We start from the raw sequence: 56,874 nt of genomic DNA on the forward strand, positions 1-56,874 counted from the left end.
TCTGCCTTTTCGGTCAAGTAAAGATTGCCGAAGACTTCCTCGCGGACTTTGACCGGGACACCGAGGAAGGTGTGCATGGGCGGGTGGTGAGTGGGAAAACCCACCGAGGCGGGGTGGTCGGCGATTCTGGTCAGTCGTAGCGGCTTGGGTTCTTCGATGAGCAATCCGAGTACGCCGTGCCCACGGGGGAGGTCGCCGATCATGACGCGGGTGCGGTCATCGATCCCTTCGTAGACGAACTCGGCCAGCTGATTGCTGGCTTCATCGGTTTCGCGGACACCGAGGGCGCCGTACCCGGCGTCGACGAGTTCGATGGCGGTGTGCACGATGGTCCGCAAGGTGTTGTCGAGGTCGAGCCCGGCGGTCACCACCAGCATGGCTTCGATGAGCCGGTCCATGCGGTCGCGGACATCGACGATCTGCGCGATCCGGTCCTGCACCTCGATCAGCAGTTCACGAAGCCGCAACTGCGACAAAGTCTCCGTCACCGAAGCCCGGCCGTTCGATCTGGGCGTATACCGCTGGCCCTCCATGGACCGCATTCTCCCACGATCGAGACATCCGTTCCCGCTGCGGCAATCATCGAACCCGGCCGTCCCAGCAGGGCGCTGACGGGACCTCCGACACCCGAGTTCGACCGCCATCCGCGAACTGTGCGGTCCGGCACCGTGATCGAGGCCCGGTCATCTGCCCTGCGACCGCGATCGAGGTCGACGGAAAACGTTCCTGTCGAGATGCCTAGCGGGCCTGCAGTTTCGCGATGCGGGCGCCGACGATGAGCGCGGTCACGGCTACCACCCCCACCACCGTGATCAGCCGGTTGATGTCGATGGCCGTCAGCCAACGCACTTGGCCATCCTTCACGACAAGGGCCCCGACCGGTTTGGCGCCTACACCGAAACCGCCACCGGAACCCTCCTGTCCCGATTTGTCGGTACCTTCTCCCGAGCCACCGCCACCCGAGATCGCGGCGGCAGCGATCACCGTGAGCCCATCGCGTTCCACCGGCTCCGCATACACGCGCGTGACCGTCATGGAGTCCTTCGCCGTGGCGAGAACATCTGCGAGCTTCATGTATTGGCCTCCGTACTTCTGATCCGAAACAGCCGCTGCTCCGGCTTCTCATGAGTATCGATCGCAATTCGACGAGAGTTGAGGGCCATTGGGCCCCTATGAGGAGGCGGAATGACAGCAGCCCGGCGGCGTTTTGCGTCGCGGCGACCTTCCGTCCGGCGTCCGATGATGGTGAGGTATCCGTCGTTGTCGAGGGTGCGGAAATCGCGCGTGGCGGGGTTGTTCCAGTATCCGGTGAACACGTTCGGTCCGCGATGTCCGGTGTGCGGTTCAGCGCAGAGGCACCGTCCAGCACAATCGGGCGCCTGGTTTTGTTTCGGGGCCCGTACCGGCTCCGACGGTGAAAGATCCGGCCGCCTGTTCGGCACGCTCGGCCAGATTCCGTAAACCGCTCGTCATAACGTTTTCCGGGATCCCGCGTCCGTCGTCCTCGATGACGACGGTCAGGTCGTCGGCCACGGTGATCTCGATGGCGACCGAGTCGGCGCCGGAGTGCCGCATGGCGTTGCTGACCCCTTCGCGGACGACGGCTTCGGCGTGATCGGCCAGCTCCGGGTCGATTACCGAGAGGGGGCCGGTGATGCGCACGGTGGTTCGGATGTCGCTGGGAGCGGTTTGCTGCCGGATCGCTTCCTCGATGCGCTGGCGCACCCGCGCGCTGTGGCCGTCGCCGCCGTGCAGGTCGAAGATCGAGGTCCGGATCTCTTGCACCACGTCTTGCAGGTCGTTTATCGCGTCGGTGACGCGTTCGCGCACTTCGGGGACGCGGGTGCGGGGCACGGTTCCCTGCAGGCTCAGTCCGACGGCGAACAGTCGCTGGATGACGTGGTCGTGCAGATCGCGGGCGATGCGGTCGCGGTCGGAGAGGATGTCCAGCTCCCGCACGCGCCGCTGGGCGTCGGCCAACCGCATCGCTAACGCGGCTTGGCTGGTGAATGCGGCGGTCAATGCGAGAATCTCGTCGCCATAGGGCGCCGAATCCGCCGCGCGCAACGCTACCAGCACCCCGACGGTCGAGTCGGAAGTTTGCATGGGCAACACCAGGGTGGGTCCGGCATCGGGGAAGATTTTGCCGAGATCGGCGCGGCGCGCGTCGGCGAGTCGTTGGGGCGCGTGTGCCTGGAGGGCGGTGGTGATGGTGGTGTCGCCGGAGGGCAACGTGGCAGGCGGTCGACTGTCGTGGATGCCCGCGGCGTGGGTGATCGGCAGTTCGGTGATCTCCTCGGGTGCGGTGTCGGGGTCCGGCACGACCGCGAGGAAGGCGCGCTCGGAGCCGGTGAGCCGGCAGGTGTGATCCACCAGGTGCGCCAGGATCTGATCGGAGTCGGTTCCGGCGAGGAATTCGGTGGTGATGTCGCGGGTGGCTTCGATCCAGGCCTGCCGGGTGCGGGCGGATTCGTAGAGGTGGGCGTTGTCGATGGCGATACCGGCCGCGGCGGCGAGGGCCCGCACGATGACCTCGTCGTCTTCGGTGAACGGCTGACCGCCCGCTTTCTCGGTGAGGTAGAGGTTGCCGAAGACTTCGTCGCGGATGCGGACGGGCACGCCGAGGAAGGTGCGCATCGGCGGGTGGTGGGCGGGGAATCCGACCGAGGAGGGATGCTCGGCGAGGTTGTCCAGCCGGATCGGTGTGGGTTGGCCGAACAGCAGGCCGAGCACCCCGTGGCCCTGGGGGAGATCTCCGATCAGTTCGCGGGTCGGTTCATCGATGCCCTCGTAGATGAACTGGGTCAGTTGCTGCTCGTGGCCACGGACCCCGAGCGCGCCATAGCGGGCGTCGACCAGGGAGATCGTGGTGTGCACGATCGTGCGCAGAGTGCGATCCAGGTCCAGGCCGGAGGTGACGGTCAGCATGGCCTCGATCAGGCCGTCCATCCGGTCGCGGGCGTCGATGATCTGCTCGATGCGATCCTTGACCTCGCCCAGCAACTCACGCAGCCGCAATTGGGACAACGTGTCCCGCACCGCATAGGCGCCGGATGGCGTGTCATCCGTGTCATCGGTCATCGCGGCTGCTCCAGCTACCGATCTGTCCAGGGCAGACGGCCATACCGCAACAGTAGCTCACCTGTCTGCGCGGGGTGAACGTCTAGCGCTTCGGAGGGAGAGTCGCGGCTGCGGCGCGGTGATCTGCGCAGCGAATCTCGGATTTCCGCAGGATGTTTCAGTGGACGAGGCTCAGTAGCCTGCGTCAGGCCCGGACCGCTGTGATCGGAGCTTCGACACGTAGACGGCCGCCTGGGTACGCCGTTCGAGACCGAGTTTGGCCAGCAATCGGGAGACATAGTTCTTGACCGTCTTCTCGGCCAGGAACATGCGTTCGGCGATCTGCCGGTTGGTCAGTCCTTCACCGAGAAGATCGAGGAGCTTGCGCTCCTGGTCTGTGAGCCCGGCCAGAGGCCCATCCTGCTGGGTATTCATCCGCAGCCGTTGCATCAGAGCCGCGGCGGCGCGGTTGTCCAGCAGGGAGCGACCCGCGCCGACTTCTTTGATGGCCTTGGCCAGCTCCATGCCCTTGATGTCCTTGACCACATAACCGCTGGCCCCCGCCAGTATGGCGTCGAGCATGGCTTGTTCGTCGGTGAACGAGGTGAGGATCAAGCAGCGCAGGCCATCGAGCTTCGAAAGCAGGTCGCGGCACAGTTCGATGCCGTTGCCGTCGGGCAGGCGCACGTCGAGCACGGCGACGTCCGGTCGGAGTGCTGGGATGCGAGCGAGGGCTTGGGCGACGTCGCCCGCCTCGCCGATGACCGACAACTCCGGATCCGCGGAGAGTAGATCAGCCAAGCCGCGGCGGACGATCTCGTGATCGTCGACCAGGAACACCGTGATCATCGCTTGTCCAATCCGGTAAAAGGGTTTTGCGTCGAGGTTACGCAGCAAGAGCGTTTCCGTGCGGACCAGTCTCCCTTCCCGGCGACGCTTCCGGGGCCGGTGTGGCCGGAATACCCGCTGTTCGGTGACCTTCGGCCGTCACGCGTGCCGCTGGTTCGCGCAATGCTGATGACAAAGGGAGCGGGCACGCCAGCTGAAAGGGTGATTGATTGTCATGGCCGAACTCGAAGGGAGAAGCGCGGTGGTCACCGGCGGTGCGCGTGGTATCGGCGCTGCCGTCGTGGCAGCTCTCGCGAAGGAGAACATCTCCGTCGTTGTCGGCGATCTGCTCGAAGACGAGGGTGCCACGTTGGCCGAGTCGCTCGGATCGGGCGCGGTGTTCCGCCGACTGGATGTGACCGACGAGACTCGATGGCACTCGGTGCTCGATGACGCCGAGGCGGAGTTCGGTCCGCTGGCGGTGTTGGTCAACAATGCCGGCATCGTCGACTTCGGGGACATCGAGTCGGAATCTCCGGCGATGTTCCGGCATGTCATCGATGTCAACCTCTATGGCGCCTGGCTGGGCATGCATCTGGCGGCGCCGCGGCTGCGGGCCGCGGGCGGCGGGGTGATCATCAACATCTCCTCCACCGCCGGCCTCATCGGGTACGCGGGTATCGGTGCCTATGTGGCGAGCAAATGGGGGTTGCGAGGCCTGACGAAGGCGGCCGCCCTCGAGCTGGGGCCCGCGAACGTGCGGGTGTGTTCGATACATCCGGGTCCTATTCACACGCCGATGACCGCGGCCATGGACGAATCCGTCGCCGCGAGTCAGCCGCTGGCCCGTTTCGGTGAGCCGGAGGAGGTCGCGGCGATGGTGCGTTTCCTGGTCACCGAGGCCACCTACTCGACCGGCTCGGAGTTCGTGCTCGATGGTGGCGCCACCGCCGGTCAGGTCCTGGGCCTGCCGGACTGATCCCGCTGAGAGGCGCATCATGCCGAAGACACATCCCGACACCGAGACCCTTCGAGCCGTGCTGGCGCTGGCGGTGCGAGCGCCGTCGGTGCACAACAGCCAGCCGTGGCTGTGGCGGATCGGGCGCGAGACCGTGCATCTGTATGCCGACGAGAGCCGAAGGCTTCCGCACACCGACCCGGATGGTCGCGACTTGCTGCTGAGTTGTGGTGCGGTGCTGCATCATCTGCGGGTCGCGGCCCGTGCGGAGGGATGGGAGACGACGATCCACCGACTGCCGGACCCGGCCGCACCCGAGCATCTCGCGTCCGTCGAGTTCCATTCCACCGCATTCACAGCCGAGGATGTCGAGTTGGCACGCGCGATCGGCAGGCGCGGCACCGACCGTCGCCGGTTCAGTTCCTGGGAGGTGCCGGCCGCTCACATCGAGGCCATCGTGGCGGCCGGAGAGGCGACAGGAGTGCTCGTGCGTGATGTCGACGCCGAACCGGCGCGGACCCGTTTGCTGCGAGCGTTCGAGCAGGCGGCGTGGGAGCATGCCCGTGACCTCGCCTACGGCGCCGAACTCGCGCAGTGGAGCGGCAGGCACGCGGCATCGCAGGGGGTCCCGGCGCGTAACGCGGTGTTGACCGATACCGATCCGACGGTGCGTCCGTTCTCGAATCCGGGATTGCCGGAAGCGGTGGTGCGTGATGTCGACGCCGCGGACCGAATGATGCTGTTGAGCACCAGCAGTGACGACCGACTGTCCCGGCTGCGGGCCGGTGAGGCCGCGAGCGCCGTGCTGTTGACCGCCACGACCCTCGGTTTGGCCACGTGTCCGCTGACCGAGCCGATGGAATTGACCGACACCAGGAAACGCATCCGCTCCAACGTCTTGGACGATACCGGCTATCCGCAGATCGTCATCCGTATCGGATACGCGATCCCGAGTGCCGATCCGGTCCCGGCCACTCCGCGCCGCCCACTCGACGAAGTGGTTCAGCCCCTGGATCCCTCGGCTTCGTGATGGTGTTAGGCCCGCCTCGCTCGGCGCGCATTGCCTGCCGGGACCGGACCGCACGCCTGGCGCCGGCGACACGGTCCGGCTGGTGAACTCGATTCCAAACGGCCCCGAAATGACCCGGTCCGCGTGGATCGCTGCGGTCAGCTCTGCGACCTGGCGATGATGACGGGCACCGTGGCCCCGTGCAGCACCGCCTGACTTACCGAACCGAGGGTCATTCCGGCGAAGCCGCCGCGGCCGTGACTGCCCACGACGATCAGCCGCGCGTTCGCGCCCACCTCGAGCAGCCGTCTGGCGGGACGGTCTTCGATCACCACTCGCCGCACCGGCACCTCCGGATAGCTCTCGCCGTACCCGGCCAGACTCTCGGCGAGCAACGCCTCCGCTTCCCGTTGCATCTCCGCACGCGAGTCGTAGCGGAAGAACTCCGACCAGGTGTGCACCGCGACCAGTTCGACGCCGCGATGGGCGGCCTCGTCGAAGGCGATCTCGACGGCACGGGCACTGCACGACGAGCCGTCGACGCCCACCACCACCGGCCCGTCCGCATGCTCGCAGTCGGCGGGAACCACGGCGACCGGGCATGCGGCGTGCCGGGCCAGTGCCGTGCTCACCGAACCCAGGATGCTGCGGCTGAAGGCGCCCAGGCCATGGGCGCCGACCACGAGCAACCGCGCGGACTTCGATCGGTCCCGCAAGACCGGGATCGGAGGCGCTTCGGCCAGCTCGGTGCTGATCTCGATTCCGCCGATCGGAGCGGCCGCTGTCGTGGCGGCTTCCCGCGCGGCCTCCAGCGCCGCGGTTGCCCGCGCGCGGTAACTGTCGTAGTCGATTTGCTCCAGTGCGACGCCCGGTCCGAAATCGGCAGGCACGGGAATCGAGTCGATGATGTGCAGTGGTGCGTGGCGGTGGGCCGCGGCGGCTGCGGCGAAGCGCACAGCGGCGAGCGCGGAGTCCGACCCGTCGACGCCGACGAGGACGGGGGGATTGATCTGGGCAGACATGTTTTTCGCTTTCTCTAGCCCTGGTGGGCGACCATGACCGGGCAGTGGGCATGTTGGACGAGGAAATTGCTGACCGAGCCCAGCAGTAGGCTGCGGACTCCGCCGCGCCCCCGGCTGCCGACAACGAGCAATTGCGCGGACTTCGACCATGCGGTGAGCAGGTCGCGTGGCCGGGCGATGGTGACCTCGCGAGTGACCTCGACCGCCGGATATTTCTCCTGCCAACCCGCGAGTTGCTCGGCGAGCAGAAGTTGTGCGGCGGTTTCCAGCTCGCGAGACGGAAGGCACTCGGTGGCACCGGAATGGACGGCGAAGTCGGTGGCTACATGAACCGCGACCAGCGAAGTCCCGCGCAGGTCGGCCTCGGCGAAGGCAGCGCCGACCGCGGCTTCGGCGGCGGGGCTGCCGTCCACGCCGACGACGACGGGACCATCGGTGCGGGTGCGTTGCTCACTGCTGGTGTCGTCCACGACCACGATGCCGCCGTGGCCGTGTGCGGTCACCGCGAGCAGTGTCGAGCCGATATGGGCGAGTTCGCCGCCTCGCCCGGCGCCGAGCACCACGAGGTGCGCGGAGGCGGAGCGCTCGATGAGCAGCGTAGCCGGGTGAGCAGGCGACAATTCGGTGTCGACGCGCAGTTCCGGATCGATGCGGCGGGCCAACCGTGCCGAACAGGCCAATCGGGTGGCGCCCTCTTCCCGGAGTCGCTGGGCGACAGCGGGGATCATCAGGTCGTACATGCCGAAAACTGCCTGGGTGGACGCCATATCCAGGCCGTGCACGATCAGGAGCCTGCGTCCGCGCCGGGCAGCCGTCTCGGCGGCCCAGCACACAGCCAGGTCGGAAGCTTCCGAACCGTCGATGCCGACCACGACCGCAGCCGATGCCGAATGATGCGGATCGTCCGGAGAAGAGGCGGACATGGTGGTAGACCCTTCGGAGAGTGCTGTTTCTGTACTCGAAGAGTAGGAAGCGACGCGGTCGCACACGCCTGGCGTTGGTCCTGAATCCCGAGGGCCTTCGGCCACACACTCGGGCGACGGTCCGATGTCGACGTCCCGGGGCGAGTTCGAAAGCTCTGGCTTACAGCGGGCCGGGTGTCGGGTAGCCGATCTCGCGGCGGCAGGGCCGTCATGCGACTACGCTGGTCCCGGCCGGTGGTGGGCGGACGCTGTGGTGCGGGGATTCGGACTCGCTCACAGGTCACGTGCGGTGCATGATCCGATCGAGTTCGGTATGCGCGATCCGCCCTGCCCAGACGCGCGCGCAGTCCAGCTCGCCGGGAGCGAGGGGGCCGGTCGTGTCTTCGACGAGGAAGTCCATCGGCTGATCGGCGAGAGAATAGCCCAACCGGCACAGCCGTCTCCCGATACCGCGTGCGGCGGAGCCCGACAACCAGGGAGGTTTGTCGACCTTGGTGCCGAACGCCAACGCACGGTGGCCCGGCGACACCGGGACTGCCGCGGCGAGCCATTCCCGTACTCCGAGGTCGGTCGCGATCGGCGCGTCGGTGAGCTTGGCGGCGTCACGGCGTGTCTGGCGACGACTGAGCCCGAAAGCGTGGGTGGGGCCGCCGACCACGAGCAGGTGTACCGTCGGTGTGACCAATTCGGCGGCGGCCACCACGTTCACCACTTCTACCTCGGCATGCTCGCGCAGTCCCTGGGCGATGGCATCGGCGATTGCCGCGGTGTTGCCGAACATCGATTCGTAGATTATTCGCGCGCGCATGACGAAGCTCTCCTCTGCGCTGTGCCGGGTAGCACTCCGACGTTAGAACGGCGGATGTGTCCGGAACAGGGTCGAAGCGACCATTGCCATGGGACCTTCGCCCTGTACTGGTGGCGTCGCCCTCGCAAGTGCATTCTCGGGCGGCTCCGCAGCGATAGGTAGGCGATGCTGGAACAGCGCTGGCACGTTTGCTCCCGGGACTGAAGCAGTTCAAGGGTTACCAGCGGGCATGGTTACGGCCGGACTTGCTCGCGGGTGCCACTGTGGCCGCCTAGCTGATTCCGCAGGTCATGGCGTATGCGACCATCGCGGGGCTGTCGCCGGTGGCCGGCCTGTGGGCGGCGATCGGACCGCTGGCGGTCTACACCTTGCTGGCGACGTCGCGCCAACTGTCGGTGGGACCGGAGCGGAATCGCGTTCGTTCATCGATAACCTGGCCTATTCCCACTGGCCGACTTTCTGGCTCGCGGCGACCGTGCTGACCGGGCTTCTGCTGCTGGCATGGCGTGCTCCTCGCGCGCCGGGCCCGTTGATCACGGTATTGCTGGCAACCGCGGTGGTCACCGCATTCTCGTTGGATCATTTCGGTATACGGTTGATCGGCGCGGTTCCCACTGGGATTCCGGCACCCGGTTCGAGCTCGGTCACGATGACCGACGTGACCGCTCTGATCCTGCCCGCGGTCGGCATCGCGGTGGTCGGGTTCTCCGACTGTGTCTTGACGGCCCGGGCTTTCGCGGCGCGGAACGGCGAGCGGGTGGAGGCGAACACCGAACTCGCGGCTCTCGGCGCGACGAATCTCACGGCCGGGCTGCTCCACGGATTTCCGGTGAGTTGTTCGGGCAGCAGGACCACCATTGCCGACGCCATGGGCGCTCGCACACAGCTGTACTCACTCGTCACACTGGGCGGCGTATCGGCGGCACGCGACATCCTCGAAGCCCTCCCGACCGCTGCGCTGGGGGCGCTGGTCATCTACGCGGCGTTGCGGCTGATCAGCCTCACCGAGTTCCGTCGTATCGCGCGGTTCCGGCGCAGCGAATTGATCCTGTCGCTCGGCACCCTGATCGCGGTGCTGGGCCTGGGGGTGCTCTACGGCGTGCTCGTCGCGATCGCGCCGTGGTCTTCGATCTGCTGCGCAGCATCGCCCGCGCGCACGACGCGATCCTGGGTTTCGTCTCCGGTGTGGCGGGAATGCACGACATCGATGACTACCCGACTGCGAAACCCGTTCCCGGGCTGGTCATTTACCGATACGACGCACCGTTGTGTTTCGCCGACGCGGAGGATTTCCGCCGCAGGGCTCTGGCTGCCGTGGGCTCGACCTCCGACCGCGGGGACATGCCGGTGGCCTGTTTCGTGCTCAACGCCGAGGCCAACGTGGAGGTCGACTTGACCGCATTGGACGCCGTGGAACAACTCAGAGCCGAACTGTCGGGCCGGGGATCGTCTTCGCGATGGCTCAGGTCAAACACGACCTGCGCCTCGCCCTGGACGCTTCCGGGCTGACATCGAGAATCGGCGAGCGACACTTGTTCCCAACGCTGCCGACCGCCGTTGCGGCCTACCATGCGGACTGCGATCCGGAGTCCGACGTCCCGCACGATGAATGACCTTCGTCTCTGCCGATGATTCGACGGGCGCGCGATCCTCGAAGTCGACGGTTCACCCGTCGGAAGAGGTGAAAAGGCGATGTCCGAAAGTGTGACCATTCCGCTGAACGGGTGGTGGGCCAGCCTGACCCGCCTCTGGTCGCTGCAACCATGTAACCCGAACCAACTGATGCGCCCATCTGACCGCCTCGAATCGGCGGTGCGCGCGTTCGCCACGGTCGCGATGCTGGTCGCGGTTCCTATCGCGGGCGCCTTCGCCACCGAAGCGTACGTCGACACCTCCGCCGAAATCCGCAGCGAGAAGGCGACGAAGACCCTGATCCACCCTGTGGTCATCGATGAGCCCGCCAAAGTCGCGGCGCATCGCTACCAGGCCCGGGTGCGGTGGGACGAGGACGGCCGCATCGGCGACGCCATCGTGCCGGTGCGAGAGCGGGCGCGGACCGGTGATCGCGTCGAGCTGTGGCTCGACGCCGACGGCGCTCCCACGGCACGGCCGCGCCACCCGGGCACCGCGGTCGTAGCCGGGATCGGCGTGGGTGTGTTCGTCCTGGTGGGTGTCTGGCTGTGCGGGTGGTGCCTGGTGCACGCGGCCACCCTGCTGCTGGAGCGGCGGCGTAGCGCGCTATGGGACCGCCAGTGGCAACAGATGTGTCATGCGACGGGAGAGGACAAGCGATGATGTACTGGTACGGGAACGAGCCGCAGTGGTGGATGTTCGTTCTCATGATCTTGTTGGTCGCACCTCTGTGGATTGCGGTGGCCATCGCGCTCGTGGCCGTTCGCAGACCTGAGCGCTCCGAGGTGGTCCGCCCCGCCGACCCCACACGGCTGGCACCGGAAGCGTTGCTGGCCGAACGGTTCGCCAGTGGCGATCTGGACGAAACCGAATACCGGCGCCGTCTCGCGGTACTGCATCCCGTCCCCACCGCCCGGGCGGCGGACATCGAGTCACGCACTCGGCAGTGAACTGTTGCGCGCTGCACATCATCACCTCCATGGCTATACCCACCGGATTTCGGGCCGGGCATGTCGCTGGGGGAGGCCGACCTGGAGTGGATGCGCAGGGACGGCGAACGCGCAGTCACCGAGGCCGCGCGGGTTGCGCGGACAGCCGCATCCGGGGAGGAGCCGCCGATCACCACCGAGGTGAGCTTCGAACTGGTCATACCACTGCTCATCGAGCGGTCCGTGCAGGCACGGATGCTGGTGGTCGGCAGCCGCGGGCTCGGCGCGTTCCAGCGTGGCCGCTATCCGGATGTCGCCGTGCGGCGGGTCGTCACGGTGGATCGGCCGGCGCGGTCGCTGCTGGAGGAGTCGGCGGATGCGCAATTGGTGGTGGTGGGCACGCACGGTCGAGGCGGCTTCGCGAGCACGGTGCTGGGGTCGACCAGCAACGCGTTGCTGCATTCGGTGGAAGTACCGATGATCGTCGTCCGTTCGCGGGAGCGGGGAGGAACAGGTCGGTCCACGTTGTGTTCGGGCGGCCGAAATCGAAGTCGGGCCGTGCCGGATCAGGGGCAGCTTCCGGAGCGTTCGAAGGGCGATCGACGGGTTCAGGTCCGTAGTCCAGTCGCCGGTTCGGCCGGCCGCAACCGTGCAGCAACGGCCTCGACCGCGCGCGGAACGGCGGCGGCGACCGGTTCGGACAGACCGACACCCGGATCGACAGTCGCGACATCCACGGCGATGACCACGATCCTGCCAGGAAGTCGGCCGAGGATGCGGCCCAAGGCCAGCGCGTCCCGCAACCCAAGGGAGTGGGAGGACGCCGAACCGAAGTGCCGGAGCAGGTCGATGTCGGCGTGGCGAACCCGTCCCGGGATCGATGGTTCGCCGCGTACGGCGTCGATCACGATGGCGAGGTCGACATCAGCCCAGACCTCCAGAAGTCTGGTGGGCTCGCCATCCGACAGAATCGTGAGGACTCCGGGGAGGTGGAGTTTCTCGATCTCGGAGGCGACGGTCGGCCCGAACCCGTCATCGCCGCGGAATTCGTTGCCGATGCCGATGACCACGGCCCACGGCTCGGTCATCGGCGCACCACATCGATGTCCAGAAAGTGCGCCGAGCAGGAAATGCACGGATCGTAGTTGCGAATCGCGCGTTCGCACATCGCGGACAGCGCGGCGTCGTCGAGATGGAGGTGGTCGGAGACGACGCGCCGCAGGTCGTCCTCCATCACCGCCTGGTTCTGGGACGTCGGTGGCACGATCATGGCCGAGCGCACCACTCCCAGATCATCGATCTCGTACCGGTGGTAGAGCAGCCCGCGGGGCGCTTCGCTCACGCCGTGGCCGATACCGGCCCGGGGCGCGACCGCAACCGCGGCGCGAGCGGGGCGTTCGTAGCCGTCGATGATCGTCAGCGCCTCATCCGCCGCGTGGACGACCTCGATCGCTCGAACCAGGATGCTGCGGAACGGGTTGCGGCATTCCGCGCCGAGTCCGACCTCGGCCGCGACCTGCCGGGCGATCGGTGACAGCTGGTGGTGATTCAATGTGTACCGCGCCAGCGGCCCGGTGAGGTATCGCGCGCCGTCGAGCGTGGCATGCAGAGCGGTGGAGTGTGGAACTTGATGTTCCCGTACGTGATTCGGGAAATCGCTCGCCGGGAAGTGGAGTCCGGTGCTGGTGTGCACGTCACCGTTGTCGATGGCGTATCGGTCCGGGTCGGTCGCCGCCAGCAGCTCGTATTCGAGTTCGAGCTCGGGGAAATCGAATCGCGCCGCGCGGCGTGCGGTGTTCACCGCGTGATCTCGCGCCCGGCGCAGTTGTTCGGTGACGGCGGAGAATTCGGCGCGCTCGGGGACGGAGTAGAAGCCGCCGAGCCGGACGTTGACCGGATGGATGGCCCGGCCGCCGAGGAGTTCCAGCAGCGCGTTGCCCGCTCTCTTCGTCGCCAATCCCTCCTCGACGAGTTCGCGGTGATCGGCGGCGAGTGTGATCGCGTCCGGGTAACCGAGGAAGTCCGGCATGTGCAGCAGATGAATATGTAAGGAGTGGCTGGAGATCCACTCGCCGAAATACAGAAGCCTGCGCAGGTCGCCCAGCGGCCTGTCCAGCTCCACGCCGCAGAGTTGCTCGAGGGCGTTGCAGGCGCTGGTCTGGTAGGCCACCGGGCAGATCCCGCAGATGCGGGAGGTGATATCGGGCGGTTCGGTGTAGGCGCGTCCACGCAGGAATGCTTCGAAGAATCGCGGTGGTTCGTAGATGTTCAACTCGGCGCTTTCGACCTGCCCGTCTGTGACGACCACACGCAGCGCGCCCTCGCCTTCGACGCGAGCCAGCGTGCCGACCTTCAACTGCCTACGCCGACTCATCGCGGTTCCTGTTCGCGAAGTCCGGCGAGGCTGCGGCGTAGGTGGCGAAGACGCGGTCGATATCGCCGGTGTCCATGCCGTTGACGCGCAGGATGGGGAGCAGCGCGTGGACGTTGGGATTCGCCATAGGGCCGAAACAACCGAAACACCCGCGGTGGTACGCCGGGCACAGGGCCCCGCATCCTGCCTGCGTGACCGGGCCGAGGCAGGGGATTCCGTCGGCGACCATCACACAAGTGGTGCCGCGGCGTTTGCACTCGGTGCAGACGCTGGTGTTGGGGATGTCGGGTGCGCGACCTGCGAGGAACGCGCACAGGGTGTCGAGCAGTTGGCGCCGGTCGATCGGGCAGCCACGTAGCTCGAAGTCCACCGGGACGTGCGCCGAAATCGGGGTGGAGGTGCTCAGGGTGGCGATGTATTGCGGGCTGGCGTACACCACCGAGGTGAATTCGGCGACGTCGGCGAAATTGCGCAGCGCCTGGATGCCGCCGTGGGTGGCGCACGCCCCGATCGCCACCAGAATCTTGGATTGCTCGCGGATCTCGATGATCCGGCGCAGCTCTTCTTCGGTGGTGATCGAGCCCTCGACCAGTGAGACGTCGTATGGGCCGGGCTCGATGGCGCTGGACGCTTCCGCGAAGTGGGTGATGCGCACCCGTCCCGCGAGAGCGAGCAGTTCGTCCTCGCAGTCGAGCAAGGTGAGCTGGCAACCGTCGCAGGAGGTGAACTTCCACACCGCGAGTGTCGGTGTATTCGTCATAATTCGCGCACCGCCAGTAGTGGTTCGGCGGTCGCGTAGTCGACGACGGGTCCGTCTCGGCACAGTAGTAGCGGGCCGAGCTGGCAGTGCCCGCATCGCGCGACACCGCACTGCATGTTGCGCTCCAGCGACAGTTGGATATCCGTCGCGGGAATCCCTTTGCGCAGCAAGCTCTGTGCGCAGAAGCGCATCATCATCTCCGGGCCGCAGAGCAGGGCTGTGGTCTTGCCGGGGTCCACGGTCAGGTGGGCGAGTGGCTCGGTGACGAAGCCGACGCGGCCTCGCCAGTCCGGCGCGGGGCGATCGACGGTTTGCTCGATTTCGATCGGACCGGCCGTCGGCCACAGTCGCTGGTCGTCGCGGAAAAGCATGTCCGCCGGGGTGCGGGCTCCGCTGATCAGCACGATCCGCCGGTAGTCGGTGCGGGCGGCGAGCGCGGTGAGCACGGCTGAGCGCAGTGGCGCCAGCCCGACGCCACCGCCCACGATGACGAGATCTCCTCCGAGCGCGGACGTCAGGTCCCATCCGGTGCCGAACGGTCCACGGACCCCGATGAGACCGCCGAGGTCGGTACCGTGCAACGCCGCGCTCACCGCGCCCACGGCCCGGATGGTGTGTTCGAGGGCTCCGTCGTCGCCGGCGGGATCGCCGCTGATCGAGATCGCGATCTCACCTACGCCGAAGCTGTAGAGCATCATGAACTGCCCCGCTCGAAAATGTGGCGCCGCGTCCCGTACCGGTTCCAGGAGCAGTGTCACGGTGTCCGGGGTCTGTGTCCTGCGGTCGATCACGCGGTAGGGCAGCATCGTGTCGCCGTACGGCACCGCGCGTGCCTGCGTGTCCACGCTCATCGGACACCTCGACCGGCCGTGCTGCGCGATGGGGTGGCGGTGCACGTTTCAGTGGGGTTGCGGTAGAGGTCGAGCAGCCGGGCCCGGGTGGCCTGTAGGCGGTCCAGCAGCGCCTCGAACAGCATCATGGCCAGCGCACGGCCGAATCGAGGGTCTTGGTCGGCGAGTTCGGCGAGGGTGCGCGCATCGAATTCGACGGCTTCCACCGGTTCGGTGGTCACCGCTCCGAAATGCCACCGGTACGGCGGCACAAGCCATGACCAGCCGAGCAGATCGCCGCTGCCCAGGGTCTGGAGCACGACGGCGCCTCGACCCGGCACCTGCGCGTCCAGCAGGATGCGGCCGTGGCGGATCAGCCAGCACCGGTCGGCCGGGCGGCCCTCGCCGATCACCCGGTGCCCGGCAGGGAAGGTCACGTCACGAGCGGCACCGGCCAGCGTGTGCAACTCTTCCTCGCTCAGTGCCGAAAGCTGCCCGAATGCGGCCAATTCCTCAGCGGTGCTCATGGTCGGTTTCCTCGGCTAGTTCGGCCAGCCGGGCAACCTCCGCGGTCAGATCGATCTCGGCCGGGCACCAGGCGACGCACCGTCCGCAGCCGACGCATCCCGAGCTGTCGAACTGGTCGTACCAGGTGCTGAGTTTGTGGGTGATCCACTGGCGGTAGCGGCTCTCGCCGGACTGCCGCACGCTGCCGCCGTGCAGGTAGGAGAAATCCAGTTCGAAGCACGACGACCAGTGCTCCCAGCGTTCGGCATGGTCGCCGGTCAGGTCGGTGACGTCTTCGGTGGTGGTGCAGAAACAGGTCGGGCACACCATGGTGCAATTCCCGCACGTGAAGCAGCGGCCGGCGACGTCTTGCCAGTGCGGGGACTCCCGAGAGTCGCGCAGCAGTGCGCGGATGTCGACCTCGGGCATCGACCGGCCCATCCGGCCCGCGGCCGCCGTCACCGCCGCGCGGGCGTTCGTGACCTCCGCCGCGTCAGCCGGGCGCGCGGTGAGTTCGGCGAGAACTCCGGCACCGTCTTCACTGCCCACGTCGACGAGGAACCGGTGGCCTTCGGCGTCGATACGCTCGGTGAGAGCGAGGTCGTATCCGGCCGACACCCCCGGGCCGGTGCCCATCGATGCGCAGAAACACACCCCGCCCGGCTCTGTGCAGTTCACCGCGACGACGAACAGGTCTTTCCTTCGGGCGGTGAACGAAGCGTCAGGTTGCGCGCCACTGCCGAGTACTCGCCCGAGGATCGCGATGGAGGTGAGGTCGCAGCCACGGACGCCGAGAAACGCGGAGCGCGGTGGGGTGTCCTCGACGGGTTCCAGCTCGAGATCCGGTCCGAATCGCCCTATCCTGCGGCGCGGTGGATGCAGGAACTGCTTCCAGGATCCCGGTCCGGCGGAATGCGCGAACACCGCCGCGTCGTCGCGGCGATGCAGCCGATAACGGCCGGGCGCGGTCTGCACCCCCCACCCGGCGGGCAGCTGTTCGCCGGAGTCCAGCTCGTCCAGGACGATCGCGCTTCCACGCACCTGCGGACCGATGACGCGGTAGCCCCGCTCGTGCAGCACGTCCACTAGACGATCCAGACCTGCGCGATCAATTACTGCGGTGTCGTTGGGCATTTTCACGGCCCTCTGTTCGGTCGGGTGTAGCCGTCCGGTGTCGAGTCTGGTGGGAGTGCGGGACGCACCGCGAGGGACCAAGGTCCTGAATGACGATGGCCGACGGCATCGGTTGGGGCAGCGACGCCAGTTTCGGGGGGCGGCCGGTAGCGAGGAGCGGCAGGCTACGGCTGGGAAGACGCCACCTGTGGTGTGATGCGGCCGAATACCGATTCCACGCCGACAGGTCAGCGGTCACCGACTGTTCCGAAGGCGGGATGCCGAACCGGCCCTCGGGCGCAGCTGTACAGATCACTGCCGGCGAATGCCATTCCCAGGGCGAGTTCGCCGCAGCGCGACCCGTCCACGCCCACCACGATCGGGCACTGCGGCGAACGCGCAACCGATTCCTCGACACCGGGTACGACAGCCACCGGAGATCTGGCATGTCTGATCAGCCCGATCCCGACCGACCCGAGCACCACCCGCTCGAAGGCGCCCAGCCCGCGAGCCCCGACCACCAGAAGCTGGGCATTCGCGGATCGACCGACCAGCGCGGATACCGGCGATGACGACTCGACGAAGGTTTCGACCACGATCGCGCCGGCGGACCCGGCGACCTCCTGCACGATGCTGCGTCCAGCGCTGAGCACGGAATCGCCCGCTTTGCGCAATCCGCTCGTGTCGAACAACAGTCGGCCGAGCACCGGCACAGCATCGGCCGGAACGCCGATCGCGTGGATCAGATGCAACGGCGCGTTACGCCGAGCGGCTGCCACGGCTGCCCAACGGACCGCGGCGAACGAGGCCGCTGAACCGTCGACGCCCACGACGATAGGACGAACGGCACGCATGGTCACGACAAGGCCGCCTCTCGGATCGCAGGCCTTCTCACGCGCTAGAACGTTAGCTGACCGGTGCACTTGCCGAACTCGACGCTATCGGACGAGCCCCAGGCCGTCGGGCCGCTCAGCCTCTGCTCTGCCCTGCGGAGCTGCGGGAGGTACGCGGATCGACCGGTTCGCGTGGGCCCTGATCGAGGCGGAACGGCGGGTACTCGTCTCGCATCAGCGCCGCATAGGCCAGCACCCGGTACAGCCAGCGGTTGATGCCGACGACGAAGTCGAACAACTGGCGTGGGTACCGGCCGGTGACCAGCAGGGCGACCGCGGCGATGAGTACGAGCACGCCGATCAGCGGGATAGCGGCAGGGCTGTCGCCGTCGTCGCCCGCGAGCACTATCGAACCGCCCCACATCGCTGTGACCACGAGGTAGTGCGGTATGGCCAGCAGCCACCACTTCACCAGCACAAGGCCACGAGACAAACGTTCCGGATAGTCGACCTGGATTTCAGCGGGATATCCGGTGGGGCGCAGAGTGAACGGGGGGTACCGGTCGGTGCCGAGCGCGGCATAAGTGTAGAACTGCACCCGCCACGACCACCGCATCACACCGACGGTGAAGTCGAAGATCCTTCGCGGATATCGGCCGGTGAGCAAGATCGCCACTCCAGCTACCACGGTGAGCACGAGGAATGCGATCCACAGGAAGAACAGGACGACGTAGTGGGGGATCGCCAGCAGCCACTTCAGCAGCCAAAGCCAGCGCGACAGCGGCTCTTCCAGGTCGCCACGCAGGTATACCGGATAGGCGGACGCGGCGTCGGAGTCCCGCCCGGCCGTGCTTGTGCTTTCGAGATTCATGGTCGACGCTCCTTATCGCGTCATGGGGCGAGCGCCGAAATGGACGCCCGTCACAGAATGTTCGAATTGCCGCGAATTCGGTGTCTCTCTGACCGGAAGTTCCGCAGAGTCGCACGCAGGACGACAACTTGGCGGGTCAACCATGGCGGAGGGGATGCCAGCGGCCATGACCGACAGCCTGGCGGGAAATTCGCTTCCGGGCGAGAGTCCTTGGGCCCGGACGTCGAGGGACCTGCGCGTCGCCTTCTTCTGTTTGCCTGATGGCCTTTCGTCCCTGTCTTCGAGGCCGATAAGCCGCATTCGCGGCTGCGGTGAGGCTCATACCGTTGAAGTGAGCGTCCCGGCTGGGCGCTACACGATCACATGGGCTCAGGAGGCATGCCATGACACAGCGGCGATTCGACGATCCGCATCACCTCGCCACGGCGAAGGTCATCGTCGGTGTGGACGGTTCGGACGGGTCGTGGGCCGCTGTCCGGTGGGCGGCGCGGTTCGCGGCCGAGCGCGGACGTCAGCTCGAGATCCTGCACGGCATGGATCTGGTGGGCACCAGTTGGGTACTGGGCGACTACGAAGTCGTCATTCCCTCGGTGATCGATGCGGTACGCGAACAAGGTAAGGACGTGGTCGCGCGGGCCGAACGCCTGGCCCGCGAGACCGCGCCCGGACTGCGTGTCTCGACTCGGGTGTCCACCGACACCGGTAGGGAACTGTTGATCGAGCACAGCGCGGAGGCGTATGCGGTCGTGATCGGTGCGACCGGCAACGCGGGCACATTCACCCATCTGGGTTCCACGCTGCTGGCGGTGACCGCTCACGCGCACGGCACGGTGGTGGTCGTTCGCACCGGCCCCGACGCCGGCGACGCGACGCGGGTCTCGGGTCCGGTGGTTGTGGGCGTGGACGGCAGCGCGGTCGGTGAAGCGGCGATCGCCGCGGCGTTCGCCGAAGCGGCCGAGCGTGGGGCCGAGTTGGTCGCCGTGCATGTCTGGAGTGATTGGGACTTGGGCCGGTTCGCCGGGCACACCAGCTTGGGTGAGCTCGACTTGGACACTGTGGAGCGGGCGGTTCTCGCCGAGCGTCTCGCGGGTTGGCAGGAGAAGTTCCCGCAAGTCCGGGTCGTCCGGAAGGTCGAGGTGTCCGCGCCGGGGCCGCATCTGCTGGACTGGTCGAAGGTGGCGCAGTTGCTGGTCGTGGGCAGCCGCGGACGCGGTGGGTTCGCGAGCATGCTCCTGGGTTCGACGGCCAACACTCTGGTGCAGCACGCGTCGTGCCCGGTGATGGTCGTCCATCCACACGATGATCAGCGGGGCAGTGGCCACCGCCGCTGAACTCGGCGCGGCCCCGTCCAGCCGACCTGCTCGCCGCCGAGGCGGCCGACCGCGGCCCGGTGGGTCCGTGGTGGTGAGGGCCGGGTGGTGTCATCAGCAGTGGTTCTCGGCCACGCTGGGTAGGCGGCTGCGGGCGTGGGCGATGGCATCGGGGGTGTGATCGAAGATCTCGCTGTCACGGCCAGCCGGGAGAGCGCCGATCGCGGCCAACCGCCGCTTATGGTCGTCGCGCAGCCCGGACATGAGCACGGTGATGTGGCGATGTGCGAGTTTTCCGATCGCGTCTTTGAGTACGAGGGCGCCGGTGGTGTCGAGGGCGGTGATATGGGACATGCGCAGGATGACGATGTGGACGTCGGATACCTCGGCCAGTTCCAGGAGGAAAAGGTGGGCGGCGGCGAAGAACAGGGGCCCGTCGATGCGGTAGGCCACGATGTGATCGCCCAGCAGCCGGTGTTCTTCGGCCAGGTGGTCGGAGCCAAAGGCGAGGTGTTCGAGCGGGATCTGCTGTAGCCGGGCTTCTTTCGCGACGGCCCGCAGGGCGAGCATTACCGCGATGCCGACACCCACCGCGACCGCGGTGACCAGGTCCATGGCGACGGTGACGCAGAACGTGATCGCCATGATCGCCGCGTCGCCTTTCGATGCGCGGGCGATGGCCACCAGTGACGCTGTTTCGATCATCCGCACCGTGGTGGCCAGTAGGACACCCGCCAGCGCGGCCAGCGGGATATCGGCAACCAAGGGCGCGGCCAGGTAGACGATCGCGGCCAGTACGACAGCATGGGTCAGCGCGGCAAGACTGGTGCGGGCACCGGACCGGTGAGATTGGCCAGTCCTTGGCCGAGCAGTTCCCGGTCGGGTTTGTGACGGGTGCCGACGGCCATCGCGTCCGCCGCGGTGGCCGACAGCAGCGATTCCAGCGCGGCGACCGCGAGCGCGGGTCAGATCAGGGCGTCGATCTGATCGAGTTGCACGAATCCGAGAGTGGGGGCGGCCAGTCCGGCGGGGATCTCGCCGATCGGGGTGAGGTCCAGGTGGAACGCATGCGCCGCGGCGGTGGCGGCGGCCACCGCGATCAGCGCGACCGGCAGTTTCGCCAGGTACCGGCCGCCGGAAAGCACGATCGCCGCGTCCAGCAGGGTCATCGCGAGCGTCACAGTGTGTGGATGCGCGATGTATTGCGGCACCGCGTCGAGGGCCGATTGCCACACCTTGTCACCTTCGGCGTGCGTGATGCCGAGAGCGGACGGGAACTGTTGCAGGGCGATGACGATGGCGATCCCGGCGGTGAATCCCTCGATCACTGGGGCAGGCATATACCGCACCGCCTAGCCGACCCCGACCAGTGCGAGGGCTATCAGCACGAGACCGGCCATCATCCCCACGGCCAGAACCCCGCCGCCGCCGTGCTGATGAAAGATCGGCACCAAGACCACGGTCATAGCCCCGGTCGGTCCCGACACCTGGAACCGGGATCCGCCGAATACCGCCGCCACCGCGCCCGCGGTGACCGCAGTCGCGAGGCCGGCGGCAGCACCCAGGCCGGAGCTGATGCCGAACCCCAGTCCCAGCGGTAGCGCGACCAGCGCGACCATGAGCCCCGACAGCAGATCGCGCCGGGTGCGCGGACGGCAGAGCTCCAGTCCGACCACGACGGCAGGAGCGCGCGCATGGTCATCGGGCGCGCGCGGCCCTCGCCAGTGCGGTGCGATCCGGTTACCCGGGTTGCTCGAGGGCTTCGACTTGGCCTGCGACGACGCCGGTGAGAATCGCGCGGGCGGTGGCGAGCAGTTCCGCGACCGCGGGGGTGGTGAGTTCGCAGGTGACCGACGAGCCCTCGCGTCGCGCGGCCACCAGGCCCCGCACGCCGCAGAATGGACAACTGCTGAGACAGGTTCGCCGCCTCCACGCCGATCTCGGTCAGCATCTCCGACACCGTGTGCTCGCGCTGGCTGAGCAATTCCAGAACGCGGATGCGCACAGGGTGGGGTCGGACATCTTTCTGTCGATGGGAGCAGGGACGATGGTCGAAACCTGCTCGGGCAGCCGAGCTACTCCGTCCGGCGATCTCGCGGTCGGCTCATGGCGATCGCCAGCAGCGGGCAAGCCACAGCGACCTGAAGTACCAGGAGTGTGACGACCGGCAGGCCGGCCAAGACCAGCGCAGCGGCTCCGACAGCCGCCGCGAGCACATACCGCGGTGCGTGGCGGATGTCGAGCACACCTTGCCGTGACTCGGTTCTCATTGCTGTGTCGGCGGCGTGATCAAGCCGTAGTCGCCGTCGTAGCGGTGATAGAGCACGCTGCCTCGATTCGACGACCGGTCGCAGAAGAAGACGAACGGCAGGCCGGTCAGCTCGAGACGCGCGACAGCGTCCTGGAGCGGAAGTATCGGAGCGGGTGTCGTGCTGACGGTGAACGGCACCGCACCGATGGTCACGAGTTCCGGGCGCGGCTGTACCTGCCCGAGTCGGTAACCGGTGGCGCCGGCGCGATACAGCACGCTGTCGGCGCCGGTGCCGGATTCGGTGAACAGGTGGAAGTCGTAATCCATGACCTCCATGTCGAAGGCTGCCTCGTCGCAGGTTTCCCCGACCAGCGCATAGGATTTGCGCCGCACGATCTGACGCTGCTCGGCAGCGCCATGAGCGCGCGGCAACGCGGCGCCGGGGGCGCCACCATGTCGCCATTCGCGCGGACGCAGACCGGGCCGCCCGCCGCGCACCGCTTCCCAATGCCGCGCAAGTCGCTCCAAACGCGCCTTCAACCGCGCGGCGAGCAGATCGATGGCCTCCCGAGTGGTGGCGGCAGCGACCTGGACTCGGACCGGTCGGCCGTTCATGTTCACGTTCGCCTGCGCGACGATCGGGCGCGCCACCGCCGGGTCGGCGTGCCCGGTCAGCCGGACCCGCACCCCGTCCAGCGGTTCGGACGCGTAATCCAGCGCCCGGGCGATCTTCTCGCGCGCGTAGTCGGCTGCCGCGGCAGAGACATGGTGTCCGATCGATATCCGTAGTGCCGCGTTCGTCGCGGTGGCTTTGTTCATGCGACCGACTCTGGCACCGCTCGGGCGGCGTCGAGAGGGCCGAAAGTCCCGTCCCGGGTCTGCCGATGGGCCACTTCCTGCCTGCGTGGATCACCCACGGCCCCGCCGGCGATGACGGCAGTGGCCGACGACGCGGCCGGGTGCCATCGCGCCGAGATAGTCACAAGCGCCGGGAAGCCGCTCGACCAGCCGCGGTCATGGACTTCTGACCCTGGCGTCGCTGTCGATGATCGTGCTGATGTCGACGCATGCGTGTGGTGTCTGCGGTGTCGCCTCGGGTAGCGGCGCGAGTGTATCGCCGATTGGGAGCGTATTTCCTGCTCGCCTTTGTGCTGTCGTGGCTGTGGCTGGTGCCGATGCTCCTGGCGAGCGAAGTCGTCCGCCCCGGCGCGGGATGGGCGACGCATTTCCCAGCCTTGGTCGGACCGGCTGTCGCCGCGTTCATTACGGCCGCTTGGTTCGACGGGCGGTCTGGTCTCGTCGCGCTGGTTCGGCGGATGACGCGGCTGCGGGTCCGATTGCGTCGGTGGTCTCCACCGCTATCGTCGCGGCTGGATGGGCCATCTGGCACGTGCCGTTGTTCGCCGTGGTCGAGTCGTTCCGCGAGTTCATCGCCGTTACCGTCATCGGGTGGCTGCTCGGGCTGTTCTGCAGTGCGATCTTCTCGACCTGGCTGTACAACCGCACCGGTGGCAGCGTGGCCGTGGTTGCCGTCTGGCGCGCCTGCTACAACATGGTCTCGGCGCCGAGAGCTGCCGAGGGAGTGATGGCGGCGGCGGTCACCACGATGGAGATGGTCACCGCCGCCGCACTGCTCATCACAGAGGTCCGCCGGACAGCCAAGGGTTCGCCGTCGGTGCTGGGGGCTGCATAACGGAGTCGGCTGCCCCAGCGGCCACGCCGCAGGCGCAATACCGGAGGTGGTCGTGTTTGTCCCTCGGGTTGCGGAGGACGATCATCGAGCGACTCGGCGTCACAGGATGTGGTGGCGCTGGAGGAAGCGGAAGGCGAAGAAGCCGGCGGCGGCTGGGAGCCAGAACGTGGCTATGCGGTAGGCGAGGACGCCCGCTACGGCGGGTGCGCTCGCTACGCCTCCGACCATCAGTCCCGCGACCAGGGATGCCTCTACGACACCGAGACCGGAGGGCGTCGGGCTGGCGGCACCGAGTGCTTGCCCGCCGAGAAAGACTGCCGCAACCAAGGCGGCGGAAGGGCTTCCGCCGAAAGCGCACACCGCGAATCCCAGCGCCGCGATGTAACCGATGTTGGCGCCCACTTGCCCACCGAGCAGGAGCGCCGCACGTTTGGGTGTGCGCAAGACGTCGGTTATCGAGCGGGCGGTACTGCGGATCTGCGTCAGCCAATCCGGGCGGCGCAGCAGTACGGCGATGGCCGTGCCGAGTGCGGTCATGACCGCGATGAAACCGATGAGCACGCTCCAGCGGCTCGGCAGTGCCGACGACAGCAGTATCCGGGTGCTACCGAGCCATACTCCGACTCCCGCCAGTTCCAGGACGTGCAGCAGCGCGCCCGAAGTGACCGTCAGCCCGATCACGGCGATGGCGGTGGTCCGCGGCAGCCCGCAGCTCTCCAGATAGCGTTCGTTGACGGCGGCGCCGCCTAGGCCATAGGGCGCCAGCCGGTTCGCGAACGAGGTCGCCAACTGAACGATCATGGTGCGACCGAAGGCGAGGGCGCGGGGGCTGGCGCCCATGAACGTCAGCGATGCTGCGGCGTAGGTTGTCAGCGACATCGCCAGTGCGCCCGCGAGCCATTGCCACTGTGCGTCGTCCAAGGTGGCGACCAGTTGGCCGAGCTGACCGATCTGGGGCAACAGCACATAGGTCGCGAATACGGTGGCAGCGATCCAGCCGAGGGTGCGCCAGCGGAACCGCAACAGCACCTCCGGTCGGGCGGGGTCGGCGTCGATGGCGTCACCGACCGCGGTGCGCAGCTCGTCGAGCAGGCCGTGGCGGTGCCGGGCGGCGGAGCGGGTGGCCGAGGCGAGTGCGAGTGGTTGCAGTAGCGGCGCGGCGCCTTTCAGCGCGTCCGGGCCGAGAATTTCCTGTGCAGTTGCCACCGCCCGCTCGGTGCCGACCTTCAAGCTCATCGACACCAGCATTTCGGCGACGTCGGCGTCGAGCCGGTGGTCGGAGGCGGCGGACTCACCGAAGCCGAAGTCGACGATCCACGGGGTCGCGTGCTCGTCGAGCAGGATGTTGGCCAAGCGCAGATCGCGGTGCGCGATACGGGCGGCTCGCAGTCGCGCGATCTGGGACCAGACTTCGCACAACACCTCATCGGAGATGGAACCCGAACAGCGCGCGAGATCACGACCGGGAATTCGCGTTTCGGCGATCCAGGCGTCACCGTTGCTGGCAACACCAACCGAAACAACTGTCGGAGTGCGGACTCCGGCGCGCTGTGCGAGCAGGGCGATGAACGCCTCGTGCTCGGCTTCTTGCTTCGGGGTCGCGAAGGGTGACTCGTCTTCTATCTCGCGATAGATGATGTGGCGGAACAGCTTGAACAACAGGTCCGAGTTGCGTTCGTGGTATCCGATCACTTTCACGAACAATTCGGTGGTTTGCCCGGAGATATCCGCAGTGACCAAGAACGGCCGTGAGCCACGTGCATCGAGTACGGCGGGCTGCACCCGGATCGGGTTCCATCCGGTCGCGGCGAGTGCCTCGCGGAGCACGGGGGCCTCGGCACGGTGCACCGGTGCGCCCCAGATCAGATGCAGCGCGGCGGCAATCGTCCACCCGAGCGCCGCGCCGCCGACGACATCGAGCACCAGATGCGCCCCGACGAAGACGCGGGATGCGGCGACCACCCCCGCGGTCGCCCAAGCGATCCGCCGCCACGGTCGCGGCAGCCACGGGGCGGCTGCCGCCGCCATCGCCGCCGCGACCGCCGCGTGTCCGGAGACGAAGCCGAGCCCTCCTTGATGAGTCCGCAGAATCAACTCCTGCAGCAGCACGTCCGGACGTGCCCGCCCCACCAGAGATTTCACCTCGACAGCCAGCACGTAGGCCAGTACACCCGCCGCCGCGACGTCACGGGCCAGCTTGAAACGCCGGGTGACCAACGCGAGACCGGCGACAACACCGACAGCGCCGATCGCGCCGAGCTGCATCACCACCAGCACAACCGGCGCCACCCAGGAAGGCAGGTCGTTGATCACCCGGAACAGGTCCACCTCGAGCCGCGGGACCTCCGTGCGGCGAGCCAGCAGCGCCGAAACGCCAAGTGTCACAAGTCCCAGCACCAGCCGGACCACATCACCGGCGTGGCGGGTGAGCACGAGCGGATATGCCTTGTCATCGGCCGTGCTGGTGACCGGCGTGGAATCCCGGACTGTCTCGATGGTCATCGCCCTCATCCTTCGAGCTGATCCTCTCCGTGCGGAGAGCTCGTGCGAGAAACGGTCCCAGGTAATGTTGCCCGCGGGGAGGGGATATCGGCTTCGGGACGGACGACCAAGTGCCCGAGATGATTTCACCTCGGATCATGTCGCATGACCCCGGACGCCCACGATCAGATTGAGCAGCGCCCCGAGGGCGATGCCGGCAGCGGCGCCACCCAGCACGTCGACTGGGGTGTGGGCGCCGAGGTAGATCCGTGCCGTGGCGGCCAGGATCGCGATCGCCAGTGCCGCGGCCCGCTGGACGCGGCTTGCGTACGGGCCGAGCAAAGTCACGATCCCGAAAAGCACCAGCGCGTGCCCGGAGGGGAACGCCAGCCCAGCGGTCGGCACATCACGCAGCACGGCGTCCGGCATGAGGGCGCCCGGCCTGCTGTGCGTGACCAGCGACTTCAGGATGTCGTGCTCGACAACCAGTTTTGCCGGAACAAGCAGCAGCAGCGCTACCGCCAGCCGAAACCTGCGCGCAGTCAGCGCAATTGCCGAGACTACGGCAGGCGCGCCGACCACACCGGCCAGTTGCATCAGCCACAGCGGCCGCGCCAGCCCATCGGGCAGGGTGTTGATCACGCGGAATAGCGTGTGATCGACACGATCGACGACGCCGGAGCCGCACGCCCACGCGAACGCCGCGGTCGCCGCCACACCGGCGATCGCGAGCCCGCAGTCCGCGCCGCGGCGGGCCGGGCCTCCCGGACTGCGGGCCGCGCCGCGTTCCAAGGCACTGAACCCGATCGGCGGACGACCCGAACGACGGCGCCGGCCGATACGGAACGAAGGCGTCATGATCCACTCCGCTGTCATGTCGCTGATGAATGTCTCGAAGTGTCCACTTCCTCAGCTGCCGACCAGAGTGATCGGAACGTTGGATCCTGTTACCGAGGACTCGCCGACTGCGATCTTGCTGTTCCGCGACACCGACTTGAAAGCAACAGTGCGAATCACCAAGGCATGGAAAGCCTGCGGTAGCGGGCTCGTGCTCGGAGATTCGAGCCAAGCGTGGCATCCCTACGATCAACGTGCCACCTGAAACGGATGCCTTGCAGCACAGCGTTTTTCGCGGCGATGGTCGATTGCCGGCTCACTTCCTGGGCAGGATCGTCGAGGGAGAGCCCTTCGGTGGCGACGACGTGTGCTCGCTTACCGCGTCGATGATCGCGGTCAGTAGATGCGGTTCGGAGAAGATGGTCCCGAGGGTGATCAGGATGCGCGGGGTTCCGGCGGGCGGCGGGTCGAGTTCGAGGGTAGGCACACTCGACATCGGTGTACTTGCGGTCGCAGCCAGAGGCGGGAGGAGGGCCAGCCCAGTCCGATTCCTGGGGAAGCGACTGCTCGATACCGGGGCTAATGGCACCTGAGTCCGGGAATAACGGCTCTGTCCAGGGCTGCGCGGATCGGGTGTCCTGAGGTGGTGAATCTGCTCACCGGCAGGGCTGGGTTCGGGAAGGAGCGGGGCGTGGCCGGAAAGAATTCGATGGTGCGGCGGTGGTCGCAACGGGTCGCTGGTCGGGTGGAGCCGGTGCTGGTGGCGGTCACCGTGGCCGCACTGCTGCTCGGGCTGATTCTGTGGCTGTTCGGGCTGCACGGGGTGGCTGAGGGAGCCTGGATCGCTGCGACGGTGGTAGCGGTCGTGCCCGCAGTGTGGTGGATGGTCGCCACCCTGCTGCGGGGTAGGGCCGGAGTCGACTTGATCGCGGTGTTGTCGCTGGTGGGCACGTTGCTGGTGCACGAGTACCTGGCCGGTGCGCTGATCGCGGTGATGTTGGCGACCGGTCGTGCGCTGGACGCGGCAGCCGAGCGCCGCGCCTCGCACGATCTGCGAGCCCTGCTCGAGCATGCGCCACGCTCGGCTCGCCGCCGCATCGGCGCCGAACTCAGTGTGATCGGCTTGGATGAGGTCGCCGTCGGCGATGTGCTGGTTGTGGTGCCCGGTGAGGTGGTGCCGGTCGACGGGCGGGTGCTCGACACCGTGGCCGTGCTGGACGAGTCGGTGCTGACCGGAGAACCGATGCAGGTCGAGCGCGGGACCGGGGAACCAGTGCGCAGTGGCGTCGTCAACGTCGGCGCCTCCTTCGAGATCCGTGCGACCGCGACCGCGTCGGAGAGCACCTACGCCGGAATCGTTCGGCTCGCTCGAGAGGCCGGCGCCGAGAACGCGCCAGTGGTCCGGTTGGCCGACCGGTACGCGGCCTGGTTTCTGCCCCTGACACTGCTGGTGGCCGGGGCGGCGTGGCTGATCAGCGGGTCGCTGGTGCGCGCGGTCGCGGTTCTGGTGGTGGCGACCCCGTGTCCGCTGTTGCTGGCCGCGCCGGTAGCTATCGTGTCCGGACTGTCGCGAGCCTCCCGCCAAGGAGTCGTGGTCCGCAGCGGCGGTGCGCTGGAAAATCTTGGGCGCGCGACCACTCTTGTGATGGATAAGACCGGGACTCTCACCGCGGGTCGCCCCGTGGTGGTGGAGGTCATCGCCGCCCCCGGCCGTGATGCTTCCGAGGTATTGCGCCTGGCCGCGTCGGTGGACCAGCTATCGCCTCATGTGCTGGCCGAGGCGATCGTCACCGAGGCGCTGGCCCGCGACTCGGCGCTGTCGCTGCCCACCGCTGTGATCGAACAGCCTGGCCGCGGCATATCCGGCACCGTCGACGGCCGCCATGTCGAGGTGGGCAAACTGCCCCGTACGGCGACCGGATCCCAGTGGGCGCGTGCGGTGGACAGCCGAGCGCGGTTGGACTCGGCGGCGATCGCTTGGATCGTCGTCGACAATGAGCTCTACGGGGCGGTTCTGCTGCGCGATCCGTTGCGGCGGCACGCGCCGCGCACGATACGAAGATTGCGTGAGGCGGGGCTGAACCGGCTGGTGATGCTGACCGGTGACCGTCTCGAACCGGCTCGTGAGGTCGCCGCCGTACTCGGCCTGGACGAGGTATGTGCGGGACAGAGCCCTGCGGACAAGGTTGCCGCTGTGCGTGGCGAGCGTGAGCGCGCGGTGACGGTCATGGTCGGCGACGGTGTCAACGATGCTCCCGCCCTGGCCGCCGCCAGCGTCGGCGTGGCGATGGGCGCACGCGGGTCCACCGCTTCCTCTGAGGCCGCCGACATCGTGCTCACCACCGACCGGCTAGACCGGCTCGCCGACGCCATGGACACCGCCCGCTGGTCACGCCACATCGCCGTGCAAAGCGCCGTCGCAGGGATGAGCCTGTCGTTGCTGGCGATGATCGTAGCCGCCGCCGGGCTGCTCCCGCCCGCCGCCGGGGCCCTACTGCAAGAGGGCATCGACGTGGCGGTGATCCTCAACGCGTTGCGTGCGCTGCGGGGCAGTCCGGCCACCCGAACAGAGATGGCCGCGGCAACCGAGAAACTCCTGCACCGCTTCGCAGGCGAACACGACGCGCTGCGCGAGATGCTCACGCTGTTGCGTGCCGCCGCCGACCAGCTCGCCACCAGAAACGATACCGCGGCCCTGGCCGCCGTCGAGGATGCCCACCGCTTCCTCGTGACCGATCTGCTGCCCCACGAACTGGCCGAGGAAACCCTCCTCTATCCCGCGCTGGCCGGCCCGCTGGGCAGCGCCGAGGCTACCGTGACGATGAGCCGCGCCCACGCCGAAATACAGCGGCTGGTCACCCGCATCGGCGCCCACCTCGACCGCGCGCACACCACCGGCGCCATCGCGGGCGACCAGATCGACGACCTGCTCGCTTGCCTCTACGGCCTGCACACGTTGCTGCAGCTGCACTTCCTGCAAGAAGAGGAGAACTACTTCACCCTCACCGACGACGAGGAACCCGAGAACGTCTCGGCCTCCCGCCGGTCTCGCCACGAACCCTTGCGGCGATAACGCCGTTGCCAGTGGAGAGGGTCTTTTTCGCTCCATCTCTCCGTTTCTCCGGAGACGCTTGAACCCGCACGTTTATGGCGGAACAGGCTGGTGGCACTCCGCCCGCGCCGAGCGGCACGGCGTCCAGATCGTGCGGACCCCGCACTTCGTCACGCTTGCCGGCAATCCGATCTTCGGTGTGGTCCTAGCGGAAGGTTCGGTATTGTCCGCTGATCTCGTGATCAATTGTGCTGGGGAAGCCCCGACATCGGGCTCAAGACCCCTCCTGGGGCGGCCCGGCGCGGCGTGAGTGATCGACCTCGATCGCGGGACCCGCTGCCGTTCCGCTCTCGGGATCGGCTGCGGAATGCTCGGACGCCGACCCGCCGCGTTCGGTGCCGCGACGCACGAGCAGCAGCGCCGCCACGGCCACGACGATCGGTAGGAAGCTGACGGTCAGCATGGTGAGCCGGAGGGCGTCCGCGAAGTCCACGTCGAGCCGCAGTCCGGCCGCTTGCCGCAGCAGGTTGGGATCGTAACCGGCGCTGCCGGGACTGTGTGCCGCCGCGCTGCGTGCGGCGTCGACGGCCCGCTCGGCGCCGGCGGTCGACAGTGCGCGGGAGTGCGCGTCCGCCAGCCATTCCTGCCGGAAGAAGATGCTCAGCAGCAGGAGGTACACGGTGGGACCCAGGGCATAGCCGGTCATCCCGGAGGCCAGCTGGACCGAAGCGACGGTACCGGCACGTCCGCGCGGTGCCTGTGACAGCACCATTTCGGATACCGAAGTCGCGGTGACCAGCGCGCCGAGATTGCACAGCCAAGTGGCCAGTACCAGCAACCACAGCGCCATCCTGGGACTGACGGTTCCCGCCATCAGTAATCCGCTCGCCGATAACAGCAACAGCCCGACGATCAATACCGGTCGTGGGCTGTAAGCGCCCACCAGGCGCCCGGCGAGGACAACGGCGCCCGCGATGAGCAGTGTGCCGGGCAGATACAGCGCGCCGATGGCCTCCGGCGACAGCGCCAGCACCTTGCCCCCGAACTGCCCGAGTGCGACCCCGAGGCCGGCGGACAGGAAGTTGAGGGTGAGCGCCGCCGCCAGCGCCACACTGAAAGTCGCGCTCCGGAACAGCGTCAAGTCCAAGGCGGGTTCGGGTGTACGCCGTTCATGAAGCGCGAACGCAGTCGCCGCCGCTGCGCTGAAGACGAAAGGCAGCCAGGTTTCCGGTCGCAACATCCCTTTTTGCGCGGCGGCGATGCCGACTACGAGGCCGAGCAACGCCGATCCGACCAAGGCCACGCCGATCACGTCGAGCCGAGGACGCTGGCGGGCGGGTGACTCCGGCACATAAACGGCGGTGAGCCACAGCGCGAGCAACGACAGCGACGGGGCGACCAAGAACAGCGACCGCCAGCCGACCGCGGTCACCATCCAACCCGTGAGTGCCGGGATCACACCGCACAAGATCATTTCCACCGCCATGAAGACACCGATGGCGCCGGGGCGCTTCTTCTCCGGTACCGACGTCTTCAGCAGGGCCAGCGGTACGCCGAGCAGCGCTGTCATCCCGAGACCGCCGAGTACACGCATCGCGAAGAGGTAGACGTAGCCGGGTGACAGCAGGGAGAGCAGGTCGGCGACCGTCACGATGCTCAGACCGATCATCAACAACCGCTTGAGCCCGAAGGCATCTGCGAGATTGCCCGCGGCGAGGACCGCAGCGGCCATCACCAGGGTCGCCGTTCCGCCGAGCACACCGGCGAGTTGCGGCGGCACGCGCAGGTCCCGGCTGACTTGCGGCAAGTTCAGGCTCAGCACGAGCGGGTCCAGCACGGTGATCGTGAAGGCCGAGGCGAGGCCGAGTATTACCGGCAGGTCGCGGCTGGTTACCTTGCTCGCCGGATCGCCGTCTGGTGCCGGTTGTCGTCGCGGACTCACTTCACGTGCCGTGATCGAGCGCCTGCGGCGCGGCCGAGGGCCGGTGGCGGTCGTCGTGAGAGCTGACGGTCGCGGGCATGGGCCAGCAGCACCGCGATCTCCGTCGTGATGCTCGATGACATCGTCTCGATGTCGGGCGTCGTGTCGTAGTCACCGGTGATGCCGAAAGTCAGCCGGTCGAGGTAGCTGAGGATCGCGATGGTCGTGCGAACCCGCATGGCGATCGGAATGCAGGGCCACAGCTCGAGCACCCTCCGGCCGCCGAGTGTCAAGCGGTGCCGGGGGCCGGGGATGTTCGTCGCCAGTGCGACGACGCCACGCTGCGGAAAGGACACTGCCAGCCGGAATACTTCGGCCACGATCCCGAACGGCAGCCGCCGGGAGAAGGAGAGCACCGATTTCTCGGCATCGGCTTCCCCGCGGGCTCGGTGCCTCCCGATCTGCTCGTGGACCGCGAGCAGGCGCTCCACGGGCTGGTCGAGTTCGATCGGCAGATGAGTGATCACCGCCGAGACACGGTTGTCGAGTACCCGTCTCGCCTCGGTCGTTCGTGTCGAGACCGGTACGACGACGCGCAGTTCGGCAGGGGCGGGATGCTCGCCGCGGCTGAGCAGCAATCGACGGTAGGCGGCGGCGATGGCGGCGACGGCGACGTCGTTGACGGTGACATCGAACGCCGTCGCTATCTCCCGCACCTGCGGGAGCATGGTTCGCGCCACCGTGTAGCGCCGCTGTTTCCCGATCGGGCCGTTGAGCGAGGACTCGCTTGCCGGCGCGATCGCCGCGTACAGCACTGGCGCCAGAGTGCGCACAGTTCCCACGGCGGCACGCGGGATGGCCACAGGTGCCTGAAGCGCCTTCTTCAGTAGGTTCAGCATCCCCGCACCCGAACGTCTCGCACCCGGCCTTCGACGCTCGCCGACGTCGATCGCGGCGGGGTCGCAGAAGCTTTCGAGCAGCGTGAGTTCGGAGATGCCGTCGACCATGGTGTGATGAGCCTTGAGGATCAGCACCCAGCGGTCCTCGGTCAACTGGTCGACAACGACCACTTCCCACAGCGGATGATCACGATCCAGCCGCTCGGTCAGCTCGGTCGCGATAAGCTCCCGTAACTCCTGCTCGCCGCCCGGTGCTGGTAAGGCTGTCCAGCGGATGTGATGGTGCAGATCGAAATTCGGGTCGTCTTCCCACACCGGCGCCTTGATGTCCCAGGGCACGCGCCGGACCCGCTGTCGCAGCCGTGCATGCCGTTCCAGTCCGCGATCCAGCCAGCCGCGCAGCTCGTCCCTGGACGGCGACGGCCCCTCCAGGAGCGCAACGGTTCCGATTCCGAGACTCACCCGGCGGTCGGTGTCTTCCATTTCCATGAAGCCCGTGTCCAGCGGGCCCAATTCGGTCATCGCGAACCTGTCCCGGCAGCATTGCTGAATGCTGCCTGTTTGCTGGAGCTACAAGAGAATCCTCCCGTGAAGAGGAACCGCGGTCAACTCGCCGACCTGGCGATGATCACCGGCACCTCGGCCGCGTGCAGGACGGCCTTACCGACCGAGCCGAGCATCATTCCGGAGAAACCGCCGCGACCGTGGCTGCCGACCACGATGACCTGGGATTTGTCGCCGAGCATGACAAGGCGATCGGCAGGACGGTCCTCGGTTACGACGCGGTGCACCGGAACCTCCGGATACTTCTCCCTGAACCCGGCGATGCTCCGGGCGAGCAGTTCTTCGCCTTTCTCCTGCATTTGCCCGGATGATTCGAAACGCAGGAACTCCGACCAGGTGTGCACTGCGACCAGTTCGACACCGCGGAAAGCGGCTTGGTCGAAGGCGATCTCGACGGCGTGCGCGCTGCTTCGTGAGCCGTCGACGCCGACCACTACCGGGCGGTTCGGCGCCGCGGGCGTTTCCGGGATGACCGCGACCGGGCAGGCGGCGTGCCGCGCCAAGGCGGTGCTCACCGAACCGAGAAGTCTCCGGCTGACCGCGCCGAGCCCGTGGGTGCCGACAACGAGCAGTCGCGCGGTTTTGGAGCGATCACTCAGGACCGGGATCGGAGGCATGTCCACCAGTTCGGTGCTGATGTCGAGTTCGGCGATCGACCCTGATTCGGCGATGGCGGTAGCGCGGGCGGTTTCGAGCGCGTCCAGTCCGCCTTGGCGGTAATTGTCGAAGTCGAACTGTCCGAGTTCGAAGCCCGACCCGAATTCACCGAGGTCACCGATCGCGTAGAGGAGGTGCAGCGGCACGTTGTGGCGAGCGGCGTCGACGGCGGCCCAGCGTATCGCCGCGAGCGCGACGGGCGATCCGTCGACGCCGACGAGAGTGGGAAGATTACCGATCCTGGACATCCGGTTCGCCTCTTTTCCGACTGGCGGCAACAAGTTCCGATTCCACCCCGGCGGAGGTGCGAGGGGCCGGGGCAACCTGCCGCGGGCGTCCGTGGACTGCCGCTACCGGCTACTGCGGAGCGGATGCGCTGGTGAGATGCTCGGCGATGAGGATGCGGTGGGCTTGCTGGGCCGCGTCGGCTCGGCGTCGATCGTCGATGTCGCTGCTCGGCAACTGTTCGAGCCCGCGGGCGAGAATCGCGATGGCGTCGCCGAGCAGCAGCACTCGGTGCTCCAGTTCCGCGAGCCGTTCGGCGACGGCATCCTCGAGCGCGACCCGGTGGACGCCCTCGGCGCCGGTTACGCCGCGCAACACCGAGCGCAGGCGCACCGGCAGCTCGGTGACGATCCGGCGCGCGAAGTGCACAGACGCTTCGAGTGAATCGCTCTGAGGGGACATGGCACCAGAGTCGTCCCGATGGCCCTGGCCCACTAGGGTCGGATGGCCCTCGCGGGGACGTCCGACGGCCTTTGTGGCGGTGTGGCCGCCGGGGCCGGTTTCGGCGGTGACAGTCCAGAGGAGTTCGTCGCCCTCCGCTTCGACGGTGGGGGGCGATCGGTGGTGCGGCGTACGCGTCGGTGTCGATGGCGAAGACCAGGCCAAGGTCGCGTGCCCGCCTGATGAGTCGGTCGTCGAGGTCGAGGCGGTCGGGGTGGGCGTTGATCTCCATGGCGGTTCCGGTCCGGGCGGCGGCGGAGAACACCGCATCGGCGTCGAACTCGATGGGTGGCCTGCGACCAATGGCCCTACCGCCGGTTTGCGGCAGATTGCGACGATGAGTCGGACGGGGGAGCAGAGGAGATTGTGCGATGCATGCGAAGGTAGGGGACTGGCTGGTAGTCGAAGGTCGCACACTCGGCGGCGCGGTCCGGCACGGTCTCATCGAGGAAGTGCACGGCAGCGACGGAATGCCACCTTACCTCGTGCACTGGACCGATACCGGCCATCGAGCGCTCACGTTTCCCGGACCGGACGCACATGTGGTAACCCGCGATGAACTACGCGCGCAGGAGGAAATCGCGGAAGCGCGTCTGTCCTCCCGGCACTATCGGGCGAGCCGATCTGCTGCGAAGTCGGGTGGCGCCTGAGTAGAGCCGCGCTACCAGGTGAACATACCCGGACTCCATTGCGCCGAGCGGTGATCGAATGGGCCAGCTCGTGGGCCAGCAGGGTCGCGCAGAACACGAAGGCGCCCGCGGCGGCGGTGGCCCATGCGGCCGGAGCTGCCGCGGTGCCGGTCCGATCCGATCCGATCCGAGAGGACCATGGTCACCGTCGCCGGCGGCAGGCTCGTCCGGAAACGACGGAGGTCACCTGCGAGCGAGGTCTTTACGCCCTGCCGGAGTGGCGCTCATGGGTCGTTGACTGGATCGCGGAGGCCGAAATGGAAACTTTGAGCCACGACGCATCGAACTACGCGCGCACGCGGTGGAACCCGATCGAGAAGTCCCCGGAGCAACGCGTCGGTGCGAATCTGACCGACTATCGGATGTCTTGCGAAGCGTTCGATTGGACGGCGGCGCGCTCCTCGCTGGCCGGGCTACCCGGCGGGGGAGTGAACATCGCCTACGAAGCCGTGGACCGGCATCTGGGCACGCCTCTCGCCGAAGTCACCGCACTGCGGGCTTTGCGCTCGACCGGCGAATGCTCCACCTTGACCTACGCCGAGTTGGCCGCGCTGAGCAATCGGTTCGCGGGCGTGCTGCACGGATTGGACGTACGCCCCGGTGAGCGCGTGTGCGTCCTGCTGGGTCGCACACCGGAGCTGTACGTCGCCGCGCTGGGCGCGTGGAAAGCCGGATGCGTGGTCTCGCCGTTGTTTTCCGCGTTCGGGCCGGAGCCGGTGCGGCAGCGCTTGGCGATCTCGCAGGCCACCACGCTCGTCACCACAAGGGAACTCTACCGGCGTCGGGTGGCGCCGATCCGCGGTGAGCTGCCGGATCTGCGGCATGTCCTCGTGACCGACGCTGATCCCGAAGGCGAACTCGAAGGCGGCGCGATCGACTTGGCGCTGGCAATGGTCGCCGCCGATACCGAATTCCCCATCGTGCGAACCCAGGCCGACGATCCGGCACTGCTGCATTTCACCAGCGGGACGACGGGAAAACCCAAGGGCGCGGTTCATGTGCACGAGGCGGTCCTCGCCCACCAGATCACCGCGCACTACGCGCTGGATCTGCGCCCCGGTGACGTGTTCTGGTGCACGGCGGACCCGGGATGGGTGACCGGCATGTCCTACGGGGTGATCGCGCCACTGAGCCTGGGCGCCACCGTGATCACCGACGAGGCGGAATTCGACGCGCTGCGCTGGTACGAGGTCCTGACAGCGGAGAAGGTCTCCGTATGGTACACCGCGCCGACCGCGTTGCGCATGTTGATGCGCCGCGGCGACGAACTCCCACCTGGCACCGATCTGTCGCATCTGCGATTCGTGTCGAGCGTGGGCGAACCACTCAACCCTGAGGTCGTCATCTGGGGCCAGGAGGTTCTCGGCAAGCCGGTCCACGACAACTGGTGGCAGACCGAGACCGGAGCGATCATGATCGCGAACTTCGCCGCCGAACAGGTGCGGCCCGGTTCGATGGGACGGCCGCTGCCCGGCATCGAAGCCACGATCCTGCGACGCGGACCCGACGGCCGGGCGGAGATGGCCGACGGCGAGGTCCGGCACGCCGAAACCGGCGAGATCGGTGAACTCGCGTTGCGTGCGGGCTGGCCGTCGATGTTCCGCGACTACTGGGGACAACCCGAGAGATACGCGCGCTCCTTCGCCGCGGGCTGGTATCTGTCCGGTGATCTCGCCCGGCGCGACACCGACGGCTACTACTGGTTTGTCGGACGCGCCGACGACGTGATCAAGTCGGCCGGGCATCTGGTCGGACCGTTCGAGGTGGAAAGCGCGCTGATGGCCCACCCGGCGGTGGCGGAGGCGGGAGTGATCGGCAAGCCGGACCCGGTCGCGGGGGAGTTGGTGAAGGCGTTCGTTCTGCTGCGACCGCAGTACGCCGCCTCCGAATCGCTGCGGGCCGAGCTGCTCGCCTTCGGCCGCAAGGCCCTCGGCGCGGTGGCACCCAAGCAGATCACCTTCGCCGAGAGCCTGCCACACACCCGCAGCGGGAAAGTGATGCGACGGCTGTTGAAGGCTCGGGAGCAAGGATTGCCCGAAGGCGACGTGTCGACATTGGAGGTCGGGCAGTGACCACAGTCGACCTGCCGGAACGAGTGGGCGATCGGCTGCCGCTCGCTGCCGTGGAACGGATCGAATTACTGCGGCAGATGATCCGTATCCGGCGATTCGAGGAGCGCTGCGTGCAGCTCTACAGCGCCGAGAAGATCCGCGGGTTCCTGCACCTGTACGTCGGTGAGGAAGCCGTCGCGGCCGGGCTGCTGCGCCAGATCGGCCCCGAGGACGCCGTGGTGTCCACCTACCGGGAACACGGGCACGCACTCGCTCGCGGCATCCCGATGGCGGCGCTCATGTCGGAGATGTTCGGACGTGCCTCGGGTTGCAGTGGCGGTCGCGGTGGTTCTATGCACCTGTTCGATGCCGGACGCCGCTTTTTCGGCGGCAACGCGATCGTCGGCGGCGGGTTGCCGCTGGCGGTCGGGCTGGCGTTGGCCGACGCCATGCACGATCGGCCCGCGGTGACAGTGTGCTTGTTCGGTGACGGCGCCGCGGCCGAGGGCGAGTTCCACGAATGCCTGAACCTGGCCGCACTGTGGCGACTACCGGTCCTGTTCGCGTGTGAGAACAACCGATACGCGATGGGAACCGCGCTGCACCGCGAACACGCGGTCACCGATCTGGCGTTGCGCGCCTCCAGCTATGGTTTGGCGGCTTGGCCGGTCGACGGCATGGACCCCGAGGCTGTCGCTGCGGCCACCCAGCGGGCGGTGGAATCCATTCGCGGCGGCAGCGGCCCCTGCTTCCTCGAGCTGCGGACCTACCGCTTCCGTGCGCACTCGCTCTACGACGCCGACCGCTACCGGGACAAAGCCGAGATCGAACAGTGGAAGACCCGCGACCCGATACCCCACCTGTCGGCCGAGTTGCGGGCATCGGGATCACTCGACGAGCAATCCCTGTCCGCCCTTCAGGCCGAGGTCGACGCCGAACTCGACGACGCGATCGCACAGGCCGAGGCGGGACCGCTGGAGGACGTCGCCAATCTGAGCCGTCATGTCTACGCGGAGCGACCATGATCACCTACCGCGAGGCGATGCGCGAAGCACTGCGAGAAGCGCTGGATCGCGACGATCGCGTCTTCCTGATGGGCGAGGACGTCGGCGCCTACGGAGGCTGCTTCGGGGTCAGCCGCGGCCTGCTCGAGGAATACGGGCCACGCCGGATCCGGGACACCCCGTTGAGCGAATCGGCGTTCGTCGGTGCGGGCATCGGTGCGGCGCTGGGCGGTATGCGGCCGATCGTCGAGATCATGACCGGCAACTTCAGCCTGCTCGCGTTGGATCAGATCCTCAACAACGCCGCGACGTTGCGGCACATGTCGGGTGGTCAGCTGGGCGTGCCCCTGGTGATCCGGATGGCGACGGGCGCGGGCCGCCAGCTGGCTGCGCAGCATTCACACAGCCTGGAAGCCTTCTACGCGCACATTCCCGGACTGCGCGTGGTTTCGCCCGCCACCGTGGCGGATGCGCGTGGCATGCTGTGGACCGCGTTGCAGGACCCGGATCCGGTCGTGATCTTCGAACCGATCGCGCTCTACAACAGCGAGGGGGAGATGGCAACGGACGACGACCCGGTGGACATCGACCGCGCGACGGTCCGGCGGGCGGGCACCGACGTCACCATAGTCGCCTTCGGCGCGACGCTGCCGACGGCGGAATCGGCCGCCGAGTCGCTCGCCGCCGAAGGAATCTCCGCCGAGGTGATCGATCTGCGCAGTCTGCGCCCGCTGGACGAGACCACGGTGCTCGAGTCGGTGGCACACACGCACCGCCTGGTGATCGTCGACGAGTGCTGGCGCAGTGTCGGCATAGCGGCGGAGATCGCCGCTCGCGCGGCCGAACACGCCTATTACGACCTCGACGCACCGATCGGCCGGGTCTGCACCGCCGAGGTGCCGATTCCCTATGCGCGGCAGCTGGAGGAAGCAGCGCTGCCGAGTGCGGAGGCGGTCATCGACGCGGTACGTGAGGCGGCGAGCTGAGGTGGTCGAGTTCCGGATGCCTTCACTCGGAGCCGACATGACGGAGGGCACGTTGCTGCACTGGCTCGTGCATCCCGGTGATGTCGTGCACAAGGGAGACGTGGTCGCCGAGGTCGATACCACGAAAGCGGCGATCGAGGTCGAATGCTTCGACGACGGCGTCCTGGGGACGATCCTGGTGCCGGAAGGAAAGACAGTGCCGGTGGGCACGCCGCTGGCGACGATCGAACCGGCGTCGGACCGCGCCGTCGTAGTGGGAGACGCCCGAGCGGCGCCGGACGGGCGCCCACCGTCTTCGTCGGAACCGGCGGAATCCGTTCGCGGCGAATCCCTTCCCGGTCCGGACGGCGCGACGGAGATCGCTCATCATGCGACGCCGCTGATCCGCAGACTGGCTCAGGAGGCGGGCATCGACCTGGCGACTCTGCATGGGTCGGGCCCGGGTGGGCGAATCGTGCGTTCGGACGTGGAGGAAGCCATCTCCGCTGGTGCGCGCACTGCGCCGCGACCCGGAATCGTCACCTCCGGTCCGCAGGAGCAGGTAGGGCACGATGAGCGACGGCAGGCTCGGGGAGAGTCGGGAACTCCCGAGAGAGTCCGGCCCCTACCACCAACCGCTGTGGCACGCGCTTCCGGCTACGCGCGCCGGCTGGCGCGCGAATCGGGAGTCGATCTGCGGGACATCTCGGGGACCGGCCCGGACCGCGCGGTGCGCGCCCGTGATGTGCGAACCGCAGGGGCCGTTCCCGAAGCCGTCCCGACGGCGGCGGCGGAGTCCGCACCCGAGCAGCCTGCCGGTGCGACAGATGTGATCGGCGCCGAATCCCTGCCGCACGACCCCGTCGCGGTGCGCAAGGTCATCGCGGCGGCCATGACGCGGTCGAAGCGGACTGTGCCGCACTACTACTTGTCCAGCACCATCGACATGGATGCAGCGATGCGCTGGCTGGAAGAGACGAACCGCCGCGTGCCGGTCAGCGCACGCATCCTCTCGTCCGCTCTGGTGCTGTGTGCTTCTGCACGGGCAGCGCGAACTGTGCCCGACCTGAACGGACACTGGCTGGACGACGAGTTCCGTCCAGCTTCGGCGGTGCATCTCGGTGTCGTGGTGTCACTGCGTGGCGGCGGCATCATGGTGCCCACCATCCCGGACGCCCACACGCTCGCTCCGCCGGCCATGATGGACGCCCTACGCGGCGCTGTCGGCCGAGCTCGCACCGCTCGGCTGCGTTCCGCGGATGCCGTCCCGGCGACCATCACAGTGACGAATCTCGGTGAGCTGGGGGTGGACTCGGTCTTCGGCGTGATCGCCGCGCCGCAGGTGGCGATAGTCGGTTTCGGCGCCGTCACGGCACGTCCCTGCGCGGTGCGCGGCTTGCTGGGCGTCCGTCCCCAGCTCACCGCCACCCTCTCGGCGGATCATCGCGCCAGCGACGGCGCTGTCGGGGCCCGCTTTCTCAACACTGTCGCCGAGCTTCTTCAGCAGCCAGAGGAGATGTGAACCGTAATGCCCCCAATTATGTCCCGTGAGCAGGCGGATGACTCCGTGCGGGCAGCGCTGCGCGGATTCGCCACCGAAGCCGACATCTCCGCCCTAGGGCAGGACGACCCCTTGCGCAGCACCCTGGAACTCGACTCGATCGACTTCCTCACCTTCGTCGAACGGCTCTCCGCCGCCGGCGGCCGGATCGAGGAGAGTGACTACCCACGACTATCGACGATCCGTTCCTGCGTCGACTTCCTCACCGACACTCGCTAGATGCCTGTTCCCGCCGCTGCGCACACGACGAGGCTTTCGTTCAACGGTCCGGCAGGATCCGGGCGTCATCGATCACATCGACGTAATCAACACCGTCGACGGTGCGGGCCAGAGCGGCGACAACCTGCTGCTCACGGGAATCGGCGAAGATGCCGCGAACGGTGACCGCCCCGTCGGCGACATCTATCGCCCACTGCCGGCGGCTGCCGGCGTAGTCGTCGAGCAGTGCGCGGATCTTCGCGTCGATGGCCGCGTCGTCGCTGAGCAGAACTCGCAGCAGGTCACGCCTCGACACGATCCCGACCAGCAGTCCGGCTTCCACGACCGGCATCGAGCGAAGCCGCCCGGTGAGCATGCGAGAGGCGATCGTCGCGGTGGAGGTGGTCGGTGTGACCACCTCCACCGGAGTCGACATCACCGCTTCCACCGTCTCGTTCGGTATGCCGGAACCTGCTGCCAGAGCGTCCGATTCGGACAGCATTCCGACCACGCGGCCTTGTTCGTCGATGACAGGTAGTGCGGCGAAGCCGTGTGCGGTCAGCAGCGCGGTGGCCTCCGACAACGGTGTCCCCGGCCGTGCCGTCACGACGGGCCTGCTCAGGACGTCACGTGCACGCATAGGTATCACCTCGTAGCTGCGGTGTTCGGAGCCGTGCCCGCGCGCGGACGCGCGATCGCGGTAGGCGGGGACACAGCGGTGTGTCGTCTCGGGGTGTTCGGCCGGGCGGCGGTCGGTCTCGGCACCGCCCCATACATCCAGCATGGCTCGGCTTCCTCGGTTGCGTGGAGAGGCGTCTGCCCTGCCCGCCTGGGACCAATGTCCTCAGTCCGGGGCAGGGGCCGAGGTCTTCCGAGGGATCCGAAGACACCGGTCGGGCGGGGCGTGTACGACCACCGGGAGGCTGCTTCCGCAGATAGGTCACCGGATCCCGATGCGCGCCGGCTGCCGAGATCCAGTACGGCGGCGACGTCCGGGGCAAGGCCCTCGGTCAGCGTGTCGGGATCGTCGCCGTATGAAGTGACCCTACGTTCGCATGCGGGGTTCAGCTGGCCCCGGTGACGGTGAAGATGTCGGTGATCGGTCGTCGCGGGGTCGGGGGGATCAGGTCCGTGTCGTCGGGCGCGGTCCCGACGCGGATCAGGACTTGCGGTGTCGCCGGGCGGGGGACCAGGCCGCCGAGTAGTCTGCGGGTGGTCGGTAGTTCGGTGATGTGGGTCAGCGCGCAGGTGGCCAGCCCGGCCGCGGTGCATTCGAGTAGCACAGCCGACAGTGCCTCGCCCGTGTGCAGCCATTGGCCGACCGAGTCGCCTTCGGTGCCGAGCACCATCAGTGCGGCGTGATCGTCGAGCCGGGCGCGTCGCATCGTATGCGGAGCCGGCGGGAACGCGCGGGCGACGCCGACCCGGGCGTTCTCGGCATCGGATACCAGCGCGGAGGCGGGTACACCTTCTGGAGACTCCGAATGTCCTGCCCACCATTCCAATTCGGTCTGATACAGCAAATCGTGGCGGCGCAGAGTTTCAACCTCCTGGGAGGCGGTGGCAAGCCGAGGGCGGACGTGGGCGTCGAGGACGTCCAGTTCCACCTCGTGCGGGGAGGTGAGCATCCGCAGGCAGGGCAGGATGCCGAGGAAGCCGTCGGGTTCGTTCATGGGCAGTCGGTCGGTGCGGCGCCGAACGATGGCCGCGGCTCGGGAGTGGATGCCTTCGGGCGGGTCGGGCCAAGGGCGGAATTCGATCACCGCGAGATGGTCGGGTCGTTGCCGGTCGGGCACGCGTGTGGTGTCGGTGTGCCAGCCCTGGTCCGCGAAAGCGGTGCGCAGGTGGTGCAGCACGGCTCCGCAGCTGATGACCAGTTGGCGGCCCTGTGGATCGGTGGAGGGCAGCACCCGGTCGGCGTCGGTGTAGAGGTGCAGGCGGGTGCCGTCGAACACCCAGCGCCATGGCTGGGTATTGTGCACCGAAGGCGCCCGAGTGGCCAGCCGCAGCGCCGCGAGCATCACCCGGCGATCAGGTACCGAGATGGCGGGTGCTTTGCTGTCATACCTAGATCTTCCCGGTGCGTCACGCTGCGGATACGGGCATGCGTCCGCGGCGCAGGGCCTTTTGTCATCTCGGATGGCCGACAGGTCCCACTGCCACCGCACGTGGCCCCTGGTCGGCGGGCATCAGCCGCGCGGATTCGGACCACCCCCGCAGCACCGAGTCCTTCGCCGGACTGCACTCTGTGTACCGGCCGCCGACAACTGAGAGGACGCCGTCCTCGCCGTTCACCGCAAGCTCGATCAGAAGTGGGCAGAACCCGTATGTGCGAACTTCGGCGTCGGTGGTTCGTCAAGAGAGAGGGCTGTGGGTGGCGAGTGCGTCTCTCACGAAGTGATGGTGGTGGATCGGGCCGGTGGCAGCCGAAGACTGCGGGCGATGGTGTCGGTCCAGGAGCGAACTGTCGCCCAGTCGCGCAGGTCACCGTAGCGGCCTTTGCCGAGCAGGCGGTAGAGGATACGGGTTCGCAGTGAGATGCCGTCGCTGTCGTACCGTCCGGCGAAGGCCCGGTAGTCGTGCGCATTGATCGAGTCGCGCAGGGCGGCGATCTTCTTCGGGACGATCCGGCCGAGGCGGCGGCCGATGGGGCCACGCAGTGCCGGGGCGAGTCCGACGCTGAAGAGCCATACGTCCTTCTTCGCCAACTCGTCGTGGTGGGCGTGTGCGTAGTCGGTGAGGGGAGGCAGGAGTCTCATGTTGTGGACTGCGCTGCCGAGTACGAGGGTGTCGAAGTTGGATAGCTCGGGCGCGTGTTCGATATCGGCGAGTTGGACGATCGTGTCGCGTCCCGATAGTTCGGCGCTGATGAATTCGGCGATGTCGCGGGTGGATCCCTGTTCGGTCGCGTAGACGACAGCGATTCGGTGTTTGTCCTTATCCATGCGAGGAATCTTGCTCGGGTGCGCCGGGGTCGGTGAGAGGACTCCTGCCCGCGGCGAGGGGACCATAGTCACCGTCGGCGGCGCAGCAGCCAGCGCCGGATCTCGTCGGCGCCGAGGGCCGCGCAGAAGTCCCTCGACCGCGCCGCCATCGGCGCCGAGCGAGGCACACTACCTGGACCGGCGTGTCGACTGCGCGTTCGATTCGATTCTTCTCGCGCCGATCCCAGCGCAGTACCGTTCACTATGCGCCGAGCTGCAACACACGAACTTCGACGCTGTTCTGCGGCTTCTCCCGGAATCGCGGTGCGGGCCTGTGTCGCTGTGGGCGCGGGTCAGCGTAGGGCGGTGATGAGTTCGTCGATGGTGTGGCTGGATTCGAGGGGGTGGCGTAGGCGGCCGTGGCCATGGACGGTGTAGGTGTTGCGGCGGCCGTTCTTTTCGCGGGTGAGGTAGCCGTCGGCGACGAGGTCGGCGACCACGACCTGCACGGCGCGTTCGGTGATGCCGACGGCCGCGGCGAGTTCGCGCATGGTGAGGTCGCCGTCGCGGGACAGGCACAGCAGGACGTGGGCGTGGTTGGTGAGGAAGGTCCAGCTGCGCGCCGGTGTCTGCTGCTGAGCGGTGGCGGGGCGGCCGGTGGGCGTGTCGGCGGTGTCGCGGGCGGGCATACCCGCACGATAGACCATTGTCATTTCCGGTATCTACCTTCGGGTGTTGGAGTGTTGTCCCGCATGCCGTCAGCCGCGTGGCGCGGGGGCCCTGACGCAGCTGACGGCCGGGAGGGTGGTTGGTGGTTACCGGGTGGGTCGATGGGGCCTGGTGGCGGAACTGGTGTGTGTGTCGCTCACCTCTTGGTGGTGGGGGTGTCGGCCTCGGCCGGGTCCGTGTGAGTGCCGGTGGCGTGGGCGGCTGGGGCGCGAGTGCGGGTCCAGCTGGCGGTGATGGCGATGGTGAGGATGGCGATGACCACGGCCAGCGACAGTGTGGTGGGGATTTTGTAGATCTCGAGCAGCAGCATCTTGATGCCGACCCAGACCAGTACGACGGCGAGGCCGAGTTTGAGGTAGATGAAGCGGTGCATCAGGTCGGCGAGCATGAAATACATCGCGCGCAGGCCCAGGATGGCGAAGGCGTTGGAGGTGAACACCAGGAACGGTTCGCCGGTGACGGCGAAGATAGCGGGGATGGAGTCCACGGCGAAGATGATGTCGGTGGTCTCGACCAGTACCAGCACCGCCAGCAACGGGGTGGCCAGCCAGCGGCCGTGTTCTCTGACCCAGAACTTCTGCCCGCGGTAGCCGGCGGTCATCGGCACCAGTCGCCGGAACCCGCGCAGGACCACCGATTTGTCGGGGTCGATGGTGTCGTCGCGGTGACGGGCCATCTTGATGCCGGTAGCGACGAGGAACGCGCCGAAGACGTAGAGGATCCAGGCGAAGCTGGCGATGAGGATGGAGCCGGCGGCGATGAAGATCCCGCGGAAGACCAGCGCGCCGAGCACGCCGTAGAACAGCACCCGGTGCTGGTATTCCCGCGGGACGGCGAAGTAGCTGAAGATGACGGCGAAGACGAACACATTGTCCACGGCCAGGGATTTCTCGATGACGTATCCGGCGTAGTACTGAGCGGCGAATTCCCCGCCCCATCGCCACCAGATCAGCGCGCCGAAGCCGAGGGCCAAGCCAACCCAGACCGCCGACCAGGCCGCGGCTTCGCGTACGCCCACGATGTGGGCTTTGCGGTGGGCGAACAGGTCCACCGCCAGCATGATCAGGATGACGGCCAGCACTGCCGGCCACATCCACAACGGAACCGACACGATCGGGTCCTTTCTTTCCGGGAGCGCGGCGGTCACACCGCGCGGAAACGGTGAGTGAGTTGGGCTCGGGCCGACGCGGCGGCGGGTTCGGGGCTCGGCCAGTGGCCGTTGCCCGCGCCGGGCCGCGGGGCCATGGTTGGTCACTGGTCAAGGGGACCTCCCAGCGGCTGGGCACCACCTCGACCGGTCGATGGCTGTGACGCAGGACAGCTTTGGCGATGCTGCCGAGCGGCATCTCCCCGGGCTGCGGAGCACCCGTGCGATCCCACGACCGTCGCAGCGTCGCGGTCGCTCGCGGCGGTGATCAGCGCGTCGGCGACCGCACGAGCGTGGAAGCGGTGCACGCGTCCGATGCCGAGCCGCACGAGGCGCCTCTGCATTGATTGCCGCACTCGCCCCCGGCGCGCCGTCCCAGACCACCGCCGCACGCACCGCCATGCGAGACCTCCCTGCACTAGTTGGGTTCCGCGGCCTGGTCGGTCGACTCGACACGCACCGAAGCATTGGCCGCGATTCCCTATCTATATTTCACGAAATAAATTTCTCCTGTCAAGTTTGACGAATTATTTTTCGCTAGTTATGCTTCTTATGTCGGTATCGGCCGGCGATCGTTGCGAACAAGTGGAGGAGGATGCGATGCGAGTACACGACGTGATGGTCCGGCCGGTGGTGACGGTCAACGAGGACACCCCGGTGCGGGTGGCGGCGGTGACGCTGAGCGAGCGCGGGTTCGCGGCGTTACCGGTGCTCGATCGCGAACAGCGGCTGGCCGGGGTGCTCACCAGCGGTGACATCCTGCGTGCGGGCGAACCCGATGGCGATGTCACGGTGCGGGAAGTAATGACCACCCCTGCCCTGGCCGCTGCGGCCTACCAGGATCTGGCCGAGGTGGTGCGGATGCTGCTGGGCCACGGGGTCCGCTCGGTGCCGGTGGTCGACGCCGAGGGGCGCGTCCACGGCATGTTCAGCCGCGGCGACGCGCTGCGGATCATGCTGCGCCCGGACGAGGCGATCACCGTCAGCGCCCAGGCCCGCCTCGACGACTACACCCGATCCCGCCGCTGGCGCGCGGTCGCCCGCGACGGCACCGTGCACCTGACCGGAGTCTTCGCCGACGACTCCGAACGCCGCATCGCCACCGCTCTGGCACGCACCGTGCCCGGCGTCCGCGATGTCACCCTCACCGCCGACCACCCCGCCACCAGCTCGCCGCCGACCGAGGCGGCGGCTGCGTCTGCCACCACACGGAGGTCGCGATGACCACCACCCAGACCCGCCCCCACCGCGCCGACCCGCACCAGCCCTGGTGCCGCCCAAACCCGACACCGTATCGCCGTGTCCTGGTGCCCGCACCCTGGTGATCGCGGTCGATGTCACCGACCCGATCCCGGCCCGCGCGCTGCCGTGCGCGGCCGCCCTTGTATCCAGTCCTGGTCAGCGAACCGTACGGTGATTCCTGCCCACCTGGGCGGCAGGGTGCACGGCCGACGGCGGCTGGAGCCGCGCCAGCTGATCAGAGCTCGGCGACCAAGCCCGCCGCGGCTTCGATGGCCGCCGCGAATACGCGGCGTCACCGCTGCCCGGCGGAAGCGGCACATTGATCGCGTAGCCGAATCCGTCGCCGGCGCCACGCTCCTCCCGATAACCGGACTCCGGCGGGAAACAGAGGTGCTGGTGGATCGAGATGGTCAGCACCGTTGGATCCTCGTACCGGATGTCCTGGGTGCCGTTGCCGTGGTGAACGTCCCAGTCGACCACGGCGATGCGACGCACACCGAGAACGTCTTTCGCGTAGGCGGCGGCGACGGAGACGTTGTTGAATGCAGAAGCCCATGCCGGTTGTACGGGTCGCGTGGTGCCCCCGGGGGATTGACCAGCGCGTAACCATTGTCGACCGTCCCGTCGAGCACTCGCTGGACGAGCGCGATCGCACCGCCCGCCGAAAGCGCGGCGATCTCGTATCCGCCCCTGCCGAAGGACGAGACACCGTCGCCGGCGTCTCCGCCCTTCGGTTGCAAGCTCTCGGCCTTAGATCCGCTCCAGATGTTGCGCCGTGTGTACTCGCAGTATGTCGGCCTCGGTGGCGGGCACCGCTTCGATCGGACGCAACTTCTCCAACAGGCCTGACACCGCGACCAGTTCGTGGAATCGTCGTTCGGTATCGGGGTGCGCGAGATGGTGGCCGATCGGCTGGAGACCGACCGTGACGTCGGACGGGAACAGGCTTCCGCTGCCCGTGTCGGCCCACCCGTAGAGGGTGTTCCACACGTATCCAGTTGTCATGGTGACTCCTAGCAGTCGGCGGACCGCCACACCGTCCGCTCGTTCCGATCTTGGTCTCGAGGGTGACCGCGCCCATTACGGGCACAGCAGCGACCACTCCGCAACCGGAGCCGTCACCGCGATTCCAGCTCTCCCGTACCGGGTTGATCGCGCTCATCACGGTTTTCGCGCCGGCCGGGATCGGCGGCGCTGCCGCGCTCGTGATCGCCGAGGCGGCGGCGCAGGTTGGCGAACTGCCGCGCTTGCATGATGAGGTGAGCGGGTTGACCGACGAGGAAGTCGGTGACCGCCATCAATGGGCGGGGCGCATCCCGCCCGATGGTGCGCACCACCAGGCGAGTGCGTCCGCCGGGTAGCTCGGTGAGATGGAAGCCCCACACGCCTTGGGTGAACACCCGGGGGAGCGGACCATGAGGGTCGAAAGGACGGCCGGTGGGCAACGCGAGATCACTCCGCAGCACCAAGGTCGTCGGACGATCGGCGATCGCCACCGTGAAATACATTCTGCCGTCGACTGTCGCATTCACACGGTCGCCCACGCGTAAGTTCTGCCATTCCGGCACAATTCGCGTCGAGCTGGGCCGCCCGCCATTGTCCAGCCGGTCCCAGCTGTACCAGCCGGCCCGGTCAACGCCCATCTGAACCAGCCAGGACCAAACGGCGTCCGGGGGCGCTTCCAGGGTTGTAGCCATGGTCGAGCAGCCAGTCGGTGCCGGCACCAGTGTGTCACCGGGGTATCCGGCTGCCGCCTCCGCGGGGGTGGCGCCCCAGCGCAGCATCCGGTGCCGCAGCACCAACGCGGCCACCGTGGCCAGTAGTACAACGGTCGATCGCATATTCCTGCCTCCCGTCGTGGATTCGTTCGAATGCTCAGCTCAGCGGCCAGGGGCCAGGCCCCAGACCGTTCTCACCCGCCGTGATTCGTGCCATCGGTCGACGCCAACGGTGGCCGACGGCATGGTCGCGGACGCCTTCCATCGGACAACGGCGTCTCCTTGCGCTTCGGCCACCCGAAAGTCTCATCCCGCGGCCGACCCGCCGTGCGCCGATGCCCGTCATCAGGCGCGACTGTCGCTGTCATCCTGGGCCCATACCGCTGTTCAGCCCGACCAGCCCCGCGGCGTGCGTGGTCAACTCGCCGACCTCGCGATGATCACCGGCACCTCCGCCGCGTGCAGGACCGCCTGACCTACCGAACCGAGCGTCATTCCGGCGAAACCGCCGCGCCCATGACTGCCGACGACGATGAGTTGGGCGTTCTGGCCCACTTCGAGTAACCGCTCGGCGGGGCGGTCCTCGACCACGATGCGCCGCACTGGAACCTCCGGGTACCTCTCTCCGTATCCGGCCAGGCTTCGGGACAGCAGTTCCTCGCCTTCCTCTTGCATGTCGGCGGGTGAACTGAAGCGCAGGAAACCCGACCACGTGTGCACCGTGATCAGTTCGGCGCCGCGGAACGCAGCCTGGTCGAAGGCGACCTCGACGGCATGCACACTGCTCGGTGAGCCGTCGACTCCGACGACAACCGGGCCGTCGGACGAGGCGGCGGTTTCCGGGATGACGGCGACCGGACACGCGGCGTGCCGAGCCAGAGCCGTGCTGACCGAACCCAGCAGCCCGCGGCTGACGGCACCGAGCCCGTGAGTGCCGACGACGAGCAGACGCGCGGTCTCGGAACGATCCCGCAGGACCGGGATCGGGGGAGCGTCCACCAATTCGGTGCTCACGTCGAGTTGGCCGATCGGCGCGGCAACGGAGACAGCGGCCGCCCTGGCCGCATCCAGGGCGTCGTGCACACTCTGCCAGTAACTGTCGAAGTCGAACCGCCCTAGTTCGATACCCGATCCGAAGTCACCCAAGACTCCGATCGCGTAGACGAGGTGTAGTGGCACATGGTGGTGAGCGGCGTCGAGGGCGGCCCAGCGCAAGGCCGCGAGCGCGACCGAGGAGCCGTCGACGCCGACGACGATAGGCGGATCGCTGATAGTGGACATCAGTCTGCACTCCTTCCTGCATCTGGCAGGTACCTATTGCCGATCGACGAGCGGCGCACGACACCGGTCAGTGTGGGCTGCCGAGCTGGGCGACCACGACGGTTGCGTGATCTGCTCTTATGCCGCTGCCTGGCTCGCTGCGCAGCACTGTGCGCAGCAATGCCGCGGCATCCCAGTGCCGATCTTCTCGGCGACGGCGTCGAGCCGTTCGCGCGCGGTGCGCAGTATCGCTGTCGGTGAAGCGCTATTCGGGGACATGGCATCAGCGTCGTCCCGTCGGCCGCGGTCGACTAGGGTCCGATGGCCCTGGCCGTGAACCGCCGATCGCCCTCGGTGTGGGGTTGCGGGCGGCCGCCGCGAACCGCCTATCGGCCTCGCACTGCGCCGAGAAGGACCTTTGCCTGCGACCAATGGCCCTACCGGCGGGTCTCGGCCGGTTGCGACCATGAGTCCCACCGCCGCCGCAGATCGGCAGAACTATGTAGGACAGTCTCGTTTCTCAGGTGAAACCATGACGGAGAACACGCCACCACCCCGTGGGCACATCGATCGGCCGAACGTCGTCGCCGTGGACGGCTCGGCCGTCTCCCTCTACGCCGCGGCGTGGGCGGCGGCGGATGCGGCGTTGTACCGGCGCAGACTGTGTATCGTCACCTCGGTTCGGACCGGCTTCGGCGCGAGAGTTCTCTCGGCCGACACCGACGCATCGCGCAGCCGGAACGGCGAACAAGTGCTCGGCGAGGCCTGCGAGGTAGCCCGAAAGGCTGCGCGCGACGAGACACTGCCTATGGAAACCTCACTCATCGCCGATCCGATCGTTCCGTATCTGATCGACCGCTCGAGATGGTCGGGGATGGTCGTCGTCGGCAGCCGTGGTCTCGGGACGTTCGGTCGTGGGTTGCTCGGATCGGTGAGCACAGCGGTGACCAGGCACGCGCGCTGTCCGGTCGCGATCCTCCGTTCGGCTCCGGCAACGGATGCGGTCTCCGCGGGCAAGCCGGTCCTTGTCGGAGTGGACGGAACGCCCAATTGCATACCGGCGATACGACTGGCGTTCGAAGAAGCCTCGCGACGCGAAGTCGAGTTGATCGCGTTGCACGCGTGGAGCGATACGCGCGGGGCCAATCTTATTCCGACCTGGGATGCTGTGCGAGAGTGGGAGATCGCGCTACTTGCGCAGAACCTGGCCGGGTTCGGCGAGCGATACCCGGAGGTGCCGGTGCGGCGAGTATTGACGCGCGACAGTCCTGTTCGCTGTCTGGCCGACGAAGCGCGGGACGCGCAACTGCTCGTGGTGGGCAGCCGTGGCCGTAGAGGCGTGACCGGTGCGCTGCCCTGGTCCACCACTTCCGCACTCGTCGATGCAGTGCAGTGCCCCGTCATCGTCGCGCGTCAGCGCTGAGGTCGTGGTACGCGGACTTTCAGGACCAACGGCTCTTCGCCCGGCGACGATCGGATCTGCCGTCACGAGGGCAGGAAGGCAACGCTGGACTCGAGAGGAGGCGGCGATGCTTTTCGATGATCGCTATGACGCCGGGCGTCGCCTGGCGAAACGACTGGAGTACCTGCGGGACGAGGATGTCGTCGTCGTGGGCCTGCCGCGTGGCGGTGTTCCCGTGGCCTACGAGGTCGCGCGGGGGCTGGACGCACCGCTGGATGTGATCGTGGTCCGGAAACTCGGTGTCCCGTACCAGCCGGAGCTCGCTTTCGGCGCGATCGGCGAGGACGGCGTCCAAGTGATCAACGACGTGGTCCTCGGCTACACAAGGCTCACCCGCGAGGAGATCGCTGAGGTGGAGCATCGTGAACGCGCCGAACTGAGACAGCGGACCGAGCGGCTGCGGCGTGCTCATCCGCGTATCCCGCTGTTGGGTCGAACTGTGGTCGTCATCGATGACGGCATCGCCACCGGCGCGACGGCTCGCGCAGCGTGCCAAGTGGCGTGGGAACAAGGCGCACAGCGCGTTGTGCTGGCCGTCCCGGTGGCTCCCCGTGACATGGTGGCGATATTGCAGGATGTGGCCGACGAGGTGGTCTGTCTGGAGATGCCCACGTGGTTCGGCGCGGTCGGCGGCTGGTACCACAATTTCGGCCAAGTGGCCGACGCCGAGGTCGAGCTGCTTCTTCGTTCTGCGGAAACCCGCGGCGAACTTCCCCGAATGCCCGTGGACGATCCACCGCTCTGTGATGAGGAGGTTCAGATCCCGCTCGGTGGGAGGCAGCTCTGCGGGCATCTCACCATCCCGGAGGACCCACTCGGGCTGGTGGTGTTCGCGCACGGCAGCGGCAGCAGCCGTCGCAGCCCGCGCAACCGCTTCGTTGCCGAGGTGCTGAACCGAGCCGGGCTGGGCACCTTGGTCTTCGACCTGCTCACTCCCGAGGAGGAGATCGACCGGTCACGAGTCTTCGATATCGAGCTACTGTCGCGGCGACTGCTCGATGCCACCCGATGGCTGACCGGTCGACCCGACGTCGCCGGGCTGCGGATCGGGTACTTCGGGGCCAGTACGGGCGCCGCCGCTGCGCTACGGGCCGCGGCCGATCCCAGCGTCGACATCGCCGCGGTGGTGTCGCGTGGCGGCCGGCCGGACCTCGCCGGGGCGCAACTCGCGGCGGTTCGAGCGCCGACGCTGCTGATCGTGGGTGGGCACGACCATCTGGTGCTGGAGCTCAATCGCCTGGCGGCGCAAGAGATGTCATGCGAAACCGCGCTGACTGTGGTGCCTGGCGCCACGCACTTGTTCGCCGAGCCGGGGGCGTTGGAGAAGGTCGCCGAACTCGCCCGCGATTGGCTGGTCGCTCAGCTGGCGCCCGCGCCGGGGGTCGAGAACCGGACGGAAACTCGATCTTGATCTCGATTCGTGTTGCTGGCTGGCGGCGCCGACCCTGGTCGCGGCTGTCGATGACCTGTGCGGTATCGCGGCCACCGACTCGGCTGGGCAGTCGGGGTACGCCGTCCGGCGCACATCCGCCGGGCGGCGATCGGTTCAACGCAGCGGCACCTTCCAGCGCAGCCGGGTGCCGGGTTCTCCTTCTGGGCTGTCATCTGATGTGACAACAAACGTCCCGGTCGTTTGTTCGGCACGCTGGGCGAGATTCGTGAGGCCGCTCGGTGCGACCTCGCCGGGAATGCCGCACCCGTCGTCCTCGACGACGATGGTCAAGTCGTCGTCCACAGTGATCTCGACCGAGACCGATTCCCGCATGGACCGTTGGGCGTCGGCCAACCGCATCGCCAGTGCGGCCTGGTCGGTGAAGGCCGAGGTCAGTTTCAAGATCTCGTTGTCGTAGGGCGCCGACTCCACGCTGCGCAGCGCGATCAGGACACCGACGGTGGCGTCGGATGTCTGCATGGGCAGGACCAGTGCGGGTCCGGCGTCGGGGTCCGGCACGACCGCGAGGAAGGTGCGCTCGGAGCCGGTGAGCCGGCAGGTGTGAGCCACCAGGTGCGCCAGAATCTGATCGGAGTCGGTGCCGACCGGCCTTCAGCGTGCTGAGGGTCGGTGGTCAGCGGGGGCCGATCGTGGCCAGAGGGCCCGGTGTTCGGTGACCTTCGGCCGTCACGGATGCCTGTCGGTTCGCGCGATGCTGAAGTCGGAAACAAGCGTGCACCAGTTGAAAGGTGATTAATGGCCGTGGCCGGACTCCAAGGCAGAAGCGCGGTCGTCACCGGCGGTGCACGCGGCATCGGCGCCGCCGTCGTGTCCGCCTTCGATTGATACACCCTGGTGGCGCCACCGCCGGTCAGGTCCTGGGCCTGCCGGACTGATCCCGCTGAGAGGCGCATCATGCCGAAGACACATCCCGACACCGAGACCCTTCGAGCCGTGCTGGCGCTGGCGGTGCGAGCGCCGTCGGTGCACAACAGCCAGCCGTGGCTGTGGCGGATCGGGCGCGAGACCGTGCATCTGTATGCCGACGAGAGCCGAAGGCTTCCGCACACCGACCCGGATGGTCGCGACTTGCTGCTGAGTTGTGGTGCGGTGCTGCATCATCTGCGGGTCGCGGCCCGTGCGGAGGGATGGGAGACGACGATCCACCGACTGCCGGACCCGGCCGCACCCGAGCATCTCGCGTCCGTCGAGTTCCATTCCACCGCATTCACAGCCGAGGATGTCGAGTTGGCACGCGCGATCGGCAGGCGCGGCACCGACCGTCGCCGGTTCAGTTCCTGGGAGGTGCCGGCCGCTCACATCGAGGCCATCGTGGCGGCCGGAGAGGCGACAGGAGTGCTCGTGCGTGATGTCGACGCCGAACCGGCGCGGACCCGTTTGCTGCGAGCGTTCGAGCAGGCGGCGTGGGAGCATGCCCGTGACCTCGCCTACGGCGCCGAACTCGCGCAGTGGAGCGGCAGGCACGCGGCATCGCAGGGGGTCCCGGCGCGTAACGCGGTGTTGACCGATACCGATCCGACGGTGCGTCCGTTCTCGAATCCGGGATTGCCGGAAGCGGTGGTGCGTGATGTCGACGCCGCGGACCGAATGATGCTGTTGAGCACCAGCAGTGACGACCGACTGTCCCGGCTGCGGGCCGGTGAGGCCGCGAGCGCCGTGCTGTTGACCGCCACGACCCTCGGTTTGGCCACGTGTCCGCTGACCGAGCCGATGGAATTGACCGACACCAGGAAACGCATCCGCTCCAACGTCTTGGACGATACCGGCTATCCGCAGATCGTCATCCGTATCGGATACGCGATCCCGAGTGCCGATCCGGTCCCGGCCACTCCGCGCCGCCCACTCGACGAAGTGGTACGACCGCTGGATCCCTCGGCTTCGTGAAAGGCGCTCGCGCGGTGGCCGAACGGCGCCGGACGAGCCGATCGATCGGCAAGAACTAGGAAACCCGATTCGGTACCGAGGAGAACGCGATGACCGAGAACTCGACCGCACGCACTGGGCAGACCGATCTGATCGTGGTCGCCGTCGACGGATCCGCAACGTCATACCACGCGGCGGCATGGGCGGCGGCCGACGCCGCGTTGCATCGGTGCCGGCTGCATATAGTCACCTCCGTCGCCATTCAGCCCGGGTACGGTCCCGGTGCCATGCTGACCGAATCCGATGTGCAGTGGCTGCGCAAGGACGGGGAACGGGTGCTGACCGAGGCCGCTCGGCTGGCCAGGGCGGCCGCGGCGGGCGAGGCGTTGACCATCAGCACCGAGTTGACTCTCGAGCCGATCATCCCGGACCTGCTGAACAGGTCCAGGCACGCCAGAATGCTGGTTGTCGGCAGCCGCGGGCTCGGAGCGGTGCGCCGTGAACTGCTCGGCTCGGTGAGTACGGCGGTCACCCGCCACGCGCACTGCCCGGTCGCGGTCCTACGCCCGGGTTCGGCGCCCGATGTCGTCTCCTTCGACAAACCGGTTCTCGTCGGGGTGGACGGCACCGCCACCAGCCTGCCCGCGATCGAAGTCGCCTTCGAGGAAGCCTCGCGGCGCAAGGTCGGTCTGATCGCGTTGCACGCGTGGAGCGATGCCAGCGGCATCGACCTCGTGCCCGGATGGGATGCCGTGCGAGAGCGAGAGGACGCGTTGCTCGCGGAGAATCTGGCGGGATTCGGTGAACGCTACCCGGATGTCTCGGTGCGGCGCGTACTGGTGCGGGACCGGCCGGTTCGCTCGCTGCTCGATCAGTCCGAAGACGTCCAGCTGCTGGTGGTGGGCAGCCACGGCCGCGGTGGGTTCACCGGCATGCTGCTCGGTTCTACCAGTGCGGCGCTGCTGCATTCGGTGGAGTGTCCGATCATCGTCGTGCGGAACCGGTGAGCGCGTCCAGATCGGCGAACCATGCAGTTCTTGGCGGGCGGCGGCCTCGCGCCGTCCGCAGTGGCGTTCGACTGGAACGACGGTCATGCGGATGCCGCGCGGCGGCGCACCAGCCAGCGCCGTAATTCATCAGCGCCCCACACGATGAACGGGTACGGCAGTGTGAACGCGAGCATGGCGGGCGTCAGCGCGGCTGTCCCGAGCAGGTTCTGCATCACCGGGGCGTAGATGATGATCGCGGCGAGGGCGAGTTCGAAGGCGATACCCCACAACAGCAAGGGATTGGACAGGACGCCGATCGAGCGGAGTGAGGCACGGTCGGTTCGTGCGGCGAACGCGGTGCCGATCTGGCCGGCGACCATACCGAAGAAGGTCATTGTGGTCGCCTGCTGGTAGGTATGGTGCAGCGGCGTACCGGGCCCGGTGGGGTCGCCCAGGTGCCAGCCACCGTGCAGCAGCACGAAGAAGAACCCTGCCATGGCCAGGACCGCGGCGATCACTCCGAGGAACAGCCAGGCTCGCAGCAGCATGGGCGTGCGGATCACCGACTCGCTGCGTTTGCGGGGCGGCCTTTGCATCAGACCGGGCTCGGCCGCTTCCCGCCCGAGCGCCAATGCGGGCAGCGTCTCGGTGCCGACGTCGAAGGCCAGCAGCTGCATCACGGTCAGCGGCAGTGGAACCGCTCCGCCGGAGAGTGCGAACACCAGCAGCGGTGTCACCTCCGGTGTGGTGTGAGCGAAGATGTAGCAGATG

The 56,874-nt window shown here is 67.6% G+C and carries 51 protein-coding genes and 5 pseudogenes (2 of these 56 running past the window's edge); 20 read left to right on the plus strand and 36 right to left on the minus strand.

Features of this window, described 5'->3' with window-relative positions; all coding sequences use genetic code 11:
- The 4 genes from LTT66_RS32080 to LTT66_RS32095 all read right to left on the minus strand — a co-directional run.
- Positions 1–533, minus strand: partial view of a GAF domain-containing sensor histidine kinase gene (locus LTT66_RS32080; protein ID WP_233062267.1) — the 5' end (the start) only. It extends 1,213 nt beyond the left edge of the window; only the first 533 of its 1,746 coding nucleotides appear in the window; the start codon lies at positions 531–533; its stop codon lies beyond the left edge, outside the window.
- A 205-nt stretch (positions 534–738) separates the two neighbouring features.
- Positions 739–1,035, minus strand: a complete 297-nt coding sequence (locus LTT66_RS32085) for a spore germination protein GerW family protein (protein ID WP_332909651.1) — start codon at positions 1,033–1,035, stop codon at positions 739–741.
- Positions 1,036–1,344: 309 nt separating this feature from the next.
- Positions 1,345–3,081 carry a GAF domain-containing sensor histidine kinase gene (locus tag LTT66_RS32090; RefSeq protein ID WP_233062269.1) on the minus strand — a complete coding sequence of 579 codons (1,737 nt, stop codon included), beginning with the start codon at positions 3,079–3,081 and terminating at the stop codon, positions 1,345–1,347.
- 171 nt (positions 3,082–3,252) lie between these two features.
- Positions 3,253–3,909, minus strand: coding sequence for a response regulator (locus LTT66_RS32095; protein ID WP_233069469.1), 657 nt, complete (start codon positions 3,907–3,909; stop codon positions 3,253–3,255).
- A 214-nt stretch (positions 3,910–4,123) separates the two neighbouring features.
- Here LTT66_RS32095 and LTT66_RS32100 point away from each other — a divergent pair, with 214 nt between their 5' ends.
- The gene (locus LTT66_RS32100) at positions 4,124–4,867 is read left to right on the plus strand and encodes an SDR family NAD(P)-dependent oxidoreductase (RefSeq protein WP_233062270.1); all 744 of its coding nucleotides are present in this window, start codon (positions 4,124–4,126) and stop codon (positions 4,865–4,867) included.
- A gap of 19 nt (positions 4,868–4,886) precedes the next feature.
- Positions 4,887–5,876, plus strand: a complete 990-nt coding sequence (locus LTT66_RS32105) for an Acg family FMN-binding oxidoreductase (protein ID WP_233062271.1) — start codon at positions 4,887–4,889, stop codon at positions 5,874–5,876.
- Positions 5,877–6,013: 137 nt separating this feature from the next.
- On the opposite strand, the gene LTT66_RS32110 is transcribed toward LTT66_RS32105, so the two are convergent.
- From LTT66_RS32110 to LTT66_RS32120, 3 genes are all read right to left on the minus strand, one after another.
- The gene (locus tag LTT66_RS32110; protein ID WP_233062272.1) at positions 6,014–6,877 is read right to left on the minus strand and encodes a universal stress protein; all 864 of its coding nucleotides are present in this window, start codon (positions 6,875–6,877) and stop codon (positions 6,014–6,016) included.
- Positions 6,878–6,891: 14 nt separating this feature from the next.
- A complete protein-coding gene (locus LTT66_RS32115) occupies positions 6,892–7,800 on the minus strand; it encodes a universal stress protein (RefSeq protein ID WP_233062273.1) in 909 nt (302 codons plus the stop codon).
- A gap of 280 nt (positions 7,801–8,080) precedes the next feature.
- A complete protein-coding gene (locus LTT66_RS32120; protein ID WP_233062274.1) occupies positions 8,081–8,608 on the minus strand; it encodes a flavodoxin domain-containing protein in 528 nt (175 codons plus the stop codon).
- A gap of 179 nt (positions 8,609–8,787) precedes the next feature.
- Here LTT66_RS32120 and LTT66_RS32125 point away from each other — a divergent pair.
- The 4 genes and pseudogenes from LTT66_RS32125 to LTT66_RS32140 all read left to right on the plus strand — a co-directional run.
- A pseudogene (locus LTT66_RS32125) lies at positions 8,788–10,221 on the plus strand (SulP family inorganic anion transporter).
- A gap of 79 nt (positions 10,222–10,300) precedes the next feature.
- Complete coding sequence (locus tag LTT66_RS32130; RefSeq protein WP_233062275.1) at positions 10,301–10,903, plus strand: Rv1733c family protein; 603 nt, start codon at positions 10,301–10,303, stop codon at positions 10,901–10,903.
- Positions 10,900–11,190 carry an SHOCT domain-containing protein gene (locus tag LTT66_RS32135; RefSeq protein WP_233062276.1) on the plus strand — a complete coding sequence of 97 codons (291 nt, stop codon included), beginning with the start codon at positions 10,900–10,902 and terminating at the stop codon, positions 11,188–11,190. The genes LTT66_RS32130 and LTT66_RS32135 overlap by 4 nt, the downstream gene beginning before the upstream one ends.
- A gap of 279 nt (positions 11,191–11,469) precedes the next feature.
- Positions 11,470–11,661, plus strand: a pseudogene (locus LTT66_RS32140) (universal stress protein); the annotation flags it as partial.
- 116 nt (positions 11,662–11,777) lie between these two features.
- Here LTT66_RS32140 and LTT66_RS32145 read toward each other — a convergent pair.
- From LTT66_RS32145 to LTT66_RS32180, 8 genes and pseudogenes are all read right to left on the minus strand, one after another.
- Entirely contained in the window at positions 11,778–12,257 is a 480-nt protein-coding gene (locus LTT66_RS32145; RefSeq protein ID WP_233062277.1) for a hydrogenase maturation protease, read from the minus strand.
- The gene (locus LTT66_RS32150; protein ID WP_233062278.1) at positions 12,254–13,543 is read right to left on the minus strand and encodes a Ni/Fe hydrogenase subunit alpha; all 1,290 of its coding nucleotides are present in this window, start codon (positions 13,541–13,543) and stop codon (positions 12,254–12,256) included. Before LTT66_RS32150 ends, LTT66_RS32145 begins: the two co-directional genes overlap by 4 nt.
- Positions 13,530–14,303: an NADH-quinone oxidoreductase subunit B family protein gene (locus tag LTT66_RS32155; RefSeq protein ID WP_233062279.1), complete on the minus strand. Its 774-nt coding sequence runs from the start codon at positions 14,301–14,303 to the stop codon at positions 13,530–13,532. Before LTT66_RS32155 ends, LTT66_RS32150 begins: the two co-directional genes overlap by 14 nt.
- Positions 14,300–15,154 carry an FAD/NAD(P)-binding protein gene (locus LTT66_RS32160; RefSeq protein ID WP_233062280.1) on the minus strand — a complete coding sequence of 285 codons (855 nt, stop codon included), beginning with the start codon at positions 15,152–15,154 and terminating at the stop codon, positions 14,300–14,302. Before LTT66_RS32160 ends, LTT66_RS32155 begins: the two co-directional genes overlap by 4 nt.
- A complete protein-coding gene (locus tag LTT66_RS32165; protein WP_233062281.1) occupies positions 15,151–15,660 on the minus strand; it encodes a cyclic nucleotide-binding domain-containing protein in 510 nt (169 codons plus the stop codon). The genes LTT66_RS32160 and LTT66_RS32165 overlap by 4 nt, the downstream gene beginning before the upstream one ends.
- Positions 15,647–16,774: a 4Fe-4S dicluster domain-containing protein gene (locus LTT66_RS32170; RefSeq protein WP_233062282.1), complete on the minus strand. Its 1,128-nt coding sequence runs from the start codon at positions 16,772–16,774 to the stop codon at positions 15,647–15,649. The genes LTT66_RS32165 and LTT66_RS32170 overlap by 14 nt, the downstream gene beginning before the upstream one ends.
- A gap of 227 nt (positions 16,775–17,001) precedes the next feature.
- Positions 17,002–17,607: a universal stress protein gene (locus LTT66_RS32175; RefSeq protein WP_233069470.1), complete on the minus strand. Its 606-nt coding sequence runs from the start codon at positions 17,605–17,607 to the stop codon at positions 17,002–17,004.
- Positions 17,608–17,722: 115 nt separating this feature from the next.
- Positions 17,723–18,409, minus strand: a pseudogene (locus LTT66_RS32180) (DUF4389 domain-containing protein); the annotation flags it as partial.
- A gap of 431 nt (positions 18,410–18,840) precedes the next feature.
- Between LTT66_RS32180 and LTT66_RS32185 the strand changes: the two are divergent.
- Positions 18,841–19,788, plus strand: coding sequence for a universal stress protein (locus tag LTT66_RS32185; RefSeq protein ID WP_233062283.1), 948 nt, complete (start codon positions 18,841–18,843; stop codon positions 19,786–19,788).
- A gap of 93 nt (positions 19,789–19,881) precedes the next feature.
- Here LTT66_RS32185 and LTT66_RS32190 read toward each other — a convergent pair.
- From LTT66_RS32190 to LTT66_RS32200, 3 genes and pseudogenes are all read right to left on the minus strand, one after another.
- Positions 19,882–21,463 (minus strand): annotated as a pseudogene (locus LTT66_RS32190) (SulP family inorganic anion transporter).
- A 44-nt stretch (positions 21,464–21,507) separates the two neighbouring features.
- Positions 21,508–21,778: pseudogene (locus LTT66_RS32195) on the minus strand (ArsR/SmtB family transcription factor); the annotation flags it as partial.
- Between the two features lie 255 nt (positions 21,779–22,033).
- Positions 22,034–22,837: a ribosome hibernation promotion factor gene (locus LTT66_RS32200; protein WP_233062284.1), complete on the minus strand. Its 804-nt coding sequence runs from the start codon at positions 22,835–22,837 to the stop codon at positions 22,034–22,036.
- 526 nt (positions 22,838–23,363) lie between these two features.
- Here LTT66_RS32200 and LTT66_RS32205 point away from each other — a divergent pair.
- Entirely contained in the window at positions 23,364–23,711 is a 348-nt protein-coding gene (locus LTT66_RS32205; protein WP_233062285.1) for a hypothetical protein, read from the plus strand.
- Between the two features lie 99 nt (positions 23,712–23,810).
- On the opposite strand, the gene LTT66_RS32210 is transcribed toward LTT66_RS32205, so the two are convergent.
- The 3 genes from LTT66_RS32210 to LTT66_RS32220 form a co-directional block, all read right to left on the minus strand.
- Positions 23,811–26,213, minus strand: a complete 2,403-nt coding sequence (locus tag LTT66_RS32210; protein ID WP_233062286.1) for a lysylphosphatidylglycerol synthase domain-containing protein — start codon at positions 26,211–26,213, stop codon at positions 23,811–23,813.
- Positions 26,214–26,348: 135 nt separating this feature from the next.
- Positions 26,349–27,050 carry a phosphatase PAP2 family protein gene (locus LTT66_RS32215; protein WP_233062287.1) on the minus strand — a complete coding sequence of 234 codons (702 nt, stop codon included), beginning with the start codon at positions 27,048–27,050 and terminating at the stop codon, positions 26,349–26,351.
- A gap of 295 nt (positions 27,051–27,345) precedes the next feature.
- Positions 27,346–27,525 (minus strand): hypothetical protein, encoded by a 180-nt coding sequence (locus LTT66_RS32220; protein ID WP_233062288.1) that lies wholly within the window; start codon positions 27,523–27,525, stop codon positions 27,346–27,348.
- Between the two features lie 213 nt (positions 27,526–27,738).
- Here LTT66_RS32220 and LTT66_RS32225 point away from each other — a divergent pair, with 213 nt between their 5' ends.
- Positions 27,739–30,102, plus strand: a complete 2,364-nt coding sequence (locus LTT66_RS32225; RefSeq protein ID WP_233069471.1) for a heavy metal translocating P-type ATPase — start codon at positions 27,739–27,741, stop codon at positions 30,100–30,102.
- Between the two features lie 253 nt (positions 30,103–30,355).
- On the opposite strand, the gene LTT66_RS32230 is transcribed toward LTT66_RS32225, so the two are convergent.
- The 4 genes from LTT66_RS32230 to LTT66_RS32245 form a co-directional block, all read right to left on the minus strand.
- Complete coding sequence (locus LTT66_RS32230; protein ID WP_233062289.1) at positions 30,356–32,023, minus strand: MFS transporter; 1,668 nt, start codon at positions 32,021–32,023, stop codon at positions 30,356–30,358.
- Positions 32,020–33,423 (minus strand): wax ester/triacylglycerol synthase family O-acyltransferase, encoded by a 1,404-nt coding sequence (locus tag LTT66_RS32235; RefSeq protein ID WP_233062290.1) that lies wholly within the window; start codon positions 33,421–33,423, stop codon positions 32,020–32,022. Before LTT66_RS32235 ends, LTT66_RS32230 begins: the two co-directional genes overlap by 4 nt.
- Before the next feature lie 83 nt (positions 33,424–33,506).
- The gene (locus tag LTT66_RS32240; protein WP_233062291.1) at positions 33,507–34,370 is read right to left on the minus strand and encodes a universal stress protein; all 864 of its coding nucleotides are present in this window, start codon (positions 34,368–34,370) and stop codon (positions 33,507–33,509) included.
- Between the two features lie 109 nt (positions 34,371–34,479).
- Positions 34,480–34,809, minus strand: a complete 330-nt coding sequence (locus LTT66_RS32245; RefSeq protein WP_233062292.1) for a hypothetical protein — start codon at positions 34,807–34,809, stop codon at positions 34,480–34,482.
- A 410-nt stretch (positions 34,810–35,219) separates the two neighbouring features.
- Between LTT66_RS32245 and LTT66_RS32250 the strand changes: the two genes are divergently transcribed.
- The 6 genes from LTT66_RS32250 to LTT66_RS32275 all read left to right on the plus strand — a co-directional run bounded on the left by LTT66_RS32250 (position 35,220) and on the right by LTT66_RS32275 (position 41,337).
- Entirely contained in the window at positions 35,220–35,498 is a 279-nt protein-coding gene (locus tag LTT66_RS32250) for a DUF1918 domain-containing protein (RefSeq protein ID WP_233062293.1), read from the plus strand.
- A gap of 401 nt (positions 35,499–35,899) precedes the next feature.
- Complete coding sequence (gene acsA / locus LTT66_RS32255; protein WP_233069472.1) at positions 35,900–37,609, plus strand: acetate--CoA ligase; 1,710 nt, start codon at positions 35,900–35,902, stop codon at positions 37,607–37,609.
- 77 nt (positions 37,610–37,686) lie between these two features.
- A complete protein-coding gene (gene pdhA / locus LTT66_RS32260) occupies positions 37,687–38,613 on the plus strand; it encodes a pyruvate dehydrogenase (acetyl-transferring) E1 component subunit alpha (protein WP_233069473.1) in 927 nt (308 codons plus the stop codon).
- On the plus strand, positions 38,610–39,578 hold the full coding sequence (locus tag LTT66_RS32265; protein ID WP_233062294.1) for an alpha-ketoacid dehydrogenase subunit beta: 969 nt from the start codon (positions 38,610–38,612) through the stop codon (positions 39,576–39,578). Before pdhA ends, LTT66_RS32265 begins: the two co-directional genes overlap by 4 nt.
- Before the next feature lie 37 nt (positions 39,579–39,615).
- Complete coding sequence (locus LTT66_RS32270; RefSeq protein ID WP_233062295.1) at positions 39,616–41,079, plus strand: 2-oxo acid dehydrogenase subunit E2; 1,464 nt, start codon at positions 39,616–39,618, stop codon at positions 41,077–41,079.
- Positions 41,080–41,097: 18 nt separating this feature from the next.
- Positions 41,098–41,337 (plus strand): phosphopantetheine-binding protein, encoded by a 240-nt coding sequence (locus LTT66_RS32275; protein ID WP_233062296.1) that lies wholly within the window; start codon positions 41,098–41,100, stop codon positions 41,335–41,337.
- 40 nt (positions 41,338–41,377) lie between these two features.
- Here the strand turns inward: LTT66_RS32275 and LTT66_RS32280 are convergent, their stop codons facing one another.
- The 5 genes from LTT66_RS32280 to LTT66_RS32300 all read right to left on the minus strand — a co-directional run bounded on the left by LTT66_RS32280 (position 41,378) and on the right by LTT66_RS32300 (position 46,080).
- Positions 41,378–42,100 (minus strand): CBS domain-containing protein, encoded by a 723-nt coding sequence (locus tag LTT66_RS32280; protein WP_233062297.1) that lies wholly within the window; start codon positions 42,098–42,100, stop codon positions 41,378–41,380.
- Positions 42,101–42,380: 280 nt separating this feature from the next.
- Positions 42,381–43,337, minus strand: coding sequence for an Acg family FMN-binding oxidoreductase (locus tag LTT66_RS32285; RefSeq protein ID WP_233069474.1), 957 nt, complete (start codon positions 43,335–43,337; stop codon positions 42,381–42,383).
- 369 nt (positions 43,338–43,706) lie between these two features.
- A complete protein-coding gene (locus LTT66_RS32290; RefSeq protein WP_233062298.1) occupies positions 43,707–44,261 on the minus strand; it encodes a flavodoxin domain-containing protein in 555 nt (184 codons plus the stop codon).
- 332 nt (positions 44,262–44,593) lie between these two features.
- The gene (locus tag LTT66_RS32295) at positions 44,594–44,947 is read right to left on the minus strand and encodes a helix-turn-helix transcriptional regulator (protein ID WP_233069475.1); all 354 of its coding nucleotides are present in this window, start codon (positions 44,945–44,947) and stop codon (positions 44,594–44,596) included.
- A gap of 158 nt (positions 44,948–45,105) precedes the next feature.
- Positions 45,106–46,080: a TerC family protein gene (locus LTT66_RS32300; protein ID WP_269821984.1), complete on the minus strand. Its 975-nt coding sequence runs from the start codon at positions 46,078–46,080 to the stop codon at positions 45,106–45,108.
- 636 nt (positions 46,081–46,716) lie between these two features.
- Here LTT66_RS32300 and LTT66_RS32305 point away from each other — a divergent pair.
- Positions 46,717–47,340 (plus strand): CBS domain-containing protein, encoded by a 624-nt coding sequence (locus LTT66_RS32305; RefSeq protein ID WP_233062299.1) that lies wholly within the window; start codon positions 46,717–46,719, stop codon positions 47,338–47,340.
- Positions 47,341–47,514: 174 nt separating this feature from the next.
- On the opposite strand, the gene LTT66_RS32310 is transcribed toward LTT66_RS32305, so the two are convergent.
- The 4 genes from LTT66_RS32310 to LTT66_RS32325 all read right to left on the minus strand — a co-directional run bounded on the left by LTT66_RS32310 (position 47,515) and on the right by LTT66_RS32325 (position 50,357).
- Positions 47,515–47,853 carry a hypothetical protein gene (locus LTT66_RS32310; protein ID WP_233062300.1) on the minus strand — a complete coding sequence of 113 codons (339 nt, stop codon included), beginning with the start codon at positions 47,851–47,853 and terminating at the stop codon, positions 47,515–47,517.
- Between the two features lie 255 nt (positions 47,854–48,108).
- Entirely contained in the window at positions 48,109–48,363 is a 255-nt protein-coding gene (locus LTT66_RS32315) for an arginase family protein (RefSeq protein WP_233062301.1), read from the minus strand.
- 113 nt (positions 48,364–48,476) lie between these two features.
- Entirely contained in the window at positions 48,477–49,169 is a 693-nt protein-coding gene (locus tag LTT66_RS32320) for a hypothetical protein (RefSeq protein ID WP_233062302.1), read from the minus strand.
- A gap of 324 nt (positions 49,170–49,493) precedes the next feature.
- Complete coding sequence (locus LTT66_RS32325; protein ID WP_233062303.1) at positions 49,494–50,357, minus strand: universal stress protein; 864 nt, start codon at positions 50,355–50,357, stop codon at positions 49,494–49,496.
- Positions 50,358–50,868: 511 nt separating this feature from the next.
- Between LTT66_RS32325 and LTT66_RS32330 the strand changes: the two genes are divergently transcribed.
- Positions 50,869–51,759, plus strand: a complete 891-nt coding sequence (locus LTT66_RS32330) for a universal stress protein (protein ID WP_233062304.1) — start codon at positions 50,869–50,871, stop codon at positions 51,757–51,759.
- A gap of 106 nt (positions 51,760–51,865) precedes the next feature.
- Positions 51,866–53,209 carry a phosphoribosyltransferase family protein gene (locus LTT66_RS32335; protein ID WP_233062305.1) on the plus strand — a complete coding sequence of 448 codons (1,344 nt, stop codon included), beginning with the start codon at positions 51,866–51,868 and terminating at the stop codon, positions 53,207–53,209.
- Between the two features lie 135 nt (positions 53,210–53,344).
- Here the strand turns inward: LTT66_RS32335 and LTT66_RS32340 are convergent, their stop codons facing one another.
- Entirely contained in the window at positions 53,345–53,800 is a 456-nt protein-coding gene (locus LTT66_RS32340; RefSeq protein WP_233062306.1) for a sensor histidine kinase, read from the minus strand.
- Positions 53,801–54,145: 345 nt separating this feature from the next.
- On the opposite strand from LTT66_RS32340, the gene LTT66_RS32345 reads away from it, so the two are divergent.
- The gene (locus LTT66_RS32345; protein WP_233062307.1) at positions 54,146–55,135 is read left to right on the plus strand and encodes an Acg family FMN-binding oxidoreductase; all 990 of its coding nucleotides are present in this window, start codon (positions 54,146–54,148) and stop codon (positions 55,133–55,135) included.
- Between the two features lie 89 nt (positions 55,136–55,224).
- Positions 55,225–56,121: a universal stress protein gene (locus LTT66_RS32350; protein ID WP_233062308.1), complete on the plus strand. Its 897-nt coding sequence runs from the start codon at positions 55,225–55,227 to the stop codon at positions 56,119–56,121.
- Between the two features lie 83 nt (positions 56,122–56,204).
- Here the strand turns inward: LTT66_RS32350 and LTT66_RS32355 are convergent, their stop codons facing one another.
- Positions 56,205–56,874: the 3' portion of a cation-translocating P-type ATPase gene (locus tag LTT66_RS32355; RefSeq protein ID WP_233062309.1), read on the minus strand. The gene runs 2,060 nt beyond the window's last position; only the last 670 of its 2,730 coding nucleotides appear in the window; its start codon lies beyond the right edge, outside the window — the gene reads right to left on this strand; it ends in the stop codon at positions 56,205–56,207.

This window comes from Nocardia gipuzkoensis (genome assembly GCF_021183645.1).
Taxonomy (GTDB): Bacteria; Actinomycetota; Actinomycetes; order Mycobacteriales; family Mycobacteriaceae; genus Nocardia; species Nocardia abscessus.

Coding starts and splice junctions, on each gene's coding strand:
- LTT66_RS32085 (WP_332909651.1), bottom strand. CDS start 1,035: ATGACGGTCACGCGCGTGTATGCGGAGCCGGTGGAACGCGATGGGCTC.
- LTT66_RS32090 (WP_233062269.1), bottom strand. CDS start 3,081: ATGACCGATGACACGGATGACACGCCATCCGGCGCCTATGCGGTGCGG.
- LTT66_RS32095 (WP_233069469.1), bottom strand. CDS start 3,909: ATGATCACGGTGTTCCTGGTCGACGATCACGAGATCGTCCGCCGCGGC.
- LTT66_RS32100 (WP_233062270.1), top strand. CDS start 4,124: ATGGCCGAACTCGAAGGGAGAAGCGCGGTGGTCACCGGCGGTGCGCGT.
- LTT66_RS32105 (WP_233062271.1), top strand. CDS start 4,887: ATGCCGAAGACACATCCCGACACCGAGACCCTTCGAGCCGTGCTGGCG.
- LTT66_RS32110 (WP_233062272.1), bottom strand. CDS start 6,877: ATGTCTGCCCAGATCAATCCCCCCGTCCTCGTCGGCGTCGACGGGTCG.
- LTT66_RS32115 (WP_233062273.1), bottom strand. CDS start 7,800: ATGTCCGCCTCTTCTCCGGACGATCCGCATCATTCGGCATCGGCTGCG.
- LTT66_RS32120 (WP_233062274.1), bottom strand. CDS start 8,608: ATGCGCGCGCGAATAATCTACGAATCGATGTTCGGCAACACCGCGGCA.
- LTT66_RS32130 (WP_233062275.1), top strand. CDS start 10,301: ATGTCCGAAAGTGTGACCATTCCGCTGAACGGGTGGTGGGCCAGCCTG.
- LTT66_RS32135 (WP_233062276.1), top strand. CDS start 10,900: ATGATGTACTGGTACGGGAACGAGCCGCAGTGGTGGATGTTCGTTCTC.
- LTT66_RS32145 (WP_233062277.1), bottom strand. CDS start 12,257: ATGACCGAGCCGTGGGCCGTGGTCATCGGCATCGGCAACGAATTCCGC.
- LTT66_RS32150 (WP_233062278.1), bottom strand. CDS start 13,543: ATGAGTCGGCGTAGGCAGTTGAAGGTCGGCACGCTGGCTCGCGTCGAA.
- LTT66_RS32155 (WP_233062279.1), bottom strand. CDS start 14,303: ATGACGAATACACCGACACTCGCGGTGTGGAAGTTCACCTCCTGCGAC.
- LTT66_RS32160 (WP_233062280.1), bottom strand. CDS start 15,154: ATGAGCGTGGACACGCAGGCACGCGCGGTGCCGTACGGCGACACGATG.
- LTT66_RS32165 (WP_233062281.1), bottom strand. CDS start 15,660: ATGAGCACCGCTGAGGAATTGGCCGCATTCGGGCAGCTTTCGGCACTG.
- LTT66_RS32170 (WP_233062282.1), bottom strand. CDS start 16,774: ATGCCCAACGACACCGCAGTAATTGATCGCGCAGGTCTGGATCGTCTA.
- LTT66_RS32175 (WP_233069470.1), bottom strand. CDS start 17,607: ATGCGTGCCGTTCGTCCTATCGTCGTGGGCGTCGACGGTTCAGCGGCC.
- LTT66_RS32185 (WP_233062283.1), top strand. CDS start 18,841: ATGACACAGCGGCGATTCGACGATCCGCATCACCTCGCCACGGCGAAG.
- LTT66_RS32200 (WP_233062284.1), bottom strand. CDS start 22,837: ATGAACAAAGCCACCGCGACGAACGCGGCACTACGGATATCGATCGGA.
- LTT66_RS32210 (WP_233062286.1), bottom strand. CDS start 26,213: ATGACCATCGAGACAGTCCGGGATTCCACGCCGGTCACCAGCACGGCC.
- LTT66_RS32215 (WP_233062287.1), bottom strand. CDS start 27,050: ATGACGCCTTCGTTCCGTATCGGCCGGCGCCGTCGTTCGGGTCGTCCG.
- LTT66_RS32220 (WP_233062288.1), bottom strand. CDS start 27,525: ATGTCGAGTGTGCCTACCCTCGAACTCGACCCGCCGCCCGCCGGAACC.
- LTT66_RS32225 (WP_233069471.1), top strand. CDS start 27,739: ATGGTGCGGCGGTGGTCGCAACGGGTCGCTGGTCGGGTGGAGCCGGTG.
- LTT66_RS32235 (WP_233062290.1), bottom strand. CDS start 33,423: ATGACCGAATTGGGCCCGCTGGACACGGGCTTCATGGAAATGGAAGAC.
- LTT66_RS32240 (WP_233062291.1), bottom strand. CDS start 34,370: ATGTCCAGGATCGGTAATCTTCCCACTCTCGTCGGCGTCGACGGATCG.
- LTT66_RS32245 (WP_233062292.1), bottom strand. CDS start 34,809: ATGTCCCCTCAGAGCGATTCACTCGAAGCGTCTGTGCACTTCGCGCGC.
- LTT66_RS32250 (WP_233062293.1), top strand. CDS start 35,220: ATGCATGCGAAGGTAGGGGACTGGCTGGTAGTCGAAGGTCGCACACTC.
- acsA (WP_233069472.1), top strand. CDS start 35,900: ATGTCTTGCGAAGCGTTCGATTGGACGGCGGCGCGCTCCTCGCTGGCC.
- pdhA (WP_233069473.1), top strand. CDS start 37,687: ATGATCCGTATCCGGCGATTCGAGGAGCGCTGCGTGCAGCTCTACAGC.
- LTT66_RS32265 (WP_233062294.1), top strand. CDS start 38,610: ATGATCACCTACCGCGAGGCGATGCGCGAAGCACTGCGAGAAGCGCTG.
- LTT66_RS32270 (WP_233062295.1), top strand. CDS start 39,616: ATGACGGAGGGCACGTTGCTGCACTGGCTCGTGCATCCCGGTGATGTC.
- LTT66_RS32275 (WP_233062296.1), top strand. CDS start 41,098: ATGTCCCGTGAGCAGGCGGATGACTCCGTGCGGGCAGCGCTGCGCGGA.
- LTT66_RS32280 (WP_233062297.1), bottom strand. CDS start 42,100: ATGCTGGATGTATGGGGCGGTGCCGAGACCGACCGCCGCCCGGCCGAA.
- LTT66_RS32285 (WP_233069474.1), bottom strand. CDS start 43,337: ATGCTCGCGGCGCTGCGGCTGGCCACTCGGGCGCCTTCGGTGCACAAT.
- LTT66_RS32290 (WP_233062298.1), bottom strand. CDS start 44,261: ATGGATAAGGACAAACACCGAATCGCTGTCGTCTACGCGACCGAACAG.
- LTT66_RS32295 (WP_233069475.1), bottom strand. CDS start 44,947: ATGGTCTATCGTGCGGGTATGCCCGCCCGCGACACCGCCGACACGCCC.
- LTT66_RS32305 (WP_233062299.1), top strand. CDS start 46,717: ATGCGAGTACACGACGTGATGGTCCGGCCGGTGGTGACGGTCAACGAG.
- LTT66_RS32315 (WP_233062301.1), bottom strand. CDS start 48,363: ATGACAACTGGATACGTGTGGAACACCCTCTACGGGTGGGCCGACACG.
- LTT66_RS32325 (WP_233062303.1), bottom strand. CDS start 50,357: ATGTCCACTATCAGCGATCCGCCTATCGTCGTCGGCGTCGACGGCTCC.
- LTT66_RS32330 (WP_233062304.1), top strand. CDS start 50,869: ATGACGGAGAACACGCCACCACCCCGTGGGCACATCGATCGGCCGAAC.
- LTT66_RS32335 (WP_233062305.1), top strand. CDS start 51,866: ATGCTTTTCGATGATCGCTATGACGCCGGGCGTCGCCTGGCGAAACGA.
- LTT66_RS32345 (WP_233062307.1), top strand. CDS start 54,146: ATGCCGAAGACACATCCCGACACCGAGACCCTTCGAGCCGTGCTGGCG.
- LTT66_RS32350 (WP_233062308.1), top strand. CDS start 55,225: ATGACCGAGAACTCGACCGCACGCACTGGGCAGACCGATCTGATCGTG.